41 protein-coding genes and 3 pseudogenes are annotated in these 44,992 nt (G+C 57.5%); 23 read left to right on the plus strand and 21 right to left on the minus strand.

What is annotated here, in order from left to right; translation table 11 throughout:
* Positions 1–540: 540 nt before the first annotated feature.
* Genes ACT3HL_RS16445 through ACT3HL_RS16455 form a run of 3 tightly spaced genes read right to left on the minus strand, consistent with a single transcriptional unit; the run spans position 541 to position 3,547 of the window.
* Positions 541–1,686 (minus strand): ABC transporter permease, encoded by a 1,146-nt coding sequence (locus ACT3HL_RS16445; RefSeq protein ID WP_445087844.1) that lies wholly within the window; start codon positions 1,684–1,686, stop codon positions 541–543.
* Positions 1,683–2,348 (minus strand): ATP-binding cassette domain-containing protein, encoded by a 666-nt coding sequence (locus ACT3HL_RS16450; protein WP_445087882.1) that lies wholly within the window; start codon positions 2,346–2,348, stop codon positions 1,683–1,685. Before ACT3HL_RS16450 ends, ACT3HL_RS16445 begins: the two co-directional genes overlap by 4 nt.
* Positions 2,345–3,547 (minus strand): hypothetical protein, encoded by a 1,203-nt coding sequence (locus ACT3HL_RS16455; protein WP_445087845.1) that lies wholly within the window; start codon positions 3,545–3,547, stop codon positions 2,345–2,347. The genes ACT3HL_RS16450 and ACT3HL_RS16455 overlap by 4 nt, the downstream gene beginning before the upstream one ends.
* 847 nt (positions 3,548–4,394) lie before the next feature.
* Here ACT3HL_RS16455 and ACT3HL_RS16460 point away from each other — a divergent pair.
* Entirely contained in the window at positions 4,395–5,384 is a 990-nt protein-coding gene (locus ACT3HL_RS16460; RefSeq protein WP_445087846.1) for a peptidoglycan DD-metalloendopeptidase family protein, read from the plus strand.
* A gap of 115 nt (positions 5,385–5,499) precedes the next feature.
* Positions 5,500–5,832 carry an SMR family transporter gene (locus ACT3HL_RS16465; protein ID WP_445087847.1) on the plus strand — a complete coding sequence of 111 codons (333 nt, stop codon included), beginning with the start codon at positions 5,500–5,502 and terminating at the stop codon, positions 5,830–5,832.
* Positions 5,833–6,029: 197 nt separating this feature from the next.
* Here the strand turns inward: ACT3HL_RS16465 and ACT3HL_RS16470 are convergent, their stop codons facing one another.
* Both ACT3HL_RS16470 and ACT3HL_RS16475 read right to left on the minus strand, forming a co-directional pair.
* Entirely contained in the window at positions 6,030–6,344 is a 315-nt protein-coding gene (locus ACT3HL_RS16470; protein ID WP_445087848.1) for a hypothetical protein, read from the minus strand.
* Positions 6,345–6,491: 147 nt separating this feature from the next.
* Positions 6,492–6,917, minus strand: a complete 426-nt coding sequence (locus ACT3HL_RS16475; protein ID WP_445087849.1) for a hypothetical protein — start codon at positions 6,915–6,917, stop codon at positions 6,492–6,494.
* A gap of 440 nt (positions 6,918–7,357) precedes the next feature.
* Between ACT3HL_RS16475 and ACT3HL_RS16480 the strand changes: the two genes are divergently transcribed.
* On the plus strand, positions 7,358–8,125 hold the full coding sequence (locus ACT3HL_RS16480; protein WP_445087850.1) for a hypothetical protein: 768 nt from the start codon (positions 7,358–7,360) through the stop codon (positions 8,123–8,125).
* A gap of 91 nt (positions 8,126–8,216) precedes the next feature.
* On the opposite strand, the gene ACT3HL_RS16485 is transcribed toward ACT3HL_RS16480, so the two are convergent.
* The gene (locus ACT3HL_RS16485; protein ID WP_340696331.1) at positions 8,217–8,537 is read right to left on the minus strand and encodes a hypothetical protein; all 321 of its coding nucleotides are present in this window, start codon (positions 8,535–8,537) and stop codon (positions 8,217–8,219) included.
* Positions 8,538–8,712: 175 nt separating this feature from the next.
* Between ACT3HL_RS16485 and ACT3HL_RS16490 the strand changes: the two genes are divergently transcribed.
* Positions 8,713–9,576, plus strand: coding sequence for a hypothetical protein (locus ACT3HL_RS16490; RefSeq protein WP_445087851.1), 864 nt, complete (start codon positions 8,713–8,715; stop codon positions 9,574–9,576).
* Positions 9,577–9,672: 96 nt separating this feature from the next.
* Here ACT3HL_RS16490 and ACT3HL_RS16495 read toward each other — a convergent pair whose 3' ends face one another.
* A complete protein-coding gene (locus ACT3HL_RS16495) occupies positions 9,673–10,275 on the minus strand; it encodes an LURP-one-related/scramblase family protein (RefSeq protein WP_445087852.1) in 603 nt (200 codons plus the stop codon).
* Between ACT3HL_RS16495 and ACT3HL_RS16500 the strand changes: the two genes are divergently transcribed.
* The 3 genes from ACT3HL_RS16500 (at position 10,274) to ACT3HL_RS16510 (ending at position 14,476) form a co-directional block, all read left to right on the plus strand.
* A complete protein-coding gene (locus tag ACT3HL_RS16500) occupies positions 10,274–10,609 on the plus strand; it encodes a hypothetical protein (RefSeq protein WP_445087853.1) in 336 nt (111 codons plus the stop codon). The two genes, ACT3HL_RS16495 and ACT3HL_RS16500, sit on opposite strands and share 2 nt — an antisense overlap.
* Before the next feature lie 144 nt (positions 10,610–10,753).
* Entirely contained in the window at positions 10,754–11,554 is an 801-nt protein-coding gene (locus tag ACT3HL_RS16505) for a DUF7847 domain-containing protein (protein ID WP_445087883.1), read from the plus strand.
* A 1,878-nt stretch (positions 11,555–13,432) separates the two neighbouring features.
* Positions 13,433–14,476 carry a hypothetical protein gene (locus ACT3HL_RS16510; protein WP_445087854.1) on the plus strand — a complete coding sequence of 348 codons (1,044 nt, stop codon included), beginning with the start codon at positions 13,433–13,435 and terminating at the stop codon, positions 14,474–14,476.
* 698 nt (positions 14,477–15,174) lie between these two features.
* Here ACT3HL_RS16510 and ACT3HL_RS16515 read toward each other — a convergent pair.
* Both ACT3HL_RS16515 and ACT3HL_RS16520 read right to left on the minus strand, forming a co-directional pair.
* Positions 15,175–15,942 carry a hypothetical protein gene (locus tag ACT3HL_RS16515; protein ID WP_445087855.1) on the minus strand — a complete coding sequence of 256 codons (768 nt, stop codon included), beginning with the start codon at positions 15,940–15,942 and terminating at the stop codon, positions 15,175–15,177.
* A gap of 145 nt (positions 15,943–16,087) precedes the next feature.
* On the minus strand, positions 16,088–16,288 hold the full coding sequence (locus tag ACT3HL_RS16520) for a hypothetical protein (protein ID WP_445087856.1): 201 nt from the start codon (positions 16,286–16,288) through the stop codon (positions 16,088–16,090).
* Between the two features lie 268 nt (positions 16,289–16,556).
* Between ACT3HL_RS16520 and ACT3HL_RS16525 the strand changes: the two genes are divergently transcribed.
* Together ACT3HL_RS16525 and ACT3HL_RS16530 are read left to right on the plus strand one after the other, a co-directional pair.
* Entirely contained in the window at positions 16,557–17,309 is a 753-nt protein-coding gene (locus tag ACT3HL_RS16525) for a hypothetical protein (protein ID WP_445087857.1), read from the plus strand.
* 177 nt (positions 17,310–17,486) lie between these two features.
* Complete coding sequence (locus ACT3HL_RS16530; protein WP_445087858.1) at positions 17,487–17,672, plus strand: multidrug transporter; 186 nt, start codon at positions 17,487–17,489, stop codon at positions 17,670–17,672.
* A 374-nt stretch (positions 17,673–18,046) separates the two neighbouring features.
* Here the strand turns inward: ACT3HL_RS16530 and ACT3HL_RS16535 are convergent, their stop codons facing one another.
* On the minus strand, positions 18,047–18,364 hold the full coding sequence (locus ACT3HL_RS16535; protein WP_445087859.1) for a hypothetical protein: 318 nt from the start codon (positions 18,362–18,364) through the stop codon (positions 18,047–18,049).
* Between the two features lie 204 nt (positions 18,365–18,568).
* Between ACT3HL_RS16535 and ACT3HL_RS16540 the strand changes: the two genes are divergently transcribed.
* On the plus strand, positions 18,569–19,027 hold the full coding sequence (locus ACT3HL_RS16540; RefSeq protein ID WP_445087860.1) for a hypothetical protein: 459 nt from the start codon (positions 18,569–18,571) through the stop codon (positions 19,025–19,027).
* Positions 19,020–19,352: a DUF3784 domain-containing protein gene (locus ACT3HL_RS16545; protein WP_445087861.1), complete on the plus strand. Its 333-nt coding sequence runs from the start codon at positions 19,020–19,022 to the stop codon at positions 19,350–19,352. Before ACT3HL_RS16540 ends, ACT3HL_RS16545 begins: the two co-directional genes overlap by 8 nt.
* 585 nt (positions 19,353–19,937) lie before the next feature.
* Here the strand turns inward: ACT3HL_RS16545 and ACT3HL_RS16550 are convergent.
* Positions 19,938–21,335 (minus strand): DUF6498-containing protein, encoded by a 1,398-nt coding sequence (locus ACT3HL_RS16550; RefSeq protein ID WP_445087862.1) that lies wholly within the window; start codon positions 21,333–21,335, stop codon positions 19,938–19,940.
* 252 nt (positions 21,336–21,587) lie between these two features.
* Between ACT3HL_RS16550 and ACT3HL_RS16555 the strand changes: the two genes are divergently transcribed.
* Positions 21,588–22,844: an RNA-guided endonuclease TnpB family protein gene (locus tag ACT3HL_RS16555; RefSeq protein WP_445087863.1), complete on the plus strand. Its 1,257-nt coding sequence runs from the start codon at positions 21,588–21,590 to the stop codon at positions 22,842–22,844.
* Between the two features lie 30 nt (positions 22,845–22,874).
* On the opposite strand, the gene ACT3HL_RS16560 is transcribed toward ACT3HL_RS16555, so the two are convergent.
* Both ACT3HL_RS16560 and ACT3HL_RS16565 read right to left on the minus strand, forming a co-directional pair.
* Positions 22,875–23,363 carry an ArsR family transcriptional regulator gene (locus tag ACT3HL_RS16560; RefSeq protein ID WP_445087864.1) on the minus strand — a complete coding sequence of 163 codons (489 nt, stop codon included), beginning with the start codon at positions 23,361–23,363 and terminating at the stop codon, positions 22,875–22,877.
* Positions 23,364–23,494: 131 nt separating this feature from the next.
* Positions 23,495–24,724 (minus strand): RNA-guided endonuclease TnpB family protein, encoded by a 1,230-nt coding sequence (locus ACT3HL_RS16565; RefSeq protein WP_445087865.1) that lies wholly within the window; start codon positions 24,722–24,724, stop codon positions 23,495–23,497.
* A 136-nt stretch (positions 24,725–24,860) separates the two neighbouring features.
* On the opposite strand from ACT3HL_RS16565, the gene ACT3HL_RS16570 reads away from it, so the two are divergent.
* The 4 genes from ACT3HL_RS16570 to ACT3HL_RS16585 all read left to right on the plus strand — a co-directional run bounded on the left by ACT3HL_RS16570 (position 24,861) and on the right by ACT3HL_RS16585 (position 26,931).
* Positions 24,861–25,661, plus strand: a complete 801-nt coding sequence (locus tag ACT3HL_RS16570) for a hypothetical protein (RefSeq protein ID WP_445087866.1) — start codon at positions 24,861–24,863, stop codon at positions 25,659–25,661.
* A 104-nt stretch (positions 25,662–25,765) separates the two neighbouring features.
* The gene (locus ACT3HL_RS16575; RefSeq protein WP_445087867.1) at positions 25,766–26,179 is read left to right on the plus strand and encodes a PadR family transcriptional regulator; all 414 of its coding nucleotides are present in this window, start codon (positions 25,766–25,768) and stop codon (positions 26,177–26,179) included.
* A 65-nt stretch (positions 26,180–26,244) separates the two neighbouring features.
* A complete protein-coding gene (locus tag ACT3HL_RS16580; RefSeq protein ID WP_445087868.1) occupies positions 26,245–26,496 on the plus strand; it encodes an AbrB/MazE/SpoVT family DNA-binding domain-containing protein in 252 nt (83 codons plus the stop codon).
* Complete coding sequence (locus tag ACT3HL_RS16585; protein WP_445087869.1) at positions 26,497–26,931, plus strand: PIN domain-containing protein; 435 nt, start codon at positions 26,497–26,499, stop codon at positions 26,929–26,931.
* A 37-nt stretch (positions 26,932–26,968) separates the two neighbouring features.
* On the opposite strand, the gene ACT3HL_RS16590 is transcribed toward ACT3HL_RS16585, so the two are convergent.
* Positions 26,969–27,892, minus strand: a complete 924-nt coding sequence (locus tag ACT3HL_RS16590; RefSeq protein WP_445087870.1) for a MarR family transcriptional regulator — start codon at positions 27,890–27,892, stop codon at positions 26,969–26,971.
* A 137-nt stretch (positions 27,893–28,029) separates the two neighbouring features.
* Between ACT3HL_RS16590 and ACT3HL_RS16595 the strand changes: the two genes are divergently transcribed.
* Positions 28,030–28,353: a hypothetical protein gene (locus ACT3HL_RS16595; RefSeq protein WP_445087871.1), complete on the plus strand. Its 324-nt coding sequence runs from the start codon at positions 28,030–28,032 to the stop codon at positions 28,351–28,353.
* A gap of 480 nt (positions 28,354–28,833) precedes the next feature.
* Here ACT3HL_RS16595 and ACT3HL_RS16600 read toward each other — a convergent pair whose 3' ends face one another.
* Positions 28,834–30,282, minus strand: a complete 1,449-nt coding sequence (locus tag ACT3HL_RS16600) for an AAA family ATPase (RefSeq protein ID WP_445087872.1) — start codon at positions 30,280–30,282, stop codon at positions 28,834–28,836.
* 1,213 nt (positions 30,283–31,495) lie between these two features.
* Between ACT3HL_RS16600 and ACT3HL_RS16605 the strand changes: the two genes are divergently transcribed.
* Together ACT3HL_RS16605 and ACT3HL_RS16610 are read left to right on the plus strand one after the other, a co-directional pair.
* Positions 31,496–32,350 (plus strand): hypothetical protein, encoded by an 855-nt coding sequence (locus tag ACT3HL_RS16605; RefSeq protein ID WP_445087873.1) that lies wholly within the window; start codon positions 31,496–31,498, stop codon positions 32,348–32,350.
* A 134-nt stretch (positions 32,351–32,484) separates the two neighbouring features.
* On the plus strand, positions 32,485–33,117 hold the full coding sequence (locus tag ACT3HL_RS16610) for a transposase (protein WP_445087874.1): 633 nt from the start codon (positions 32,485–32,487) through the stop codon (positions 33,115–33,117).
* A 453-nt stretch (positions 33,118–33,570) separates the two neighbouring features.
* Here the strand turns inward: ACT3HL_RS16610 and ACT3HL_RS16615 are convergent.
* Positions 33,571–35,142, minus strand: a pseudogene (locus tag ACT3HL_RS16615) (type B DNA-directed DNA polymerase); the annotation flags it as partial.
* Between the two features lie 1,800 nt (positions 35,143–36,942).
* Between ACT3HL_RS16615 and ACT3HL_RS16620 the strand changes: the two are divergent.
* Positions 36,943–37,455, plus strand: a complete 513-nt coding sequence (locus ACT3HL_RS16620; protein WP_445087875.1) for a zinc ribbon domain-containing protein — start codon at positions 36,943–36,945, stop codon at positions 37,453–37,455.
* A gap of 352 nt (positions 37,456–37,807) precedes the next feature.
* Here the strand turns inward: ACT3HL_RS16620 and ACT3HL_RS16625 are convergent.
* Positions 37,808–38,456 (minus strand): annotated as a pseudogene (locus tag ACT3HL_RS16625) (MarR family transcriptional regulator).
* Between the two features lie 501 nt (positions 38,457–38,957).
* On the opposite strand from ACT3HL_RS16625, the gene ACT3HL_RS16630 reads away from it, so the two are divergent.
* Together ACT3HL_RS16630 and ACT3HL_RS16635 are read left to right on the plus strand one after the other, a co-directional pair.
* The gene (locus ACT3HL_RS16630; RefSeq protein WP_445087876.1) at positions 38,958–39,830 is read left to right on the plus strand and encodes an AAA family ATPase; all 873 of its coding nucleotides are present in this window, start codon (positions 38,958–38,960) and stop codon (positions 39,828–39,830) included.
* Complete coding sequence (locus ACT3HL_RS16635; RefSeq protein WP_445087877.1) at positions 39,823–40,296, plus strand: hypothetical protein; 474 nt, start codon at positions 39,823–39,825, stop codon at positions 40,294–40,296. Before ACT3HL_RS16630 ends, ACT3HL_RS16635 begins: the two co-directional genes overlap by 8 nt.
* A 121-nt stretch (positions 40,297–40,417) precedes the next feature.
* On the opposite strand, the gene ACT3HL_RS16640 is transcribed toward ACT3HL_RS16635, so the two are convergent.
* Positions 40,418–40,669 (minus strand): ArsR family transcriptional regulator, encoded by a 252-nt coding sequence (locus tag ACT3HL_RS16640; protein ID WP_445087878.1) that lies wholly within the window; start codon positions 40,667–40,669, stop codon positions 40,418–40,420.
* A gap of 236 nt (positions 40,670–40,905) precedes the next feature.
* Between ACT3HL_RS16640 and ACT3HL_RS16645 the strand changes: the two genes are divergently transcribed.
* The gene (locus ACT3HL_RS16645) at positions 40,906–41,763 is read left to right on the plus strand and encodes a DUF7504 family protein (protein ID WP_445087879.1); all 858 of its coding nucleotides are present in this window, start codon (positions 40,906–40,908) and stop codon (positions 41,761–41,763) included.
* Between the two features lie 249 nt (positions 41,764–42,012).
* Here the strand turns inward: ACT3HL_RS16645 and ACT3HL_RS16650 are convergent, their stop codons facing one another.
* The 3 genes and pseudogenes from ACT3HL_RS16650 to ACT3HL_RS16660 all read right to left on the minus strand — a co-directional run bounded on the left by ACT3HL_RS16650 (position 42,013) and on the right by ACT3HL_RS16660 (position 44,951).
* Positions 42,013–42,207, minus strand: a complete 195-nt coding sequence (locus ACT3HL_RS16650) for a hypothetical protein (RefSeq protein ID WP_445087880.1) — start codon at positions 42,205–42,207, stop codon at positions 42,013–42,015.
* A gap of 200 nt (positions 42,208–42,407) precedes the next feature.
* On the minus strand, positions 42,408–43,433 hold the full coding sequence (locus ACT3HL_RS16655) for an AAA family ATPase (RefSeq protein WP_445087881.1): 1,026 nt from the start codon (positions 43,431–43,433) through the stop codon (positions 42,408–42,410).
* 276 nt (positions 43,434–43,709) lie between these two features.
* Positions 43,710–44,951, minus strand: a pseudogene (locus ACT3HL_RS16660) (RNA-guided endonuclease InsQ/TnpB family protein).
* Positions 44,952–44,992: the final 41 nt, after the last annotated feature.

Here is a 44,992-nt window from a genome sequence, read left to right on the forward strand (position 1 = left end):
GCAGGTCTGCGAGCATCTCTGGATAAGATACTCAACGACCTGCTCGTTCCTCAATCTACGCTAACTAGACAGTGCCGCGTGATCAAAGACCTACTACTAAGACCAAGGTACGTTGAGCACCCTTTCCTCCGTGAGTTTACAGCGGCAACGAGGGGTGTGTCTGTACCCACTCGAGTGTACTGACGACGTTCTGTGGAACTGAAGCGAGGTACTCACTTCAAGAACGAGGGAGTTCACGACCGATCGTTTGAATTGCCGCCAATAGCTGCGTACTGGTGAACGTTTACAGCGGCAACGAGGGGTGTGTCGGCTTGGTCTCTCTTGATTACGGCGAGGTCTCGTGCTGGTCGTGGGAGCGTGCTACTAGATCCGAGCTTTCTGAGTCTGCCCACTCATTAACCAACAATTCCAATACTTTCGTCTGTGCTGTTGGTTAAGACTATCCTACGGATACAGAAGGACGATTGAAGCGGATATCTGTTTAGTGGTTCGAACCCCCCGGTACCGATACATACCGGTATGCGACTATAAGGATCTGTATTAGCCCCTGAGAGCTTCGACAGGCGGGTCGTTCGCGGCCTTCCAGGCGGGATACAGCCCGCTCAGCATGCTCGCGACCACCGCGAAACCGAACCCGAGCACAAGATACCGGACGCTCGGCCAGGCGAGCACGAGCGTCGGATCGCCTGCGAGCACCTCGAACACGGCGAAACCGACTGCAAGCGAGGCGAGCGCGCCCACGAACCCGCCGATCACGCCAAGGAACATCGCCTCTGCGAGGATCATCCGGAGCACTTCCCCGCGACGAATACCCACCGCGCGGAGAACACCAATCTCGCCGCGGCGTTCGATCGTGCTCATCAGCATCACGTTGAGGATGGCCACGCTGGCGACGACCAGCGAGATAGAGCCGATGCCGAGCAGCGCGAGGTTGAGCGTGTTCAGGAACGAGCCGATGCTCTCCTGGGCGCTCGCGAAGCTCGTAATGCTCAGCACCTCGTCGTCGTCCTCGTTGAAGCGCGCCTCGAGGCGGTCTGCGATCGCCTGGGCCTCGTCGCCGTCCGCGGCGATGACCGTCACCGAATCGTAGTACTCCTGGTCGGCGAGTGCCGACAGCGGCAACACGAGTTCGTTCCCGCCGGGACCGAAGCCCCCTTCAGCTTCGATGAACCCTCGAATGCGGTACAGCTGACCGTCGTACTCGACGGGATCGCCGAGTTCGTACCCGAGCTGCGTCGCCGTACTGTTACTGAGCAGCGCCCCGGAGTGGAACCGGTCGGGGTTGTCGCCCGCCGAGACGGTGTACATCGCGCTCGGTCGCGTCATCGCGGTCACGCTGACGAACGCCTCCCGACCGTCCCGCGTCGAGAGCGTCGTCTGGTTCGTTTTCTCCGGGACGACCGCGGCGTCGCCCGCGACGGAGCGAATCTCCTCGACCTGCTCGTCGGTGATGCCGTCGCTGTCGCTGTCGGGACCCGAGGAGATCATCACCTCGTTCGTGAGGCTGCCGAGGTCCGCCGTCGCCTGCTGCTGGAGCGCCACGCCGGCGATGCCGAGCGACGCGATGGCGACGACACCGATGACGATGCCGAGCGTCGCGAGCGCCGTCCGGATCCGGTTCCGCCCGAGGTTGCGCCAGGCCATCTGCACGCTGGGAACCCGCCACAGCAGGTCGGTGACGCTCACGGCTGAATCTCCCCGTCGACGAGTCGGACGACCCGGTCGGCGTACTCGAGGAGCTGTTCGTCGTGCGTCACGGCGACGATCGCGATATTCTCGATCTCTTTAAGCCGTGTCAGCTCATCCAGAATCGTGCGCCCGGTGTCCTGATCCAGGTTCCCCGTGGGTTCGTCCGCGAGCAGGATCTCCGGCTCGTTGATCAGCGCCCGCGCGATGGCGACGCGCTGCTGTTGCCCGCCGGACAGCTGGCTGGGCGTGTGATCGAGCCGGTCGCCGAGTCCGACGCGCTGCAGCAGGTCTACGGCCCGGTCGCGTCGGTCGCAGGAGGTGTCCCACATCGACGGGAGTTCGACGTTCTCGGTCGCGGTGAGCATCGGCAGCAGGTGGAACGACTGGAAGACGAACCCGATCCCCGAGCGGCGCTCCTCGGTGAGTTCGTCCTCGGTAAAGTCGGTCACGTCGCGGCCGTCGAGCCGGACGGTGCCCGCCGACGGCGTGTCGAGGAGGCCGACGAGGTTGAGCATCGTGCTCTTCCCGGAGCCGGAGGGACCGATCACCGTGACCATCTCGCCGCGCTCGGCGCGGAAGTCGACGCCCTTCAGCGCCTCGATCACCTCCTGTCCGCTCCGGTAGCGCTTGACGACGCCGTCGAGTTCGACGACGGTCATCTCCCCCGCCATCGATAGACGCCGAAACCGACCACGAGGACGAGGGCCGCGGCGATTCCGATCGCCGTCAGCGGGAGGCCGCCCGAACCGCCGGGACTGTTCGGACCGTCGTCCGGCCCGCCCTCGCCGCCCGGCATTCCGCCGGGACCGGCCGCGACCGACGAGGCGGCGTCGAGGCTCACCTCCTGGGTCGTCGTCACGCGCTCGTTGTCGACGATGTAGGAGATCTCGATCTGGACCGCGGACGCCGACGACTCCGTCTGCGCGGTGAGCTCGAACGTGGCGAACTCGCTGGCGTCGATCGCGCCGACGAAGTACTCGCTCGACGGCGGCGCGGGCGTCACTCCGTCGGTCTCCTGGACGCGCACGAGCACGGATTCGGCGTCGGTGCCGCCTAGGTTCGCCGCGTCGCCCTGGACGGTGACGCCGCCGCCGGTCCGGAGCGCCTCGATGCCGGTAAGCCGGACCTCGCCGGGAATCTCGGTCTGGTCGTCCAGATCGACGGTGAGCGACGTGGTGTGGTTCTCGCCGGCCGCCGCGTACTCGGCGGTGAACCGCACCGTTTCAGAGGACACGTCCCCGGTGTCGAAAACCGTCGTCTGGTTCGACTTCGGCGGGACGTCGAAGACGAACTTCCGGTCGATGGTCTCGCCGTCGACGTCGGCCGTTATCTCGACGTCCGTGAGGTCGGCGTTGCCGAAGTTAGTCAAAGAGACCGCGGTCGTGCTCGATCCCTCGTCGGACGCCCGCGTCGACAGTTGCGCCTTCACGTTCGGTTCGGTCACCTCGATATACACCGGATACGTGTAGGAATGGTAGTTCCCGTCGTCATCCTGGACGACGAGATTCACGTCCAGGCGCCGCTCGCCCGCGCTCTCAAAGGTGGTCGAAATCGGAATCTCCATCGATCCGCCGGGGGCGATCGAGCCGACGTCCTCAAGGCGGGCGAACTCCTCGGCCGTCCCGGGCGTTCGGATGTAAAGATCCCTGACGTCTACAGTCGTGTCGCTGTTCTCCAAGTTCGCGATCGTCGCCTCGATCGTCACTCGCTCTCCGACGTTCGGATCGGTCGGATTCACCGTGACGGAGGACATTTGTACGGCCGGATTCGCGGCCGACGCGGTCATCGCGGTGCCGCCCGAACCGCTCAGGAGGACGATACACGCGAGTAACAGTCGTGTGGAGGGGGACCAGTTCACACCGGGCTTACGGGTCGCCCGCACTAAATGGTAGGGTATCGACGGCTCTGCTGGTTAAGATTATCCGCTCTTTGTAGGTATGATTCATATTCAGCCACGGTTCGGTAGGATGCTTCGCCAGTTCGATATACCTCGTCGGCACATCCCTCGATTGACGCTAGCTGTCTTCGAGTTGTTGTTCAGCTATTGAGTCGCGCATCAGAATCTGTCCACTATATTAACCAACAATTCTATTACTTCCGCCTGTGTCGTTGGTTAAGCCGAGGTGTCACTGATGTCCTACGAGCCGCCAACTCCACCGACAGAACTTCCCAACGAGACCGTTACGACGCTCCAGCAGTACTCGCCTGACCCGAGAGGGTATCGGCGTAGGATGTCGAAATCAACCGGCAACACAACTATACAGTAAACTAGCCAAGTATCCGGGTGTATGGCAGATGGCGATCCAGGACCCGAGAATCCGCTTTCGCCGTACTATCCCTCGGAAGTCCCGTCTATTCCGGGGAACGGTCGGCGATGGTTTGCTATCTTCCTTGCACTGGTACTTCTCAGCGGAGCAGCCTTTCAGCTCCTCTCCCTGCTCTCCTCGTTGTGACCCCGGTATTCACAACGTCTTCATCGTTACAGCACGCCTGCCACGAGTCTTCGTAAGCGAACGAACACTCCGGCCGACCACACCAGATGATGGTGATCGGCCCACGAGCGTTCATCGACAGCATCTACCCAAGCTATACAAATTCCGCTTCGAAACCAGATACCGATGGCTACCTCTATCTCTCACCCTATCGATTCGTCGGTGGACGAATCGTTGACGGACCGGATAGAACGGGGTTCGTTTCTGCTGGGTATGCTCGGCGTACTGGGCTTTCTCGAGTATCTGCAGTTCGTCCACGAGGCCTTCGAGCTCGCACAGTTGTTCTACCTCTTCTTTTTGCTCTTCCTCGTCCCGCCCGGTCTCGTCGTACTGAGTGGGCTCCGAGATAGTGTTCGCTCCCTGTACCACCGCCTGACCGGAGAACGACCCGAGACGGAGTCATATTACGCTGACGACGATCCGCGCCACTGGATCGAGATGGCATACGAACCGGGGGCTCTCAAGAAACTCCAGATCCTGCTGATCCTCGTCCATCCGAACATCGCGGTTCGAGGTATCTTCCAAGTAGCGGGGGCTATCGTGGCGCTCGTCAGGCATGGGAGCCAGCTTCCTCGCCCCGAGACGTACGAATCCACTGTCGAGTATCGGCTCCCGTTCGATGGGGAGTGGACCGTCGTCAACGGGAGTCCGGACAAACGATACTCCCACTCGTGGTTCCCGGTTCGACAGCGATACGCCCACGATTTCGTCATCACGGACGAAGACGGACGGACACACGACGGCAGCGGCGGGCTCGACTCGTTTTACTGCTTCGACGAACCGATCCTCGCCCCGGCTGACGGCACGGTCGTTCGTGCAAAAGACGGCCATCGCGACCACCATCGTACGACTGGCTGGATCGATCCGCTCCAGTACCGACTGGCTGGCAACTACGTCGTCATCGAGCACGCTGACGGCGAGTACAGCTTTCTCGCTCATCTCAAGAAGGGAAGCGTCCGCGTTACACCCGGAGAACACGTCGAGCGGGGACAGGAGATCGGTCGCTGTGGCCATTCTGGAAATTCGAGTGAACCCCATCTTCACTTCCACGTTCAGGACCACCGGATACCATACGTTGGAGCGGGGCTTCCAGTCCAGTTCGTTGCCGCGACGGATCACCCCGAACTGGCCCGAAACGAGCGGGCGAAGACGTATGTCCACTGCGGACAGACCGTGACGTCCAACCTACCACCGGACGTGTGAACACGAACGGCTGGATAGCGATACGGGGGCTACTGCCGGGGGACTGCATCGAGCAGAACCGAACCTCGACGCGACGGTCGAAACAACTACCGGACCGGGAGGACGAGCCCGTCGTATGAACCCGTACGTGGTGCTCGGGACGGCAATTCTCGCGGAGGTCATCGGGACGACGTCGCTCAAACTCTCGCAGGGATTCTCACGCCCGCTGCCGAGTCTGGGCGTCCTCGTGGGGTACAGTGCCGCGTTTTACTTCCTCTCGCTTGCGCTGGAGGATCTGCCGGTCGGTGTCGTCTACGGAACGTGGGCCGCACTCGGGATCGTCGCCATCGCGGCTATCGGCGTCGTCGCCTTCGACGAGCCGGTCGATCTCGCAGGAGTCGTGGGTATCGGTCTCATCATCGCCGGTGTGTACTGCCTCAACGTCGTCTCCGGGATGTCCACTCACTGAACGGTCCCGTCTCACTCGCCCACGTTCTGGAGCAGATCGATACCACGGAAGGAGGAAAGACTAGCTCTGTTACGATCATCAGTGAGTTACAGGTCTGACCGGTCGCTAACTCGGATGCAGGCCCGCCCACCATCTCGGGTGCTTCGCTTTATTGAGGAAGTAGTTTCAGCAACGTGCCCTCGTGGCTTCGTCCTCTTCTACGAAGTAAGTGAGAGCGCGTACGTTCCAAGAATCATCAGTCCAGCAATCGTAAGCCAGACTGCCATCAACTCATCTCGAACAATGTGTGATGTGAAGCTATCCCCAAGGATCGCCCCCATCGGTGCGAGAATCAGTGCTAGCGTGGCTACATAATGGGGATTAATATTGGAGAGCGCTCCTGTCTGCGGGTTCTGAGTCATGAGACCAAAATCGAGTGTCAGTACGAGCACGTTACCGAAAAGAAGGTCGGTATCGATCAAGTTCTCATATTCCAGTAACTGAATGGAACCTGCGGCGAGCGGGCGTTCCACGGAAACCAGGCGTCTACAGCGAAGCCCAAAACAGTAAATAGAACCGGTAGACACTGCCGAATCCCGAGAAAACACTCTTCGAGTGGAGCATGGATCTGTGACACCGTGGGGTAGGGACTCGAGACGAGTGCTGCCCGAATTCGGTAGTTAGAATACCGGACGAAGTCCAAACCGCCCGGACGTACGGTCGAGAGCAACTCTCAGTAGTGTTTCACCGAGTGTGATCACCAGCGTAACGCCCAAGAGCAGTGGCCAGACGGTCAGGTACGACGAGAGAGGGTGAAGGTGTGCCCCGTACAGCCACTGATACACCGTATTCCCCAGTATCCAGAGCGTTACGAGCGGTGGGGTGAGGAGTGAGAAGCGTGCGAACAGATACAGGGGTACGGCGGCCGTCAGAAACATCCCGAGCCAGGCATATCCCAACGCGATTACTGCCACAATTCCACGACCGGAGATGGAAACACCTGACGAGAAGAGCCACGACAAAACAAGGATCGAGTACACGATGCCGCCGATAATCACGACGACGGGCCTCGTTCGGCGGATTGTGAGTTCGGAGTGGAGGGGCATAGGGCGTATAATCATCGATCAGCACACGGGTAGTTGATGCTGTCGTCCGTGGCGTGTGTACTCCTCGAGACGGGAAGGGACAGTGTACTCCGTACAACCATCTCGAATCGATTCTCGTCGTCGGTCGGAGTACCGAGTCACATCGAACCTGTTCAGGGGTCCGCTCATCAAGAGTTCACGTCAGCCCGGTCGTCGCGCAACGACACTACAACTGACGTGACGAGTCCGTGAGGCTTGAATATCCGGTCTACGTACACACCTTCCGTGCCCTCCAATCGGTTCGACCGTTCCCAACAGTATTCGGTTATGTGGTACCGATGAGACGTCGTGACTTCCTCGCAGCAGTCGCGTGTGGAACCGGAGTGCTGTCCGGGTGTTCGACGACCTCCGGTCCTGTTCGTGACCCGAGTCCGACGCCCGAGCCAACACCGCCACCGGACGTGAACACCCTCACTGAGGAAAAGTCACTACCGACCCCGGATGACGTCTCGGAGGAGGCGGCCGCGCTCTCGTTCGTCGAGACACACGAACGGCGGTACGTCTACAACGAACTCGTCGACGGGTTCGGAACTACCCAACCCGCCACCGATATCACTGTCGAGTCCACGGACGCTGCCGTGGTGTACACTACTGACGAGGGGTATTACCTCTTGTCGACGTGTCGTGGCTCCGCACAGTACTACGACCCGGACGGCTCACCGCGGCGCGCAGGGAGAAACGCCGCCAGCGTCGCCCACTTCGTCGGGTCGGATACTCACCGACGGATTCCGTTCAACGCCTACCGGTGTGCGGAGCCGGTCGTCACCGACGCCGATGAGGGGGACGAGGATAGATCGTCGGCACGGTTCCAGATCTACGATTTCGAGACGCCGCCGAACTACGACCAGCCGGATCAGGGTGGTCACGAGGTCGACGTCCGTGTCTCCGATGCCGCTGGGGAGTCCATACTGGATCGAGACTACCGGACCTCGCTCCCGCTGACTGTGCAACCGAGGGTGACTCGGACGACCGGTGGGTATTCGCTTTCGGTGTCGACGACGGACGGCGGCCAGGTCCAGCACGACTGGTCGCTGTCCGGGCCGACCGACCCCACCGGGTGGGCGCTCGCCGTCCTGATCACTCACAGCGGCGACGTGACGGTCCAGACGCTGTATCCCAACGAGATGGTCGGCTTGCCCTCTACCTCCCTGTGTACCCGAATGGGGTAATATCGGGAGCAGTCGTCGCAAATTGCTCCGTTAAAATCCGTAGTAAGAGGTATTTTGACTCTAAATCCGGTCAGTACAGTGAGGATACGAATCAGTTGTTAGCCTCCTCTCGGTGAAGCAAGGCAGTAACCAACAGGATAGCTCCTGTCGGTAGCATAACCAGCCCAATTGTGAAGTTCCAAAACCCGAGAAGAAACTGACCGACGGCACCGATCAGTAAGAGACTGAACCGATTAAACACCGCACCAGCCGCTCCCATCCATCCAAAAAGAATGACGATAGCGAACAGCACCAGCCGCGATGTTCGATAGCCGGGGGACGGGAGTATTGCGAGAAGGATGAGTGTGAGGAATACGACTGCGACAACAGATACACCTCTGAGAATATCGAGCGTGGAGTATCTCTTCCCCATAGTAGTACTAGAATTGAGAGGATATTGAGGATTGCCCCGATCAGTTCAGAGTTTTCTGCAACTAGCTGTGTCGGACTATAATTGATCTGAATAGTCGGATTTCAACAGAGCCTCGCAGACTCACTGAAACTCCGGAGTGGTAACACCGAAATCTCTGGGGAACACAGTCGGGACGATGCCCCCCAGACGTCCGCTCGTCATCAGTCTCGTCGTCGGCGTGGTGCACGCAGCAGGATTGCTTGCCGTCGGGCTCCACCTCGGCTATGCAGTCGGCCCGACCGAGTACTCGCTCCTGGGGGCTGGCTGGCGGTACGGGGGCCTCGTCGTCGTGGCGACGCTGCCGGTGTGGCTCGCACTACGGTATCGACTCGCCGCACCGCTTGTCGTGCTCGTCGTCACGACCGGCTACGTTCTCGGGATGGAACTCACCCCGCCCGGGCCGACCTTTCGAGACGTGGCCGAACTCGAACGGCTCGCCGAACCGACCGGCATCACCGTCGTCGAGGACGGCCTCTACATCGTCCGGTATATGATCAACGCGTCGGTCTGGACGGTGGGGTTCCTGTTTCTGGGCCTCGTCGAGTACGTCGTCCGAAGCACGTGGCACGTCCTCCCGGCCGTCGGACGGACAGTTCCGGAACTACCGATCCCGGCGTCGCGTCGACGGGCGGCAGCCGTGGCGACGACGGGCGGGGTTCTCCACGCAGCGGCCATGGTGTGGTTCGCCACCAGACTCGGCGTGACGGTCTCTGGTGGGTGGGAGTGGGCGTTGTATCTCTTCGGGGCTGCTGGCATGTGGGTCCTCGCTGCTGTCCCGCTGTATCTACTCGTTCGCCACCGACTGGTCGCGCCAGCGACGCTGCTAACGCTGTTCGTTCTGCTCGACGCACGGGCCGAGTTCACGGCGAGCGTCGAGGGTCCCCACGCGCTCTACTTCGGTGGCTGGTTCCTGTATCTGGGTATCCTGCTCGTGGCGGGCGGTGTCGAGTACAGTTTGCGGCGAGTTGAGATCTATCGACGGTTCGAGTCCCGCCTGTGACACGGCGTCTGTGGCCGTGAGATAGTTGGGACCGGGCACATTCACCCCTCAACGAACAGGAGGGTGCGACAGGACAACAGCGTATGGGATGTCAACTCACTGATTTTCGAGGGCGTCGAGGATGCACGCGGCTGCGACCACCGCCTCTTTCGGGACAGTGCTCGCGTCGTCGATGCTGACCGTGTAGGTGTCCCGCAGCGAGAACTGTCCCTCAATGTCGCCGACGTGAGCGCCGTCGGCGTCGAATATCTCGTACTTGTTCGGGATGAAGTTCGCAACCGAGACGAGATGCCGGAGCGCCGCGAGGGGCTTGCTCTTCGACCGGATGGTCGCCAGCGCCTCCCCGGTGTTGGGGTCACGGATCGTCCAGTTCTCCACGAACAGCGAGAGATCCTCGTCGAGAACGACGACCTCTTCGCCGGTTCCCGCGTCCGTGATCGTGTAGTTCCCCGCGATGTCCATAATTCCGCCGGCCTTCACCGTGAACGCGTCCTCGCTGTTGCCGTTCACGAACGGGAACTCCTCCTTCATCTTGAACATCTTCTGCTTCCCGCGCAGGACGACGTCACCGGTGCTGTCGCGGACGACGTACTTGTTCCGGATCGCCGACTGCTTGACCTCGTAGCGATCGTCGTCGAGATCGACCGTAGAGATGTCGTACGGAGTCGACGCCGATCCGGATGTGGAGGGCACGGGCATGGATTCTGGTGGCTCACGTTCGGAGAAAAGTTTTCTGCTCGGGCCGATACATCGGAGCAAGGCTCTTGATGTTGAGATAATCCTCGCTTCCAACTATCTTGATGTCGTTTCGGAACTGATTGATACGGAGGCAAACTCTTCGAACCGGGAACGCTCGACGCTCGACCGAACTGAACGACTCATCGCCGGCCTGTTTGGCCTCGGCATGGTTGGTATCGGCCCGATTCTCTGGCTGATTCTTCCGCCGGGAGATGGGCAGGTTGTTGCGTCGTACGCAGGAGCGATGTTCGGACTCTTTGGGCTACTGCTACTCTGGTACGCATACAGCGCCTGATCGTCCCGGGAGAGTTCACTGAGTGTCCATAATCATTCGAAGGACCACTATTGGGACTCTCTTAGATGGATAGGATCACGACCCCGGCGACAGATACAGGGGAATGCTTATCAGATTACTAGATGAACGCTGACCATAGCCGTCCTGAAAGCCCTCCGCCAGACGCCGAGCGCCCTCCAGCGCAATCCGATACTGTTCGTCCCGGTACTCGTGATACTGCTGTTCCAGATCCCGCAGTTAGTTCTCCAGGCCGTCAACCCACTCGTCGCCAGCATCGTCTCGATGGTGCTGTCGCTCGTGTTCATCTTCGTCATGCCATTCTTCCAAGCTGGCATCGTCGGAATGGCCGACGAGGCACTCGACGGACAGACCACACTCGACAGCTTCCTCCGTGAAGGGAAATCCAACTACGTGTCGGTCCTCGCCGCGTCGCTCGTGCTGGTCGCCGTCAACTTCGTGCTCGGGTTCGTCGCGTTCTTCGTGGCGACCTTCGGTGGCTTCGCGATCCTCAGTGATACGGGAGTCGGCATCGGGATCGTCGGGCTCGTCGTAATCGGCCTGATCGGCGCTCTCGGGATCCTCGCGTATCTGCTGTTCGTCTTCTTCGTCCAGTTCTACAGCCAAGCGATCGTCGTCGACGACCTCGGTGCTGTCGACGGGCTCAAACACAGTATCTCCGTCGTCCGCCACCACCTCGTGAGTACTCTTGGATACTCAGTACTCGTGGGCATCCTCGGCGGTGTTGCCGGTGGCGTGTTCGGGATCGCTTCGCTCCTCTCGTCACCCCAATCCACCAGCGCATTGGCCCTTCCAGAGGTCTCGTTGGCCGGTCGTCGGCGTTACACTCCTCGTTATACGCGGAACAGGCGCAATACCACGGCCTTCAGGCCGTGGATACGCGCCGTCACACCGGGCAACAGACCACTGTTCAAACGGTTTTCCTGAGTTTCCCACGGTGACGTTTAAGTGACAGGCCAACCTATATCGAGGTAGGAATCGGTCGGAACGGAGCGGATTCCGAACCGTCCTTCGGAGGCGGCCTGTCCGCCCACCTAACGAGGCAGTATCCGAAAGGGCAGTCGGTGAACACATATGCTCGAAGCGTGTGCCCGTGCCGACTGCTCGAAGCAAACCAGACGATACCCCCGAGTCTGCTGACGCCTGCTGGCGCCCCCGTGGCCAAAACAACACCGGGACGCCAAACACGGTCGAGGATAGGGGTACCGGCGGCTTGGCACCGCCAGCGGTCCACCAGTCCGATGCTGTGGGACTACCCGTGCCCGAAAGGTCTGGTAGTCCGATGATTGGACTCCAAACCTGAAACTCCCACCGCTCGGGATTCCTCCGCGTTCACGCGGAGGAGGATGTCAATGCATTTGGGACACTGTTCGGTGGGTTCTTCGGCGTCTATTCGGTCGCGTTCTACCGGACGATCAATCCGGGAGTCACCGATGGTGCGTGAACGGAACGCCGCCAGCGCGACACTCGTCGTCGCTGTAATCACCCTCTCGCAGTGGCCGGTGGTCGATAGTTCGCCACTCCAGCTCACGATCTTTCTCTATGGTGGCGTTCTCGTCGCGGCCTTGGGCATCTTCGAGTGGGTCAGAGCCATCCGAGTCCGTGGGATCAGTTTGGGTACTATCGTCCTGCGGAGGGTATATGAGCCTCTCAGAAGGGTTTCCGTGGGTCGATCACGTGGCCAAGCGTGTACGGAGGGCTCGAAGCAATCATCGTCCCTTACCAGCCCGAGTTCGCTTCGTGGGGCACATCCAGCGGTGTGATCGATAGTCTATGAGCGATAGAACGTCCACGAGTATACTTCGAACACGTAAGCAGGCACTGCAGTATCTCCTCGCAGGGACAATCTCGAGTGTCTTTATCGGAGTGGCAATTCTGTATCCCGAGTTTGCGGGGATCGATGGACTGCTCGGGTATCTGTTCTTGGTCGTGCTCGTCGGGTATCTGTTCGTACTCGCGAGTGATCACGTACGGCAGTCACAGTACCATCCACTCATTCAGGCCATCTTTTTCCTCTCGTGGGGAGGATACAACGTTTCACGCGGTCGAATCGGACTGTTGACGATTATCTTACTCGTTGGTGGGGGAAGTGCCCTCCTCTGGGGAGGGTACCAACTTGCACAGAAGGAGACTCCCACATAATTGAGCGGCTGTTGATGGATCGTGTCGCCACGTATATCCGATTCTGCTGCATTCCATCGAACAGCGAATGTCGAGATCCCCGTGGTGGTTCGGCGTCGTCTTGTTTCCCGTGGTTCCCCTACTGTCTCTCCTTTCCGGAATCGGATCCCGTACATTCATCGCTGTATCAACCTCAGCAGGTGATCCAAACGTCGGCGTCGGTATCGCCTCGTTCCTACTCACTATCGTCTCGTTCTGGGGAGGGATACTGATCGCACTGGTCGTACTCCTGTGTCTGCTTGCCGATATACGAGTGCTCAAGCGAGACCAAACGTGGTCGCCTCACATCGCTTGGGCGTTGACCGGAGTCATTCATCTCGCCCGAGCCGTATTTTCGACGTTGTTCATTCTGTCAGTCCCAGCACTTTCGTACTATCTGTACAGGCGTCACGAACGCGTCTGAGACCATCGCGGGTTCTCGATACGCTGTGGCAGAAGATCCTCAGCGGCAGTACAATACGAGTTCGTCCTCTGGCTGCCGTTCAGTAGACGTGCCAGATTACGTCGAAGGAAACGCGACCACTGGGCGGGGTATCATTCGGACCGCCCCTCGTTCCGTCTCATATGAACTACCACGACTCGTGAACCGCAACTTTTCAAACGGTCTTCATCCACTGTCTATACGTGTCCCCCTCTTTCCCCTCCATCCGTACCACCGCAATCCTTCTCCTGCTCGTCGTCGGCAGTACTCTCAGTTTCGCCTTCCACGCAACGGCAGGTGGTGCAACGATCACGTATGAGGCCACGCCCGTCGAACCTGGAGCGAATCCGGAACTGGTCACACGTGCGACGAGCAACGTGACCGACCTCGACGACCGACTCTCGGATACGCCCAGCCAATATCAGCAACCGATCCGAACCGCCGCCGCAACCGGCACCTACAACGGAACTCTCTCGCCGGAATTGCACATCGTGGTCGACGACATCGAGACACCGTACGTCCGGTATAATGGAAGCTACTACGCCTGGACCCTATCGACCGACGGGGAGACAACGAACGCGACGATCCGGATGCGACAGACCGATCCCGAAACGGTGCTCACCTCCGTCGCTCGTCCGGTATCTGAAGCGTCACCCGAAGTCCAAGCAGCCATCGACGCGGGAACCACGACCGGACCCATCGTTGAGGCGGGATTGTACCGGCAGGACGGGACGTACTACGTCGTCGCACCTGAAAACGAAGATGCACTGGCCACCCAGCTTGCAGGCACCTTTATTGGATTCGTACTCACACCAGTCGGACGTGGGTACGTCGCAGTTGCGCTAGGGCTTCTGGCATACCGTTACCGCGACCCGACGCGTGATCGCCTGTTGACCGTCCGCCGAGCCGCTGCGATCGCCACACTCGCGATTCCGATCGCGCTCGTCGGAACGTCGCTCTTCGAGAGTGGCTCCGCCACCCGCTTCGTTACCGGTCCCATGAGTGCAACCGTCGTCGCATCCGGTGTCGTTGCGGGGGTTCTCACAGCCCAGCGGCGGTGGCTTTCGCTGGCTGGAGTGACGATCGGGATCGGCTTGCTCACAGCGGCGTCAATTTCGGCTGTCCTCGGTCCTGTCGGTCTCTTTTTCGGACCGCTAGTCGTATTCATCGGAATCGGTACCGGCGTCATTCCGTTCGGATACGGCTACGCGTTCGCACAGACAGCGCCACGAGAATCGGCTCAATAGACACGAAACGGCGACTGTAGATATTGGTCTCGCTGACGTACCTTTTTGTCAAGAGCCACGTCACTTCAAGATGCAATGCCCTCCCGTGACCTCTTCCTCCGTCTCGGTATCCTCGTCGTACTTATCGGCGGAGGAGTGCTCGTGATTTCTAGTGCCCCAACGGTGTCAATTGGTGGCTATACGGTTCCGACGGGCTTCGCCGTCGGGGTGCTTGGCGGATTGTTTCTCCTCCCCGCAATCGTCTCGCAGTACCGAGACGGAGAACAGCGTGAATCCCTACAATGGGGACTGTTCGCGATCGGAATCCCGTTGTCCCTCACCGATCAAGCGGTCCTCCCGTGGATCGGTCTACTCGCGATACTCGGCAGCCTCGGTGTGGGATGGCAAATCGACCGTCGGATACGCGGGCGGATTTCGACGTGACTTTCAGTTTGAGGACGCCGGTGACCCTATACTACAGAGATATTTTGGTGTGACACAGAGGCGGCTGGTGAAGGCAACCTACGGATCTTCGCCGTTCGGGGACTGTCCCCGTCCGTTTTCGCTGGTGTCGTCATCGGAGCGCAATTACTCACAAACCGTCGATCACCGTTCGACGACCAGTTCACCCGCTTTGAGGACCGCGATGAGGATGTTTTCCATACGAACCATCCAATGGAGTTGATATGTGAGTTCTGAGGAGTGGCAGCCGGGACCTGCTAGATGTCCGGGGTACTCCTAGTGTCGGCGGTCGCGGAGGCGTTGGTACCGCCGAGGTCAGTGTCTCCTTCACTGACCTGTAGATACGCCTCGGCCATAATCCCGTAGACGAAGATGAACAGGACGCTGTTAAGGAAAATCGTGGCGACACCACCGAGGATAGGTGCGTCAACCATACGCAGGAGTGTTGGAGCGAAACTAACCACGGTACTGCTAATCCCAATAGTAAGGACGATCCCCACCAACCGGAGACGGTTCCCCTGAGAGAGACCCCAGCTCCGCTTGAGCGATCCGATAACGCCCCGGTCCTCGACACCGATAGTGAAGATAACGAAGAAGAAACAGGCAGAGAGGAACAGTCCCGGCAGGAACAGGAAGGCGAATCCGATCATAACCGCGAGAAGGACGATATATCCGCTGACGAGCATCGTGAGCGACGCTCGACCGATGCGGCGAGTGACTAGGTCTGCAGGGAACGAGTACAGCTGTGATTTCGGTCGAGCGAAGGCCCGAGAGAGAACCACGAAGTAGACAGCGTTCAAGACGAGCGTCCCGGCCAAGAGCACACCGGCGACGGTTCCGGATACCGGCAGGGTCAGTCCGATCACGTCGCTCATCGCAGTTGGGTCCGCTGCCGTAACCACGGTGTTGAGTGACGTGATGAGCAGGGCCTCGTGAACGAGCAACACCACGAACAGTAGGCCACCGGTGCGAGTCAGGACACGTCGACTGCCGTCGAGGATCGCGTTTGTGAGTCGGAGGGCCATCACGAGGGACCATTACCGGAGCGGAGTTATACGTTACAGAAAATCAAAATGGGTTTTGAGCTACCGCCGTGCGGTTGGCTATACCGACTCCAATTAATTCGACATCGAGTCGGTTTGACAACCGTTCGTGAGGTGTGCGAATATCTCAGCCTGTGACTCGCCGGTATCCAATTCGAAGCAATTTACCACTCCCGATGACCGTCAAAACAGCCGCACCAAACACGACGCCCGAGTGAACGATATCCAACAGCGGGAACGGGGTGTATCGTCCGAATATGAGCAGTACGACGAACAGAAGCCACAGGACGTACAACCCGATGGCTGCTCGGTGGAGGGCGTCACGCATATCCTACTGTTGAAGGGTATCTCACTTACCGATACCGGGAAGATGCGATAGTAAGAAATGGCTGTCAGGGAGTCATAGAACGGTTCGCACACCTGTATTTCTGCTCCCAGATTTGCTCAATGCAGGGGGAGCTACGAATCGCTCAGTTCAGTGGAAATACAGAACGTTAACTAAAGTCACCTAACACTTATCGGCCCATCCTAGAATATACTAGCAAAATCTTCCATCAGAATTTAAGTGGGATTCCTCAGTATTGATTCTAACGTCAATGTCGTTCAGGGACGCTCCACTTGATTACGAGGAGTATCGGGAGACTGGCGAAACCAGTCGATATTCGTTCAAAGAGGCTGACCGAGTAGTATCCCCGAATGGGCTGCTGCCGCAAGCGGACTTCAAGGGTGAAGAAATTAAAGCAGTGCAGACGGACCAGTTTGCCAACATAGATGGCACGATCGTAGACCAATTGATGTATATGGATACGCGACAGATGGCGTCTTTTGCCGCGGGGATTGATGACCCCGCACTGTTGCGGTCTCTTTTGGTTGAATTGAAGAAAGCTCATCAGCAAACAGAAGTAGATCTTCACCAAGAACGGCTGGATAATGCGCAGTCTGAAGAGCATCGTGAGGAGATTGAAGCGGAACACATTCCCTTGGGTGTTGAAGAGATTTTGCGCGTCTCAAGTGAGGATGCGATTAAGGAACTGTCAAAAGATACGGTTGAAGTCAAAGGCTATGATTTCGAGGCGGTAAATGAGGCAAGTACGTGTGAAGAAGTGCTCCATAAGTTTGAGGGAGAAACTTTCCAGACGGTGCCTGAGATTCTCTGGGAGGCGCAACAGAAAGGATTCAATAGTGTGCCTGAGAAGCTAATTTACCACTTGGCGGAGAAACACTTTAGCTTGGGGGAGAGTATGGTCAACGAGACACTTGAAGAGCTTGATAGAAAGAACCTAGCAAATAATCCTCATCCGTATCACTGGAGGGGTAGTCCACTGAATACGGTTCGAAAATACCGTTGACCCTGTAGACTTCCGTATAGATACGTTCGCAGGTCTATCTGCCAGTGCTTTCGTATATCTCCGCGGCGGAATTAATGATCTTGGACATTGTTCTATGACACTCTCGGTGGCTGTTCGTACGTCCCCTGGATGCGGTACAGAACAAGTTCATACCTCTTCAACAACGAACACGGTAGTATGGGTCCCGGATACGGAGAGCAGTCCTCTTGGATCACGACACTCGGCCTCCTCGTTGCACTTGTCTCGATCGTGGGAACGCAGTTCTTGGACTGGGAGTGGGGATCTGGGCAACTCGTTCCGACGCTTATCGGTGTGGCCGTGGCCGGAATTGCCGTATTGGCCGTTATCAGAAGAGCCCGCTAAATCTGCTCGAACATTTGCCAATCAATTACCCGACGGCCCCGTCGCTGAAACTTCTTGTTCGAAAGCACCACCTATGTCGGCAGAAACAAGGTATCGTGACCAATAGCCCTCTCGCATCTGGGCTCGCCATCGCCATCGGCACATTGATCGGACTCGTCGTCCTCGGCAACTCCTCGGTCGAAGTCGGATTACTAGGCGCAATTAGCGCATTTGTCGTCATGGTCGTTTTAAAATTCTATTCTGGATAGGGGCATACCAGTACGTATCTTCCCACACCAGAGTTTGTCAGCTGTTGATAATTTCCACAGAGCTCAATCAATAAGTACCCACAACCGCTGTTCTCTATGGAGCAGGTGTCTCGAAAATAGACAGCCTCATACAGCCACGTCGTTCTCGGTGTCCGAACGGCGCCTTTCTCGCCATCGCAGACCGGCAACGACACCGACGAGGAACGATCCAGCAGCGAGACTCACGACACCGATCTCTGCTGTCCCCGAGACAGCACTCGAAACCTGTAACAGGCTGTACGCCAGCCAGAACGAACCCATACACGCCACCATATAGAATTGTTCACGCGACCGATTGCCGCTCGCATATTGATACACGGCGACTCCGAGGACGACCAACCAAGCAGCTCCAAGCACGATACCGAGTGTCGAATCTGGAACTCCGAGCACTGCGAGGAGGGCCATGCGGAGTCGTCAACCGGGACTGACAAGCAATTTTTGGTGAGTCATGGACGGAGATGAGCCGAGAACCGATCGAGTCACGCCCGGAATCCAGTACCGGATCATCGACTAACCGAGAGAGACACGATCAGTGTCAAAAAAATGGATACCACACGAACGAACAATAGACGAGACAGCACTTTTCCCGTTCGCTCTGGAACCGGGAATATGGTCCCCCTCCATAGAGTACTCGTCGGACGTCCCCGTAGTCGTTTTCAGTGGGTGATCGTTGTCCTCGTTATCCTCACGATCCTCACCGGAACGTTCGGTGCGTACGCGGTCGGGCTCTTTCAGGTGTCCGGTGGTGTGATCGTCCTGCCGGCAGCGGCGACACTCGTTGGCTTCGTCGTCGCCGTTGGCGTCGGGGCTCGACATAGCGGACTGGTCGTGGCGTGGCTCGGCCTGTTCGCGGCCTACATCGGCTTTCGGGCCGACTGGGCGTTCCTCGGGCTCTCGAGTCACTCGCTCGGCGGGAAGTTCGCCTTTCTCTTCGACCCTGTCGGGCTGGCTGTGCTCGGCGTCGCCACCCTCATCATTGGAACCGTCGGGTTCGCTGTTGGATATCTCGGCCGATCAAGTATCGAGCGACTCCGAGAGAAAGTGGTGTCTCAGCAGTCCCATGACTGAACACGCACTGTCTGCGATCGGAGCGGGATTCTTCGTCAGCATCCTCGGTGTACTGATCAAGTACGTCGGCGTGATGGACCTGATCGCTGGATACGACCCCGAGAAGGTTGCAGACGAAGAAGGTCTGGCTAACTTCATTGGAACGAACGCGCTCTACGTTGCGGTCCTGACGATCTGTGTCGGTGTTCTGGAATTCCGATCCTCACCGGCCAACAGCGAGTGGTACTGGTTCGTGTTCGTGATCGCCGTCGTTGCCATCGCCGTCCGGATGATTCGCGGTGCTCGCCGCTACGAATCGACTTCCGAACGGAACGAGACTAACTGAAGAGCACCAGACGACAGACGCTCTTTGGACGGTTACAATCCCCAAGCAATCGGCTCTATACAGAACGGGATGCACAGTGTGAAAGCGCAACCATCAAACAGCGGGACTGAACGCTCGAGAGACGGCAGTACGAGAAGTAAAGTCCCAAGGCTCTGTTGAAATTCTAGTAGTCCGATACGACCTGTAGTGGAACAGCCGCTCAGTAGATGTGCGTGTATCTGAGTATAATTTATCCAATCTCGCGTTCAAGAGGATGTACAGTAATGGTATTGCAGTTGTACCACCGTCTGGAGGCGTGGGCTAAGAACCTACCCCGATTGGAATATGCCCTCGCGATTGGCTTTGTGAGCTTCCTCGCGGTGTTCGCAGTGAGTCTATTACTACGTGATCTGACAATCACCGACGCAGCGATGATGGGAGTCGTGATGGCTGTCGTCTACTATGCTCTTGACCTTAGACCCTGAATGGACTGCTGTGTTGAATAGATGCGGAGTTACGGTTACAGCGATTCACGCAGCGATTCTATGTTGATGAGGGCAAACATCAAAACGGTCTCATAGAACTGCCGAGATCAGCCGAGCGCTCTCACGGCGTCGCCGGGAGCGCCCACCGCCACGCCGATCTGAGAGCTACGACGCCGAACGGGCCGCCGAATCCGGCGGCGACCGCCGCGACGGAGGGGACGTAGTAGGCGAGACCAGCCACGACGGCGATGCCACAAGCACCGACTGCGGCCGCCACCCTGACCACGCGTCGGTCGAGTGGGCCAAACGCCGTCGTCTCGACCGGAAGCTCGAACGCCTCGACGGCCCGGCCATACTCCCGGAGGTGCGCGACGCTGAGTTCGTACTCCCCCGCGGACGGAATAAGCGAGAACGTTCGGGTGTCGCAGGCGCGGTCGAGGAGCTCTCCCTCGCACAGCTCGGCGTCCCGGAGGTCATCGACGGGGGTCGCCCACTGGACTGCCCCGGTGAGGTCGTCATACGCGACTACCGCGTCGTCGTGGCGCTGGTACGCCAGCGTACCGTGAGTGAGGGCGTACTCGACGGCCTTCAGCCCGCCGATGCCGGCCGGCAGGAGGCCGAAACAGACCACCGTGGCAGCGACCGACCCTATCGATCCGCCGGTGAGCCCAACCCACGCGAGGAGGTACGCCGGGCCGCTGCCGACTGCGGACTTCGCGCCCCGCCAGAGCGCGGCGCCGCGGACGGCGCGCCGGTCCGGACGGACCTCCGCCGTCGGCGACGCGTCCGGAGCCGCCACAGGCGGGAGCGTCCCCTCCTCCTCGTCGGGATCGAACGCCCGCCCGCCGCGGTACCCTTGCCACTCCGCGAACAGCTTCACCGCGACGAACGCGACCAGCGCGCCGGCCGGGCCGCCGATGGCCGCGAACCAGAGCACCACCACGGCTACCCCGGCCTCGTTCTTCGCGCTTCCGATCACGTCCCGGGGGGTGCTCGTCTCGTGGCGCCGCTTCCGGAAGTACTCGCGGTTGATGACGCCGACGTGAGAGACGATCAGGGAGACGGCGCTGGCCGCCACAATCGGATCGGCGAGCGTCGCCGGCACGTCGATGAAACGGCCAAGGACGAAGAGGAACATCCCAACGAGCGCCACGGCAGCCCCGAACGCTCGCAAGACGAACGGGAAGTTCCGGGGGTAGATCGGCGGGAGCGGGTCGACGACCGTGACGTTCCCACGCCGGCGGTTGAGGTCGCTCGGTCCGACGGAGACCCCGCCCCACTCGTCGGGCTTGAGCGGGTTACCCTCCTGTGGGCGCTCCAGCTCGTCGTAGTTCGGCGGGCGGCGCGCGAACAATGCCTTCAATCCGGCGAACGGGACAGCGACGACCAGTTCCATCGCGTAGACGACCGCGAACGTCTGTGCGCTCCACCCGAGGTGGAACACGCCGACCAGCGGGACGACGTTCGCCGCGACTGCTACCAGAAACACGGCAGACGAATCGTTTGATGGTGGCTCCATCGATTCGTCATCTATAAGTAATGAATAAAATTTGTTGGTGTGGGACCGACGCCCGTGTTTAATCGCCATACATCAGGGAGGTAGGGCACCAAATCAAAGGAATTGACGCGGACTGCTCAACAGAAACGGTAACGCGGAGTGCCCTTCCTCAAGGAGCGACCGAAGCGCTAGCGAAGGAGCGAGTAGGGAGGAGCGCGTTCGTATAGACGATTAACACTGTTTTATAAGTAGCCACGGTACTACATTGAAACTGTGGCAGACGACTATGTGCGTCGGACAGCAATCACCCGACTCTCGGTAGATGGTAGGCAACGCGAGTTGCTTGAGGAGACCATCTCTGAGTGGAAGCGTGGTTGCCAGCTCGCCACCGACATGGCGTGGGGCAAGTGCAACGCCAAGAGCGACGTACAGCCCCTCGCCTACGACGACGTGCGTGAGCAAACCGGCCTCGGGAGTCAGCATGCGATTCTCGCCACCCACCAAGCCGCACAAGCCATCACTGGCTGTATCGAACGCCGGTCCAACGGCAAGAAGGTCAGCAAGCCGACGTTCACCGCACCCACAGTGAAGTACGACACCCGGACGATGACGCTGTTCGATGACGACACGGTTTCTCTCTCCACGACGGAGAGTCGCGTCCGGTGTTCGCTCGCACTTCCCGATGCCGACGATGGCTACCAACGGCAGTACCTCAACTCTGACGAATGGAGCGTTACAGAAAGTACGCTCACCGCCCGCAACGGCGATTACTTCTTACACATCGGCTTCCGCCGACACAAGACCGACACCGAACGGAATACCGCCGAGGACGGAACAGTCCTCGGGGTTGACCTCGGTATCAAAAATCTCGCCGTCACCAGCACTGCCTGCTTCTTTAGCGGGCGAGAGTTAACCCATGACCTCCGCGAGTTCGAGAAGGTACGCGCCGGCCTCCAGCAGACCGGGACCCGAAGCGCCCGTCGAACGCTTGAACAGTCGAGTGGCCGCGAACTTCGGTACATCCGCGACGTACTCCACCAGGCGTCGAAGGCCATCGTGGACGAAGCACTTCGATACGAGTGCGATGTGATCGTGTTCGAAGACCTGACCCACATCCGCGACCGCACGGGTGCGTCGTGGGGCCACAAGTGGGCGTTCCAAACACTCTACGAGCAAGTAGAGTACAAAGCCGAAGCGAACGGTATCTTGGTGCAGCAGGTGGGTTCGGCGTACACGTCGAAACGGTGCGCCGAGTGTGGCTTCACAGCCGACGAGAATCGCCCGAATCGAACCGATTTCTGCTGTCAGAAGTGCGAGTCGGAAGCGAACGCAGACTACAACGCGGCGAAGAACATCGGTATGCGGTACGTCCGCCGAGGCCAACAGTCGTCCCGGCGGACGGGCAACAGTCAACTTGCCCTAAAGTCTGGAACGGTGACGCCAAGTGGCGGATTTACCGCCCACCCAGACGGGTTCGAGGTCGAGGACACGGACAAGCCCCACCCTCAACGAGCAAAGTCGTCAGACTGAGCGAAGTAGGGTGGGTAGTTGACCGACGAACTATGGGTTTGTGCCACCATCGACGGCGTCGAGATCGGGCTCGTCGAACTCGAGGGCTTCCGCGACGGCATCCGGAAGCTCCGGGCGAGGGGCCGATTCGTGGCGTTCGATTTTCTCGGTCTTGCGCGTATTCTCGTAGAGGGCACGTGCGACCGGAAGCCCACGGAGATACTTGTAGTCGTGGAGGACCTCGACGCCCCGCTCCGTGAATCCGTAGAACTGGGCGGGGAGATCACGTTTCCCCTCGCTTGGTTCGTACGTGTAGCGTGCGAGGAGCCCGGCGTCAATCAACGTCTCCAGCTGGTCTTTGATGGCCGCCTGACTCTTCCCAGCCATATACTCGAGTTCAGCGAGCGACATCAGATGGGCGGGGTGGCCCAGCAGCTCCTGGATGATGAGATGGCGCGTATCTTGGGACAGCAGCTTGAACAGCCGCTGCTGTTCCGCGAACGGCCCTGCATCGGCCGCACCAGTGTCGGTTTCGCTCATACGTGCTGGTACGGGGTAGGGCGCTATAACAGTTAGGGTTGTCCAAGTTGATTAAAAAGAGAAAAGCCAAAGTGATTCAGAAGTGATAAGGTGGTGAGGTTTGAATCGGCAGCTAGTAAGCGAACCCACGGCTAAAGCCGTGGGCTTTCAGCATGGACTCCCACTCGAACCGAATCCGGTACGGGAACGACCCCGTTCGTGTTCACCATCCCGCTGTTCAAGCGCACACCTACGGGTGCGCCTCCCTTGCCCCCAGTCTGGTTGCGAAGGAGTTTCAGTCCGATGTTCTTCGCTGCGTTGTAGTCCGCGTGGTTCTCGTACCCACAGTCCTGACAACAGAACGACTCCTGGGACGCGCGGTTCAGCTCGTGCGTGAACCCGCACGTCGAACACCGCTGGCCCGTGTATGCCGGACTCACCTGCTCGACGATCAGACCGTGGGGTTCGCCCTTGTACGTGACGCAGTCGAAGAGTCGTCCGAACGCCCACGAGTGAAGCTTCTTGCATCCACCCATCCGGTCGCGAATGTTCGTCAGGTTCTCGAACGCGATGTACGAGCACTCGTACTCGATGGCTTCCTCGACGATCTCGTTCGCGATACGATGCAGGAGCTGCTCGAATCGCCCTGTTTCCGTTCGACCAACGGACTGGATGTTCTCGTGCGCCCAGCGCGTTCCACACTGTCCGAGCGAGCCACGGCGCTTCTCGTACTCGCGGTGCCAATGGTTGAGCTCGTCTGCACTCCAGAACGTCCCCGTCGAGGTGACGGCGATGTTCTCGACCCCGAGGTCGACGCCGAGAACCGTTCCGTTCTCGGGTCGGTCGGGGACGTCCACGTCCGCCTTTGTTCGGACATAGAGGAAGAACGAGCCGTTGCGATAATGGAGCGTAGCACCGGTCGTCTCGTACGCGTCATTCAGAAGGTACTCCGAGTGGGGCGTGTCATGGTTTTCGTCGGGGAACTGATAACCGACGGTGATACGCCCATCGACAGTCGAGAGCGTCGCGTGGTCGTCGTCGAACGTGGCATTTCGGTGGTTGTACTCACAGAACAGCGCCGTGAATGTCGGCAGAGACGCAGTTTCACCCTTCGACCACTTTGCGACGACGCTCTTGAGGGCGTCGACAACACGGTCGCGTGCGGACTGCACGTGGTTGCTGTGCAGATCCGTTCGCTCGCGGACGTCGCTGTACGTCTCGTCGTGAAGGACGCTCTTGCGAGTCTCAACCCATTCACCGTCGTAGGCTGCGTCGACGACGTAATTCGCAGCGTCGAGGAACTGTTGGATCGTCTCGTGAAGAAGGTCCGCTTCGCTCTCGTCGACGGCGAGTTTGACGGGAACGGTGCGACGGACCTCCATACAACATCACAACACGTATCATGTGTTTAAACATTAATCAACGATGCGGGAGTCGGTCTGCTATCGCAGGGTGTATCGTTCACAAGTGTCGGCTTCCTCCCACCCCTGAAGGGGTGGGTTTCCACCTTGACCCACTATGACCGACCCAAGCCCGCCGCCGGACGCTGGGGAGATTATGACCGTTGTTCACGAGGCCGTCGGGGGCATCGAACTTGAGCCTGCAGAGAAACGGGAAATCTGGCGGTTCACCCAGCGTGAACTGCCGTATCTCTGGAGTCAGCGGACATCGTATTTCATCTTGGGGAGCTATCGCGACCCCTATATCCGCCGGCTTCGCGCCGTCCAGAACGAACTCACGAAGCAGCTCGGTGCCTATCCGTTCATTATGGGTGATCTCCTCGAACTTCCGACTGACCGCCTCAATACGTTCGATATTATGTTTTCGTTGCTCGCGACGTACAGCGACTACATCGTTGGGGTCTTCGAGAAGGAGAGTGGTGGGGAGGCACCTGAATTGGGCGAGATCGATGACCCGCCGTATTTCGACAAGTCGTACGTGTTCCCACGTGATTACGCGTGGGTGACTGACGAGAACCTTGACTCGCCACAGCACGTCATTCAGGCCGCCCTTGAGATAGCGTTCACAGACGATTTGTCGGCGGATGAAGTCCAAGCAAACGTCGAGTCGCTCGTTGATCGCGCCCAAGAGAGCGGTCTCGACATCGACGAACAAGAGGTGTGGGATGTGATCGACGACCGGGTAGATGAGGACGAAGAGCCGGCAACGTACAGTTGGGTCCATCTCAACAAATTCCGTAAATTCGAACTCCACGAACGGTGCTTCCCGTGGACGACAGGGGACGAACTTCGAACTGCGGTTGACGAACTCCCGTCCCCGACACCACGTCCGGAGTGGGAAGAGGGTGGGGAACATTGAATTATCCTACCCTACTCGCTTAGCGATACACTCATCATAGTGAGTCGGCTCGGTGGTTTACTCTCGGGTAAACTACTTTACCACGCCCGGTCGAATATATCGTCATGGAGGCTGGTTCGGGTGTCGGCGACGACACGACACCACGGGAAGTCATCCACTTCATTACACAGCAAACACGGTTTTCGCTTATCAGCGATATTCTCGCTCACCCCCAACAGCTCCCAGCGATGTACGAACTCGAGGAGCTCAATCCCAGTGTGAGCGATGCGACCGTCTACAAGCACATCCAGAAGCTGATCGACGCCGGCATCGTCACGGAGGTCGCTTTGGACGATGACCAGCGTCGGCAGGGCTATCCGTGGAAGTTCTACGGCCTCACCCAAGAGGGACGGGAGTTCCTAGAGGAGCACAACCTGCTCGCCGCGGAGGAAACTCTCCAGCAAATCTACGACACTATCTCCGACAAGCCCGAGAAGATGGTCAAGTACGAGAACGCGCCCCGGCCGAACGAAGAATAAGCGTGTATACTGGAGATAGTGTGGCGGCACACTAGGTTTTCACAGTCCGTCACCTACCGGGAAATATGAGCAGCAACAGAATTGACGCCGAAAGCAAGGTGTCTGGAAACCAGGCAAACATCCCCGCCCGGATTCGACGTGAACTCGATATCGACGACGGGGATCAGCTCCGTTGGCATCTCGAAGACGACGGGAGCATCCGGGTCCACGTCATCCAACAGCAAATGGGTACGTTCGCCGACTTCGACGGCTACGCTGGTGAGGAGCCGACTGATGCCACGATCGATCACGACGCCTGGGGCGTCGACGTCGAGTAAATGCCTCGTGCACTCATCGATACGACAGTCCTCTTTGCCGCCGCATACCGGCGAGATGGATCCCACAATGCCGCACTTCCCGTGCTCCACGGCATCGACGAGGGAACGCTTCCAGAGGCAGTCGTCCTCGACTACGTGCTCGCGGAAACGCTCAACGGTCTCACGACCCACGCCGGCCACGACGCAGCCGTCGATCTACTCGATCGCATCGAAGAAAACGCCCGCTTCCACATCGACTCACTCACCACCGACGCCATCGCGACAGGGAAGGCCCTCTTTCGCCAACACGAACCCCTCTCCTTCGTCGACGCCTGCATTGTCGCGTATATGCAAACCGAGGGGCTCGGCTACCTGTATGCATTTGACGACTATTTTGACGCTATCGAAGATGTCTATCGACTCGAGACAGCAACGAATCCCTACGATCCGAATTGACGCTGGCAGACGCCACGGCTAGCGACGGAGTTCGCTCTCAGGCTAGTCGCACCTCGTAGTCAGCCGCCAGCTGCTGGAAATCGGACCACTCCGGGAGCTGTGCATCGTCAACCTCGCTGTGCGTCTCGAGGTAGCGGAGCGAGGCATCGATTTCGTCTCCGAGGTCGTACTTCGCAGCTTGCGTTCGGAGGTCGTCCTCGTCAACGTCGACGTGACTGAGCAAGAGGAGACAGTACGAACGGTAGCGGCTGCCGTCGTCGATCAGCAGCGTGTGACAGCAGAGCTCCGCCGGCGAGACTGCCTCGAGGTCCTCGGAGTAGACGTAGTAGCGGTGGTCGGTGAGCAGGAACTGGATGTCATAGGCCGCGAATCGAGCGAGGCCGGTTTCGTGGAACGCCTCTGCGTCGATCTCCGTCTCGGTCTGGGCGAGGAATTCATCGTAGTCCTCCCAGAGAGTCGTACCTTTCGGGACGACGGCTTTGAGGCGCTGGCGATGGAGATGATGTGTGAGTTCACGGGCGAACTCGTGGAGGCGGTCGAAGTCGGCGTTGAACTCGTAGTGGCCGTCGACGGTTCCGACGAGCCCACGGTCGCGAAACCGTTTGAGGACACGGTTGACCGTGTTGCGGTAGTTATCGCTCCGGTTGGCAATCTCGGAGACGGTTCGCGGCTGATCGAGGTAGTACAACACCTCGAGTGCCTTGCCGGTCAGTAGCTCGGGGAAGTCGATGTGGGAGTACTGTCGAACGAGGTCCTGGTAGCGTTCGACGGAGCGGGCATCCGACGGGACGACTCGTTTTCGCCGCCCGTCGCGTTCCGTGTAGACGAGCCCCTTCTCGACAAGGCCGGCGACGGCACGAGAGAGGTAGCTCTCGCTGTGGTCGAGTTTCGCCGCGAGCTCGGAGATCGTGTCGCCGCGGTCGACCGTGGCGAGGACCTTGAGTTCGATGCGCCGGAGCACGGTGTAACATAGTACGAAACTTGGATATGAATAAGATTCGAGTAGTGTTACAGTCAGCAATCGCGATAACCGTCTCCATCGTCTTAACCAACAAACCTATGGATTCGCGGATTGTGTTGGTTAACAGAAAGAAGCCGATGTCCTACGAACCCCCGGCCCCACCGGCGAACCTCCCGACGGAGATCGTCAACACGCTCAACGAGTCGGAGCCGGAGCAGCTCCGAGACGTTGCGACATACGCTCAAGCGCTCGCCGAGCACAAGGAACGAGAGGCCCGTCTCGAAGAGTCGACAGATCAAGAAGAGGTCGAAGAGCGACCAGACGAGCTCCCGGACGACGTCCCTTCCAAAGCGACGATCACGATCAAGGAAATCAACGACAATCGCTACTACTACTGGCAGTGGCGGGACGGCAATCGTGTCAAATCAAAATACGGATCCCCCGTGAATCCAGATGAATAGACAAAATGGCATCTTAGCCGGATAGCCAGCCGTTCGAAGGTACCTGTCTCCGAAATAAAACAAATAATGGAAATCAAAGCACCCAACCTGTTGTTTTTCACTTCGATGGAAGGGTGTATTTCTATTCGGGGAGAACACATCGATAACGGTGTGTTCCGTCGGAGTAACAGGTCAAACACATCGATAGAGGTGTGAGATCAGCAGAGACCCACAGCGAATCTGTAGCGTCGAATTGTGTGCGGAACTACGATATTACACGCAGAAAGTAAGATTAGATTATTCTGCTTTTCCAATTGTTTAGCCCCTCTAATTAGTGAATACACTTCGATAGAGGTGTATGGTGGTAGCCGGTTTGTACCTATCGACTGAATCACAATTCAGGAAGAAGAGAGCCCCTATCGGAGTGTATGTGTATCTCTCCCGAATACACATCGATAGAGGGGTGGGTGGAGCAAACTCAATGCCAAAGGATGTGGGTTATCAGGTTTCGTTTCGCAGTTGTGCTCTCACCACCGACGTCACTCCGTCGTCGGAGACCATCTTGAGACGTGAATCCTCACGGAGCGTATCCAAAATGGTCTCTGGTCGTTCACCAAACTGGAACTCGAGGAACATTCCCGAGCTGGGCCCGTGACTCCGGCGCTCGAAATCGACCAAGGAGTACGTCGTGAGCTCCTTCATCTTGTTCACGTACGACTCCTGTTGGTACTGGTCTGCATCGATCGATTCGGTCAGGTACTGATACACCCGATACCCAGTCGTGCTTCGTGCAGTGCCATCTTTCGTTTCGGACGCAACAGCTGCCGTCGCGTACAAGCAGAGTTTCTTCTGTGTACTAATCCCACGGACAACTTCGAGGACCCGATTCTTTTCGACTTTATCTTGGGCCTGTCGGACGTGTTCTTCGCGAACACGGTCGTCACCCTCCCGTTCAGCGAGTTCCCCAGCGACACGCATCAAGTCGATCGCCTTTCGTGCGTCACCGTGCGTTTGTGCAGCGAACGCTGCTGCAAGCGGGATGACATCGTCCTCAACGACACCGTCGTGGAAGGCATCCTGGCGCCGGCGCAGGATCGACTGAAGTTGGTTCGCATCGTAGTCGTCGAAATGAACGTCTTCAGGCGTAAACGAGCTTAAGGCACGACTGCCGACAGCCTCCATCATCTTTGTGTCGTTCGAAATCGCCACCACCGAGAGATACGCAGTCAGCTCGTCGGCGGCACCGGCCCGCGAAAGCTGGTAGAGCAATCGGGAGAACGCAGGTTCCTGTTTGTCCCGGCGACCAACGAGCATATCCAGTTCATCGAGGACGAAGACGACAGAATCGAAGTTCTCGTTGACGATGCGGTAGAGTTCATCCCACTTCTCTTTCGTCGCCACGCCGTGTTTCGGAACTTCGACCTCGACGCCGGCCTCGTTTGCGGCTTGCTGTGCGAGTTCATAGACCGCGACGCCGAGTGTATCGAGATCTTGGCAGTTGACTTCGATCGTGCCGAACTGAATATCCCGTGAGTCGCAGATGCGACTGATGTTTTTGCAGACGGCTTTCGTGATAAGCGACTTCCCCGTTCCGGAGGGACCGTACAGGAAGAGGTTCGGGGGGCGGTTGTCGCCAAGTGCGACCCGGAGCATCTTCGTGACTTCTTGGAGTTGTTCGTCACGACCGACGATTCGGTCCTCCGCGACGATGTAGTTTGGATCGAGGAGTGACCGATCCCGGATGAGTCCATCCTGTTCGTCGAATTCGAGGAGCATCTCCTCGATGGATTGTGACTCCGTCGCCTGGTCAGGATCGGCGGAGGGACGAGTTGACGACTGGGAGGGCAGGTCAGTGTCTGAGGAAGTAGATACGAGATCCGCGTCCGTCGTGGTCTCATTTTCCGATGGATCCGAGTCTGGCGTGGAGCCATCAGAATCGTGAGTCCTCATAGTGACGACCATACAACCGGAGAACAAAAAGGTTCCCCACCCCTATCGAAGTGTATTTTGTTGATACAGGTGGCCAATACGGGTACTTCATCAGGATCTGACGTTTTTGGGGCCGATATTCTGGGACGGACAACGAAGTGTTGTCCACGAGCCGAGTGCAGCAAGAGACACACCCCTCTATCGATGTGTTCGATAAATATCGAGGGGGGTTACTCTCGGACTGCAACGAGTATGTGGTCGAGGTGAGAAAGACGGATTATAACCGATAACACGGTTGTTGAGCGTGCGCGTCGGTACACTCGGTTTAGGGTATTTTGACTTTTCTCTTTTCTTCTTTTTCTTTCTACACACAAACACACACACACACCTCTATCGATGTGTTCTTTTGAGTTTCTGCTATGCCTCACCAACGAGAGAAACTCATCTACGTGGTCTCAGCCTCGTCCATACTAAAATCACTGTTTCTCACTGTATTTTCGCGGATCTTTCCTTATCCTCCGTTTGCCTCTCTAGTGTGTTTTCTTTGCAGGGAGGCCTTGCTTCTTCTGAACACATCGATAGAGGGGTGTCTGTTTGTTCGAGGTAGCTGATATCCTTTTGTACACAATGCCTTTCGTCAAACAGAGGTTCCCAACCTGAACACATCGATAGAGGTGTGTGTCTATCCTCAGTTGGGGTCTCTTGTACTTTGGTTTTGGAGTCTCACCCCTCGGGTTTAACCAACATATTCTCCTTCCACTACTCTTGTTGGTTAATTCATCACACGGGAGCATTCATCCCGTGCTGCTAGGAGTGTCTGCCCGCTGTACGACTCATTACTCCGGTCAAGGTGGTGTCACACATTAATCAATCAGTTCAGAACTCCCTACCTGCTGTGTATGCGACCGACCTAGGTATCCTCGTCGACGACAATGTACTCTAATTTCTCTCTGCGATGGACGGAGAGATCTTGATGGTCCACACGTTGCAACGCAGCGACGTCCTGTGTTTGATCGGTTATCGGTTGGGCGGATCAGATCCGTTATTCTGCAGATTTTTGAGTCATAGAAGGGATTAACTACAATCCTATCTGACTGAACGGCCATATGATTCCCCGCAATACTGTGACCGCTCCGATCTCGTCGAAATCACGACATCGACGTGAAACCCCGATCTTTCAACGAACTTCGTCCACTCACGTCTACGCCCCGATAGCATCTGGGGAGGGACACTAATGCCGAGTTTTTTCGCGCGCCTCTCGGAGGGACTGCATCGTGCGAGTGAGCATCTGTTGTTGGTACTCGTTCCGATCCTGTTCGCGCTGTTAGATACGAACAAGATCACAGCGATCACCACATTCGATGGCGGTCACATCGGATTCAAACTCGGATTGCCGCTTTCGGTCATCACTGTGTGGCAGTTCGTCAGTGTCCCTAATTCTGGTGTGTCCGTGAATACTGGGCTGCCGATCGAGCTGTTGCCGTTTGTGTTCCTCACGGTCCCTCTCTTGGTGATCGCTCAGGCGGCAATCCAAGCTGGGTATTTCGGCAGTCTCAGTAATGCCCTCGACGATGAGCCATACGCGTTTCTCCTGAATAGTCGTACGTACTTCCTCTCGTTTCTAGTGTTGACGGCGATTCCATATCTCGTGTTAGTGCCGCTGGCAGTGGGAGTGTTCGGGGTTGGGTCACTTACTGGCAGTCTCAGCGGTGCAGCGCTTTTGCTTATCCTCCCAGCATTGGGGATCTTCCTGATCGTGGCATACCTTTTCTATGGAACGCCGTATCTGATCGTCCTTCGAGATGGTAGACTCGTTGACGCAGCTCGGGCGTCGTATGCGCTTGCAATCGAAGGGGGGCCGTATCTCACGTATGCAATCGGCTTTTCGCTGTTCGTGTTCGTTGTGTCTCCAGTGGCGACTGGAATCGTCGTGAACGTGCCCGCCCTTGGTCTCTTGGTTGGTATTCTCGCTGGCGGTTTCATCGGTCTCGGTTTGAATTTCGCAACAATGCAATTTTTCGCTGATATTGCTCCATCGACCCCCACTGATTTAGACTCAGACCGAGAACGTACGAACCAACCGTTCTGAAGCTGTGGCAGTGGTCTCGCCGGTACGAAATCGGATTTCTTCACCACTCTTTCTTAATTCAAAAGAACTACCACTTACCATTCCTGCCTTTCGGAAGTGGGAGGTCAGAGGCACCCACACTCTCAAATCCGGGAATGTTCCCTCCCACACGGCCGTATATCGGTCAACTCCGTCGGCATATTGCACTGCTCCACGAAGCCGTTCGCTCCTTACTCGAAACTGCGCGTGAGTACGTCTCAATTCGACACGTCTACCTCGATCGTGGATTCTACCAAGTCCACGTCGTTGCGGAGTTAGAGCAGGTGGGTGTTGACTACATCGTGCGTGCGCGACCGGGTAGCGGAATGAAAGGCCGTCTCAGCGCCGGCGCTGAGACGGTCACCGACGAGTACACGATGCGACGAAAGCGAAAACCAACTGCGTCGGTAGACGTCACAGTCTTCGCAGTTCCGCACCGCACAATCGAAGACGAACACGTCTGGTTCGTAACAAGCTTAGATGTAGATCCGGCGACAGCGAAGGCGTACGCGGCGGTGTTCCGCCGCCGCTGGGGCATCGAAACCTCGTATCGGCAGATCGGTGACTTTCTCCCGAGAACGTCGTCGCCGACGTTCTCGGTGCGATTGTTCTACTTTCTGTTCGCGGTTTCGCTGTACAATCTCTGGGTGCTAGCCAACGTGTTGGCTTCAGCTGACACAGTTCCAAAAACACCGCTGATCTCAACACGAATCTTCCGTAGATTCGTTCCCTCGACAGACTACGGCTGAATACGCATTCGAGTCCGACCGGGATGACCGGTGAGTGCGCCCTGTTGTGGAGAGGCATCGCTCGGGAGCGCCGCGCCAGCGGCGCTCCCTCGCTCTCTCAGAGAATCTGTCATAGAGCAATTCGACACGACGGCGAAATCTCCGATCTCAACGGCTTGCTCAGCGCGGAGCAGAATCTGATTCGGCAACTACTGTGAAGGGCGGGTTTTAGCCTTGCAACGTCCCATAAGCTGCCCCCCTCGTTGAGCGGAGGGAGTGTATAGGGGAATACAATATCACGAGAGGAAGCGATGAATTCACTCGGCAGACAAAATATGACGTTTCGGAAGTCGAAACCCGATAGTGAGCCGCCAGCGTCTCCACACTGTTTCCTAATAGGAACCGTATGCCTATTAGGAAAGAGACAGTCCCAACTAATCAATAAGTCCACTCCAACCGCTCTTTTCGTGTTGGTTAGTCATTTTTCGTGTCTGCGAACGCTGTCCACTCTGACACCCGTGTTTCCGCAAGTTCTCGACGAATCTTCGATCGATTCCAGCCCAACGGCGACAGCAAACTTTCGACAGCTCGGATAAGTTCCGTCTCATAGTACGACGCATCGTACGATTCAATGCCTTCGTGAGCCAACGCGACCCGTTCTCGCGAGCTTTTCTCGTCGTCGACGACTATGTACTCGATATCTTGGCCCGGGTGGACTGCCAGTTCCTGCTCGCGAGCCCGTTTCAAGGCGGCCACGTTCTGTGTATTCTGTGAGTAGCCTTCCAGGGGCTTGGAGACACGGTTCCGCTCGACGAGCCGCTCTACTTCTACGTTGCCTGCCTGTAGTTCGCCGATTGCTCGTTCGAGCCGTCCGAGCACCGCGTCCGGGGACCGCGTGGCATCGAGCTGTTCGAGACAGTCCCGCTGGACGTTCTCGATGAACGGCGGGGTTGAGCGCTGCCGGGCTTCGATGCCTCTGACCTTGAAGTCGTCGTCGCCGGCGACCTTCCCGAAGTACTTCGTCAACGCGCCGGCGTCGCTCTCGCGCTGCGGCACGAACGCCACCCAGTCGTAGTGGGCTTCGTGTTCGAGCCGAATCTCGACGCGGTCCGTAATTTCCGCCGCGAGCGTCTCGAGGTCCTCGCGGTCCTCGTCGTCGACGTCGGGGTCCGGCGTCACCCAGATGGAGTCGACGATGCCGTGGACGACGCGCCAGCCGCCAGCTTCCAATCGCTGTTTCGCCGTCAGCATAATCTCGCGAGCGAATGCGTTGATTGCCTCGTGGCACTCGATACGGCCGAACTTCGCGTTGCCGAACCCCTGATAGCCGAAGCAGGCGACGAGAATCCACTTCAGCGCTCCCGACCGCCCCTCGAGTTCTGCCAGTCGGTCCTCGTCGGGGTCGTCCCGTTCCTTCTCGCGACGGATGACCGCCTTGATCTCGTCGCGAGCGTCGATGATCGGCTGTAACACGTCGACGAGGTAGCCCCGGTTGTCGCAGATCGAGTACCCGAGGCCGGGGACGTCGTCGCGGTCGCTGTGGCAGTCACACCGGATGACGTCCGGTGAGACGTTTCTGGTACAGATGATGTTCGGGTACAACGAGGAAAAGTCGAGTTCGTGGACGTTCTCGTGGAGGCCGACCTCGGGGGCGAAGATGAAGCCGCCACGGTCGGCGTCGTGGAGCGTCCCCATCGGCTTGTAGAACTCGTGCCGCCAGGAGTTCCACGGGACGAGGACGCCGCGGTCGTGGGCCTCGCAGATCTGGATCGCCGTGAGCACGTTCCCGATCGACGCCCACGCGAGCTCTTGGACGGGCTTGTTCGAGCGCGACACGAGGTTGAGGACGCCGTCGAGGTTCGTCTCTCCGTAGAAGAACGTGTTCGACTCGTCGATGATCGCCCGGCTAGGCACGTTGTACCGCGCCGGCGAGTGGCCGACGCGGCCGTAGCTCGAGTACGTCGACCGACTCGCGAGCTGCTGGTAGTCGATATCGGGCCACCGACTCAGCGAGAAGTCGTCGACGCCGGCGTCCTCAGCCATCTCCTTGAACACGCCAGCCTCGGGTTCGTATACGAGGTCGCCGTCACGGGTCTTCGCCGTTATCCCCTCGATGAAATCCTCATACGAAAACGTCGGATGGAACGTTACCATCCGAAGGCGGTCCTCGACAGCGTCGTCGAAGTGGTCTTGCTCGTCCAGCCCCCTGTCTATCCACCACTTGGCGAAGTTGAGCGCTCCATAGGTCTTCCCGATTCCTGGCGGGCCGTGGAAAACGATCTGTTTCTTGCGCTGGAGATGTTTTTCGACGGTCTCGAACCACGGTAACTCGTCGTACTCTGCGGAGTCCGGTTCTTCGATCAGTTCTTCGTTCCATCTCCAGAACGTGTCCAACCGTTCTCTGTACGCTTCGACCACGTTCTGGATCGATATTTCGTCTTCAGACTCGAACGACTCGTCATCGTATTCCCTTCGAGGGACGTCGCTCCCGTTATCGGTCCCGTATTCAATCTCGTTGGGATAGAAATAGATGTACAGTTGATATGCCGATTTGTGATCTCCGAGAACGCTCGGATACAGAACAGCCCACGAGCGAGTACTTGGGATGTTGGTTGCCCCCTGGTAGGTGACGTAGTGCGTAGACAGTTGGTCAGCGTCCAGCTCGTTTCGCAGATAATCGAGTAAATCCTCGATGTACGCCTCTACACGGTCTTTGACATAGTTGTAGTAAATCTGAGCGAGGATCTTGTAGTCGTCCCACGAGTTCATGATGTTCTTCTCGTGGTTTGCGTTCTCTCGTGCGGCGATTTCGTCGATATCTACGGATGTACCGTCAAGGATGGCATCGAGCACATCGTACCGGATTTTGGCTATTTTCTGGCGTCCTTCGTACGCCTCAAGCTGTTCTCTGAGAAATGTCTGTGGTAGCGTGCGAATTTCGTCGAGGAACACAGAGGTTTGGTCCTCGAATTCCTCTAACCGGCTAGTGTGTCTGAAGAGGTATCTGAGAATGAAATTGTATCTACATTCCGCCGAGTGCGTTACAGTACCTACGAACTCTTGAGCGTCTTGGAGCGTGGCGTCAGCGAGTTTCTCGCTCAAAACGTCCGTCTGGATTGTTGAACAGTAGTCCCGATAGAGCTCGTATCTTTTCCCGACAGGGAGATTGCCGAGATCGGGACTGTGCAACCCAGTGAAGTAACGAATGAGCGTCTCAAAGCCTTCCTCGTCGTACAGTACATATCGGTCGGGGTCGGAAGTCGTCAAGAGAGCACTAATGACCGTGAGATCTATATCCTGATTCGTTCTGAATCGCTCAATGCGATCTTCGAGTGAACTCTCATCTTCGAATAGCGCTACCAGGTCCTTGACGAAATTTCCAGCGTCGTCAGCTACCTTCGCCTCCAGGTCGTCGAAGTCTTCCTCGGACAGAATTGGGTGATCATTTCCCGTTGCTTCTCTCAGTTCCGACGTATATTCCGATACCGTGTCCGCAGTCAGGTCCCGTTGATTGAGCCACGAATGGTCGCTATTCAGAACCTCTCGATTCCGATTTCTCTGGTTCTCATCAGCCGATTTGAAATCGTGGTACGTATCGACAGCCGCGTGGAGGGCCCCTTCGTCGAGATTGAATTCCCCTACTGAAACCAGATTAACCATACCTCCGGTATTGACAGAACGGACAAAATAACCTTGTCCCGGTGCGTGAGATGGATCGAGGTACTCGAGTCAGAAGCTCACCAAGTCCACTCCGCTACAGCTCTAACTAGGAGGAAGCCTCTCAGATTCGTACGGCAGTCTCCCAAACCGGCAAGGCCTCAGTACCTCTGACTCGTAGCTCACAGTATGCCCTACTGCCCGAATTGTGGGAGCCAAGTCAAGGCGGTTCACCACTACTGCGGATCCTGTGGCCAAGTACTGTCTGAGATTGCAGAGTCGGAGAGCGATCCACCAATGGCGGTCGATAGAGATGGATTTCTGTCACTGCGTTCGCTCTCGTACGTCAATGAACTACTAGGCGGTGAACAGGAACTTGACCGAGATTCTGTCTCCTATACCCAACTCTCTCGAGAGGTGAGCGCCGCGTTTGCGGATTTCGCTCGTCTTGCGATGGTCAACGACCTCGATCTTCTTCAGCTCTGGGCGACGGGGTCAAACACGAATGCATTGAGTAAGTCGGTTGATGATATGAATAATAACCAGTTCCAAGAATGGCTTGCTGCGATTGGGTTAGGGCGAACTCTTCGAATGTACGATGACACACTACATACGGAGTTCGAGGACGAGTTCGACGATAGACTGCAGAAACTGATCGAAGTCGCGAATGAGGAACTCGACGACGGAGAGCTATCGGAGTAGTTCTACGCTGCACAAGCGATATGATCTGTTGAGAGTTGGGTCGTTTCCTACTACGATTCCCTTGCTGAGGTGGTATACTCAGCACGAAGATAGCTTTTTGAGGATCTTGTTCAAAAGTTAGTAGACGTGTATGGCGGAGGTACCGGATGCTGAACGGCAGGCAGGCGAGTCCGATGCGGGAGAGGTTCTCAGCGTGTCACATCTGAACGACATATCGAATCTCCCAACGAGGTGACGGTGCCCCTCCACGGTGTCCGTTGTATCGGCAAAGTTACTGACCTCCACCAGCGCAGTACTGCGCTCTATATCACCCTGAGCGACGGCGGCGCCGATCTCAAAGACGGCACTGAGGTCACATAACGCCGAGATTCAGATCCTCGTACATCCGGTCGAGCATCGCCAGCCCCGACTGGAACTGGGCGTAGTTCTCGCGCATATACTCGATTGTCTCTGCTCTCGGGATCACCGGGTACCCTTCGACGTGCTCGATATCGAGTGACGCGCGTGGCTCGAGGATGATCTGCAGCGGTCCGTCCAACTCGTCTCGGGGCTGTCGTTCGAATACGGTCGGGAGGTCGAACCACTCGAAAAATGTCTCCCAGGCGTCGACGTCCTGCTCACGAACAGCGAGGAACAGTGGATAGTCGTCGGGCTCGCGACCGAACCTGGTAGCCGCCCTGGGTCCACACGTAGACGGCGTCGATCCGCGTGAATGCGAACGGCCAGTCACCGAACTGCGGGATGACGTAGGCCTCCTCGATGGATGGTGGACTGACGCCGGCGCTGGCAGCAACGAGCTCTCGTGCTGCGTTTCTCACGCGGTCATCGACGATTGAGAGGCCGTCATCATAGCGGACGTAGCCTGCGTCTTCGAGACGGTTGACGGCCTGTCTCACCGTCTCGTACGGCGTGTGGAGGTGTTGGGCGACACGACGGATGGAGTCACCCCTCTCGATGGACAGGATGACCTGCGCCGCCGTGTCGTCGAGCACTTCGTACACCTGATGGTTACCAATAATCCGGTAACAGTTAAAAGCCTTACTAGAGGCCCGGTTAGAGTGGCTCCGACTGAGCTGGACCACTCTGGTTTCTCATATTGAATGGCTGGACTATGTCGATATCGCACACTATCTGCATAATTTGGATAATGTAAACAATGCGGATTGCATGTATTGCGCTCATTGGCGCCTGATGGTGGTAGCGGTAATTGTGGTGATTGCGTGTGAAATGCAGATAATGCAAATTGTGTAGGTCACGTATGGTTGCTGGGATCAGAGCAAATGAGGATTGTTGACACCATTTAGATAATGTACAAAATGTAAATTGTGTGAATAACGCACCCAATCTGTCTGACACAGAATTAAGGTGGGCGAACTTCATTAGCCGCGTATGAGCAAGGCAAAACTCACATTATTAACGATATGTGGGCAACTTACAATATCTACACAATGCAAATCATCCACAAATTGTGCAAAATCCGCCTATGGCTGGGGTACTGACCTATGAGTGCTGACGAGTTTGAGGGACTCCCCGGAGCAGCTGTCTCATTGCTCAAGGGGGGTGTAGGAAAATCCACAATCGCGCTCAACATCGCTGACCGACTCGCTGCTCGCGGTCATAAGACGGTACTACTGGATCTGGATAAAGACGGACATATGACGACCCAACTTGGGTACGACGATGCGTACGACCGAGATGCGAACCTAGGTGACGCCCTCATCGATGGTGAAGACCCCGAAGACCTGCTTATCGAGACGGACTTCGGCGTTCACCTCCTCCCGTCGAGTAACGAACTCGAGAATGTCGAGACGAGGCTGAAGGACGAACGATTCGCAGATGTGAAGCTTCGGCGGAACGTCGTCGGTCCGCTCATCCAAAACGGATACGACTACGTGATAATTGATGCCGCAGGCGGCCGTGGAAAACTCTCCGACAACGCCCTCATTGCCGTCCAGCGCGTCATAATCCCGCTGATCCCGCGTGCTGGCTCGATCAACGGCCTCAATAAGATGATTGAACGCCAGATCTCCCCAATCCGGCAGAATATCGGGTTAGATATCCTCGCAGTCACTCCGAATATGATTCGCGAAACAATGGGACAACACAACGAGCATCGGACTCTCGTTGAAAACCTCAACCGAGAGTTCGGTTCGTTCGTCCCTGAGTATGCCCGTGTTGACCCGGAGATCTTCAGCGCCCTCGACGATTCTGAACAGACCGTCGAGAGTATCCCGAAGCCAGGGATTCGCGAACGGACCGTGATTTCTCGTGCGTTCAAGCAAGGAATGCCGGTCTCGGAGTTCGACGAAGATTGTGACCAGATCACGAATTTCGACCACTTGGCGGACCTCGTGGAGGAACACAGCTATGCCTAATGAGGACGACCGTTTCGGGGACGTCGCTGAACAGCTCAAACAAACGGAGGAAGGAGTCGAATCGGACGACGACGAACGTACTGACACCCAAGATGAACCGCAACCGGATGAAGAGATCGTTACTGAGGACACAGAGTCGGAGACTGAGTCCGCTCCTGAACAGGATGAAGAGACTGTGGACGGACCTGCCTTCCCTTTTGACGAGACCGATATGCACGGCTTTTATGTCCGGGAGGAGACGTGGAATGGCGTCACTCGGATGCGATCATCGGTAACTGCCGCGTGCTCTATGTTTGATGTTCCCGAATTTGAAGGAAGAGAGTTTCAAGATGCGTGTCTCCGGGTAATTGCGGACTACGGTGATGAGGTCGCCCTCCGGATCCTCCGGGAGCGTGGGATCGAAGCTGATGAGGAACGTGTCCAAGAAGTTGTGGACATGCTGAGCGAGCAAGCTACGAACGACTAGCATCGGATTCGGTCGATTTCCTTCAGCATATAGCTTGCAGGAAGTGCAAATAATACGGTATCGCTTCTAGCAACTCGTATGCGATCGACGATATCCAGTCCATATTTCAGGGAGGGAGGACCTACGAATCTGATACCTCCTCGTCGTCGAAGGCTTTCACGAGATACTGGCCGTTCTCCGAAAGCTGGTAGATTTTCTTCCCGTCGCGTTCGGCGGCAATTTCGATCATCCCCGCATCCCGGAGTTCGCGCAAGTGCGTATAGATATACCCGTGGCTGAGGTCCAACTTGGCTGCGAGTGCGTAGCCGTGCAGCGGTTCCGTCCGCAGTTGTCGTAAGATTCGTAACTTGGTGTTGCTGATCAGTCCGCCCATCACGTAGCGGATTCGGACCCATCAGGGGAAACGTATATAATAGGATATACTGACCGCTCAGTAGAAACAAACAAGTCAATGATTCAAGTATAAAGACGTATACCAGCACCGTTTGATGTGCAGTGTGCTGCTGTCGGACCGTCGCTGCCGGCAATCGACCATTCACAACCACCCAGACACAGACGATGGATTCACAAACTGAGCCTGTTCTCAGGCCCTCCGGACGAGACGCCCCGTTGAGTACCCGAGTCGCGACGACGGTTGCGTGGCTCGAGGGAGTCGAACAAACCACGCTCTCCCCGCTGCAGGACGTTATCGATGTGGATGCGCTGAAAGAACTGCTCACCGATACAGAACGCCCCTCGGTTACAGCGGGTTTCGATTACGAGGGATATCGTATCGATTTCAACAGTGACGGGACGATTACCGTCGACGGGACGCCGGCATCGACTGATGGAACGATTGCACCCGGGACGAGCGTCCTCTGTGTCGGAACTACAGTCGACAGCGCTGAGCACATCGAATGGCCGACGTATACGATCGCTGGTCCGACCGATCACCGCGCGTGGCTCGAGGTGCTCGCCAAGGATTCGAGTACCGGGTCTGTCGACGATGACAAATCGGGGCCAGAACCGAAACTGGAACCAGAACTGGAATTCGCAGCGGCCGACACACGACGAACGATTTTCGTCTGTGGGTCTGACGAAGTGTCCGCACAGCTCGCGCCGCGGCACAGACTCGGAAGCGGTCACGATCATCCGCTGACCGAAGAACAGCTCGTGAGAATCGCCGACTGTGGAGATCTCTCGACGCTCGGCCAGCGGCTGAGCGACCAGCTGGCCGTCTGGGAAACAATTGGCGCGAATTCGGTCGTTCGGATCCACGCGCTTGCACCATTTCTTGACGCAACAGCGCTCTCACAGCTGTTTCGGTTTTTCCACCTGCTTATCGGACGGGTCGCTGCCACTGACACAGTCTTGCAGGTGCAGTGTGATGCGTCGGTCGTTGCTGAACGGACGATCGATACTCTTGATCCGCTATTCGATGTCGTGATCAAGTTCGATTCGAACGGGCGGTTGTCAGTCTCGATTTGAACGCTCAAATATCGGGAAATCTCAAGCTGTTTCATCCGAATCAACGCCTGTGGAGACTGCGCTCCCTGTGGATACCGTTGTGTCTGCAAAGCGTGTCGTGGAAACAGGAAGCCCCACCCTCAAGGAGCGAACCGCGTCAGCCGGGAGCGAGTAGGGTGGGGTAGTTCACTACGCTCTGTTGTCGTCCTAGTAGTTTGTCATACAATCTGAAGAGAGACAGCTAGTAGATCGGTCTACGAGTAGATTAGTTTATACGTCGTATCCGTTTCGTCTGAGTGCCTCTGACAGCTCGCCGTCAGGGTCAGCCGTAAACTTAACCAACGATGACTCAGGCCTCGTTGTCGTATACAGTTCAGAGTCGATATTGTCTGGGATTTCGTTCGCGTGTGTCTTATCTACAACTGCAACTGATATTTGTGGCCTCGTGTCGTTTGACTCGCTCATTACCTGATGGTATGGGAGAAGCGATGTTTGTCTTTTGGCATTCGAATACACAATTCTCTCTACGACAAGAGCGTTTGACAAGGTACACTATACACTCGGTCTGTAGTACATATTGCTTTTGAAGCCCGCATCGGCGGATTCCTAAATGGCATCCAAAGCAAAGGCTATCCTGTCGGTTCCCGCCTACCTGCTAGTCTCTTCTATGTCGGCGACGCAGCTGCCGAATCGACGAGCGAGTATTCCCGGTCCCGGCTCGTGCCCTCCGCTTCGAGGAGATTGTACTGCGCCATCTTCGAGAGGTACGTCCGCACTGTCCGTTTCGTCCGGGAGTCATCGACCTCCTCGGAGTAGTGGTCGTAGATCTCGCTCGGTCCGAGTGGGCCGTGCTCGCGAACAATCTCATAGACAATCCGCTGATGCGGGGTGAGTGAGTCGAGGCTTTTCTGCTTAATCTGGGCTCGGGCATCCTCGGCGGCGTCCAAGACGAGGTTGTCGGTGATCCGCTCGCAGTTCTCGTGATCGGCCTTGCCGGCCGCCGTTCGGAGGATGCCAATTGCGAGGCGGGCGTCGCCAGCGGCCGCGTCGGCAATCCGGTAGAGCTGGTCGTCGGTGATGACGTCCTCGTCGAGCCCCCACTTCGCCCGCGCACTCAGGATATCGTACAGCTGCTCGTCGTGGTACTTGTCCATCCGGACGTGTTCGCTGGAGCGCAGGCGGCTCACGAGGCGCTCGTCGACGCGGCTGAACAGCTCCTCTTCCTTGTTCGCGATACAGATGATCGCGAACTGCGGGAGGCTGTGAAGGTCGTAAATGATGCTCGGGTCTTCGAGCTGGTCTACCTCATCGAGGATGACGACCGTCCGAGGGCCGTCGTGCTGTTGGAGGCGATCGACGAGTTCGTCGTGGGGCGTCGACTGCCGGTGGATGTCGATGGTGGCGCCGAGGTCGTCGAGGATCTGGTAGAGCGTCCGAAATCGGGTGTAGTTCCGCCAGCAGTTGACGTAGGTGGTTTCGACGTCGAGGACCTCTTCGCGGAGCCGTTCGGTGACGAATTGCGAGATGCACGTCTTGCCGGCGCCGCTGGGCCCGGTGACGATAGCGGTGTCAGCGGGTTCACCGTTTGTAATAGGCTCGAGAACGCTGGAGAGGTGATTGACCTCGGCGTCGCGATGCTCGACTTCTCGAGGGACGAACCCGGCCCGGAGGACGCGAGCATCGCGGATCATCTTTGCTTGATAGACTGGTTTTCTGGCTAGTAGTAAAAACGTGACCGGGGTATTTCCGGAAACGATTCAATTCCCCCCGTTCTGTCTGTGGTGATTCCCGCGTTGTAACGCGATTCGTTTTGTGGAAAACGTGGTTTTCCGGAATTAGTCGAGTACCCTCCGGAAACCCTGTGTGTTCTCTGTCCTTACCAGCGCCCGGTGTCTGCTTCAATCAACTCTTCGGAACAATGCCCCTAACAATTACAACACTTCGACTGTGAACTACCCTACCCTACCCTACTCGCTCCCGGCTGACGCCGTTCGCTCCTTGAGGGTAGGGCTTCCTGCTTCCACGACGCGCTTTGCAGACACGGAGGTGTCCACAGGGAGCGCACTCTCCACAGGCGTTCGTTCGGAGTGTCCCACTCCTACATCTTGTATACCGCGAGAAAGGATGTTCCACGCCGCGTTCGCGTCCCTGTCTGCCTCGAACCCGCAGGCGGGACAGGAGTGTTCACGGACCCACAACGGCTTCTCCGTCGAAACGCCGCACGACGCGCACTCCTTCGTCGTCCCTCTCGGGTTCACCGCGACAAAATGCGTTCCTTCGCGCTCGCACTTGTATTCGAGTAACGAGAGGAACGTTCGCCACGCCGCCGACGCCGTGTTGCGGCTGTTCGATGGCGACTCCATCATCCCCTTCACATTCAGGTCTTCGACCGCCACGAGGTCGTACTCCCGAGCGTAGTACGTCGAGAGTTTGTGTAGGAAGTCGCCGCGCTTCCGTCGAAGGTCGGCGTGACACTCTGCGACTCAACGCCGTTGCTTCTCGTAGTTGTTCGATCCGTGCTGTTTGCGCGAGAGTTTCCGTTGCTCGCGCTCTACGCGTTCGCGCTCGTCGGAGAGCTCGAGCGACCCGACTGTCGTGCCGTCGGTGTCGTGGGCGTACGTGAGTATCCCAACGTCGATACCAACACACTTCTCGGGATTCTCAGGCGGTTCGGGTGGCTCGTGGTCCATTTGGACGCCGAACGTGGCGAACCACTCGCCCGTCGGTTCCTTCTTGACTGTGACCTGCTTGAGCGTGGCGTCGTCGGGGATGGCGCGGTGGAGCCGTATCGGGATGTCCGCGAGTTTCGAGAGTGACAGCACAGTCTGACCGCCCTTCTTGTCGAGCTTGAAGCCAGACTGACTGTACGTGAAACTGCGGAACTCCCGTGGCGACTTCCAATTGAGTTGACCGACGCCGTAGCCATTCTGCTTGAGTTTTGAGAGGCCGTTAAGGTTGTCGAACAGCCGTTCGACGACGGTTTGGAGAACCTTCGAGTACACGTCCTTGAGGTCGTCCCACCACTCCTTGAGGTCGGGCAGCTCCGACCGGAGCGTAGTCATCGACGGCAGTTCGCCATGTTCGTCTTGGTACTCGTTGAGACGGTAGAGCGTGTGATTGTACAGTTGCCGACAAATATCGCGGTGGCGGTCCAACTCCTCGCGGTGGGCGTTGGACGGCTTGAGTCGGTACTTGTAGGCGTAGTACATCAGCTCTCCCGCTGGTCTTCGACGTACTGTTTCAGCACATC

The sequence above is a fragment of the Halobellus sp. GM3 genome (genome assembly GCF_052545375.1).

What these genes read in the sequence shown, in the direction of transcription:
- ACT3HL_RS16535 (WP_445087859.1), bottom strand. Translation starts at nt 18,364, where the DNA reads ATGGCCCTCCTCGCAGTGCTCGGAGTTCCAGATTCGACACTCGGTATC.
- ACT3HL_RS16475 (WP_445087849.1), bottom strand. Translation starts at nt 6,917, where the DNA reads ATGCCCCTCCACTCCGAACTCACAATCCGCCGAACGAGGCCCGTCGTC.
- ACT3HL_RS16600 (WP_445087872.1), bottom strand. Translation starts at nt 30,282, where the DNA reads ATGAGGACTCACGATTCTGATGGCTCCACGCCAGACTCGGATCCATCG.
- ACT3HL_RS16545 (WP_445087861.1), top strand. Translation starts at nt 19,020, where the DNA reads ATGACTGAACACGCACTGTCTGCGATCGGAGCGGGATTCTTCGTCAGC.
- ACT3HL_RS16630 (WP_445087876.1), top strand. Translation starts at nt 38,958, where the DNA reads ATGAGTGCTGACGAGTTTGAGGGACTCCCCGGAGCAGCTGTCTCATTG.
- ACT3HL_RS16515 (WP_445087855.1), bottom strand. Translation starts at nt 15,942, where the DNA reads ATGGCCCTCCGACTCACAAACGCGATCCTCGACGGCAGTCGACGTGTC.
- ACT3HL_RS16460 (WP_445087846.1), top strand. Translation starts at nt 4,395, where the DNA reads ATGCTCGGCGTACTGGGCTTTCTCGAGTATCTGCAGTTCGTCCACGAG.
- ACT3HL_RS16465 (WP_445087847.1), top strand. Translation starts at nt 5,500, where the DNA reads ATGAACCCGTACGTGGTGCTCGGGACGGCAATTCTCGCGGAGGTCATC.
- ACT3HL_RS16525 (WP_445087857.1), top strand. Translation starts at nt 16,557, where the DNA reads ATGTCGTTCAGGGACGCTCCACTTGATTACGAGGAGTATCGGGAGACT.
- ACT3HL_RS16490 (WP_445087851.1), top strand. Translation starts at nt 8,713, where the DNA reads ATGCCCCCCAGACGTCCGCTCGTCATCAGTCTCGTCGTCGGCGTGGTG.
- ACT3HL_RS16565 (WP_445087865.1), bottom strand. Translation starts at nt 24,724, where the DNA reads ATGGAGGTCCGTCGCACCGTTCCCGTCAAACTCGCCGTCGACGAGAGC.
- ACT3HL_RS16500 (WP_445087853.1), top strand. Translation starts at nt 10,274, where the DNA reads ATGGATTCTGGTGGCTCACGTTCGGAGAAAAGTTTTCTGCTCGGGCCG.
- ACT3HL_RS16595 (WP_445087871.1), top strand. Translation starts at nt 28,030, where the DNA reads ATGTCCTACGAACCCCCGGCCCCACCGGCGAACCTCCCGACGGAGATC.
- ACT3HL_RS16640 (WP_445087878.1), bottom strand. Translation starts at nt 40,669, where the DNA reads ATGGGCGGACTGATCAGCAACACCAAGTTACGAATCTTACGACAACTG.
- ACT3HL_RS16485 (WP_340696331.1), bottom strand. Translation starts at nt 8,537, where the DNA reads ATGGGGAAGAGATACTCCACGCTCGATATTCTCAGAGGTGTATCTGTT.
- ACT3HL_RS16605 (WP_445087873.1), top strand. Translation starts at nt 31,496, where the DNA reads ATGCCGAGTTTTTTCGCGCGCCTCTCGGAGGGACTGCATCGTGCGAGT.
- ACT3HL_RS16610 (WP_445087874.1), top strand. Translation starts at nt 32,485, where the DNA reads ATGTTCCCTCCCACACGGCCGTATATCGGTCAACTCCGTCGGCATATT.
- ACT3HL_RS16620 (WP_445087875.1), top strand. Translation starts at nt 36,943, where the DNA reads ATGCCCTACTGCCCGAATTGTGGGAGCCAAGTCAAGGCGGTTCACCAC.
- ACT3HL_RS16550 (WP_445087862.1), bottom strand. Translation starts at nt 21,335, where the DNA reads ATGGAGCCACCATCAAACGATTCGTCTGCCGTGTTTCTGGTAGCAGTC.
- ACT3HL_RS16570 (WP_445087866.1), top strand. Translation starts at nt 24,861, where the DNA reads ATGACCGACCCAAGCCCGCCGCCGGACGCTGGGGAGATTATGACCGTT.
- ACT3HL_RS16530 (WP_445087858.1), top strand. Translation starts at nt 17,487, where the DNA reads ATGGGTCCCGGATACGGAGAGCAGTCCTCTTGGATCACGACACTCGGC.
- ACT3HL_RS16575 (WP_445087867.1), top strand. Translation starts at nt 25,766, where the DNA reads ATGGAGGCTGGTTCGGGTGTCGGCGACGACACGACACCACGGGAAGTC.
- ACT3HL_RS16655 (WP_445087881.1), bottom strand. Translation starts at nt 43,433, where the DNA reads ATGATCCGCGATGCTCGCGTCCTCCGGGCCGGGTTCGTCCCTCGAGAA.
- ACT3HL_RS16495 (WP_445087852.1), bottom strand. Translation starts at nt 10,275, where the DNA reads ATGCCCGTGCCCTCCACATCCGGATCGGCGTCGACTCCGTACGACATC.
- ACT3HL_RS16540 (WP_445087860.1), top strand. Translation starts at nt 18,569, where the DNA reads ATGGTCCCCCTCCATAGAGTACTCGTCGGACGTCCCCGTAGTCGTTTT.
- ACT3HL_RS16650 (WP_445087880.1), bottom strand. Translation starts at nt 42,207, where the DNA reads ATGAGCGAGTCAAACGACACGAGGCCACAAATATCAGTTGCAGTTGTA.
- ACT3HL_RS16635 (WP_445087877.1), top strand. Translation starts at nt 39,823, where the DNA reads ATGCCTAATGAGGACGACCGTTTCGGGGACGTCGCTGAACAGCTCAAA.
- ACT3HL_RS16585 (WP_445087869.1), top strand. Translation starts at nt 26,497, where the DNA reads ATGCCTCGTGCACTCATCGATACGACAGTCCTCTTTGCCGCCGCATAC.
- ACT3HL_RS16450 (WP_445087882.1), bottom strand. Translation starts at nt 2,348, where the DNA reads ATGACCGTCGTCGAACTCGACGGCGTCGTCAAGCGCTACCGGAGCGGA.
- ACT3HL_RS16560 (WP_445087864.1), bottom strand. Translation starts at nt 23,363, where the DNA reads ATGAGCGAAACCGACACTGGTGCGGCCGATGCAGGGCCGTTCGCGGAA.
- ACT3HL_RS16520 (WP_445087856.1), bottom strand. Translation starts at nt 16,288, where the DNA reads ATGCGTGACGCCCTCCACCGAGCAGCCATCGGGTTGTACGTCCTGTGG.
- ACT3HL_RS16580 (WP_445087868.1), top strand. Translation starts at nt 26,245, where the DNA reads ATGAGCAGCAACAGAATTGACGCCGAAAGCAAGGTGTCTGGAAACCAG.